The sequence below is a fragment of the Rhodococcoides fascians NBRC 12155 = LMG 3623 genome (assembly GCF_001894785.1).
Taxonomy (GTDB): domain Bacteria; phylum Actinomycetota; class Actinomycetes; order Mycobacteriales; family Mycobacteriaceae; genus Rhodococcoides; species Rhodococcoides fascians.
The window spans coordinates 681,379-729,164 of record NZ_BCWW01000003.1 but is presented as its reverse complement, the minus strand read 5'-3'; the positions used below and the strand labels follow the sequence as shown (position 1 = coordinate 729,164).

42 protein-coding genes, 2 tRNA genes and 2 pseudogenes (1 of these 46 running past the window's edge) are annotated in these 47,786 nt (G+C 64.4%); 23 read left to right on the top strand and 23 right to left on the bottom strand.

The features are described 5' to 3' along the window. The 4 genes and pseudogenes from RFA01S_RS11275 to RFA01S_RS28165 form a co-directional block, all read right to left on the bottom strand. On the bottom strand, window positions 1–223 hold a 223-nt coding region (locus RFA01S_RS11275; RefSeq protein ID WP_072692080.1), incomplete at its 3' end, for a transposase. Window positions 224–932: 709 nt separating this feature from the next. Beyond that, window positions 933–2,082, bottom strand: a pseudogene (locus tag RFA01S_RS11265) (IS3 family transposase). A gap of 26 nt (window positions 2,083–2,108) precedes the next feature. After that, window positions 2,109–2,396 (bottom strand): IS3 family transposase, encoded by a 288-nt coding sequence (locus tag RFA01S_RS28520; RefSeq protein WP_169879426.1) that lies wholly within the window; start codon window positions 2,394–2,396, stop codon window positions 2,109–2,111. Between the two features lie 44 nt (window positions 2,397–2,440). Then, entirely contained in the window at window positions 2,441–2,566 is a 126-nt protein-coding gene (locus RFA01S_RS28165) for a hypothetical protein (RefSeq protein ID WP_255283971.1), read from the bottom strand. Between the two features lie 176 nt (window positions 2,567–2,742). Here RFA01S_RS28165 and istA point away from each other — a divergent pair, with 176 nt between their 5' ends. Together istA and istB are read left to right on the top strand one after the other, a co-directional pair. Then, window positions 2,743–4,287, top strand: a complete 1,545-nt coding sequence (gene istA, locus RFA01S_RS11245) for an IS21 family transposase (protein ID WP_032407551.1) — start codon at window positions 2,743–2,745, stop codon at window positions 4,285–4,287. A 58-nt stretch (window positions 4,288–4,345) separates the two neighbouring features. After that, complete coding sequence (gene istB, locus RFA01S_RS11240; protein ID WP_032407552.1) at window positions 4,346–5,101, top strand: IS21-like element helper ATPase IstB; 756 nt, start codon at window positions 4,346–4,348, stop codon at window positions 5,099–5,101. Window positions 5,102–5,588: 487 nt separating this feature from the next. Here the strand turns inward: istB and RFA01S_RS11230 are convergent. The 7 genes from RFA01S_RS11230 to RFA01S_RS11200 all read right to left on the bottom strand — a co-directional run bounded on the left by RFA01S_RS11230 (window position 5,589) and on the right by RFA01S_RS11200 (window position 11,565). Next, window positions 5,589–5,662 (bottom strand) — tRNA-Leu (locus tag RFA01S_RS11230). Between the two features lie 48 nt (window positions 5,663–5,710). After that, window positions 5,711–7,147: a short-chain fatty acid transporter gene (locus RFA01S_RS11225; protein WP_032407554.1), complete on the bottom strand. Its 1,437-nt coding sequence runs from the start codon at window positions 7,145–7,147 to the stop codon at window positions 5,711–5,713. Window positions 7,148–7,263: 116 nt separating this feature from the next. Next, window positions 7,264–8,208 (bottom strand): Ppx/GppA phosphatase family protein, encoded by a 945-nt coding sequence (locus RFA01S_RS11220; protein ID WP_032407555.1) that lies wholly within the window; start codon window positions 8,206–8,208, stop codon window positions 7,264–7,266. Then, window positions 8,205–8,735, bottom strand: a complete 531-nt coding sequence (locus RFA01S_RS11215) for a DUF501 domain-containing protein (RefSeq protein WP_032407556.1) — start codon at window positions 8,733–8,735, stop codon at window positions 8,205–8,207. Before RFA01S_RS11215 ends, RFA01S_RS11220 begins: the two co-directional genes overlap by 4 nt. Beyond that, complete coding sequence (locus RFA01S_RS11210) at window positions 8,732–9,220, bottom strand: FtsB family cell division protein (RefSeq protein WP_238325131.1); 489 nt, start codon at window positions 9,218–9,220, stop codon at window positions 8,732–8,734. Before RFA01S_RS11210 ends, RFA01S_RS11215 begins: the two co-directional genes overlap by 4 nt. A gap of 259 nt (window positions 9,221–9,479) precedes the next feature. Next, window positions 9,480–10,766, bottom strand: coding sequence for a phosphopyruvate hydratase (gene eno / locus RFA01S_RS11205; protein ID WP_027496113.1), 1,287 nt, complete (start codon window positions 10,764–10,766; stop codon window positions 9,480–9,482). Window positions 10,767–10,854: 88 nt separating this feature from the next. Next, window positions 10,855–11,565: a lytic transglycosylase domain-containing protein gene (locus RFA01S_RS11200; protein ID WP_045842124.1), complete on the bottom strand. Its 711-nt coding sequence runs from the start codon at window positions 11,563–11,565 to the stop codon at window positions 10,855–10,857. Between the two features lie 189 nt (window positions 11,566–11,754). Here RFA01S_RS11200 and efeU point away from each other — a divergent pair, with 189 nt between their 5' ends. From efeU to RFA01S_RS11180, 4 genes are all read left to right on the top strand, one after another. Continuing rightward, window positions 11,755–12,636 carry an iron uptake transporter permease EfeU gene (efeU, locus tag RFA01S_RS11195; protein ID WP_032364101.1) on the top strand — a complete coding sequence of 294 codons (882 nt, stop codon included), beginning with the start codon at window positions 11,755–11,757 and terminating at the stop codon, window positions 12,634–12,636. Window positions 12,637–12,650: 14 nt separating this feature from the next. Continuing rightward, a complete protein-coding gene (gene efeO / locus RFA01S_RS11190) occupies window positions 12,651–13,790 on the top strand; it encodes an iron uptake system protein EfeO (protein WP_032364102.1) in 1,140 nt (379 codons plus the stop codon). Next, the gene (gene efeB / locus RFA01S_RS11185) at window positions 13,771–15,021 is read left to right on the top strand and encodes an iron uptake transporter deferrochelatase/peroxidase subunit (protein ID WP_032407558.1); all 1,251 of its coding nucleotides are present in this window, start codon (window positions 13,771–13,773) and stop codon (window positions 15,019–15,021) included. Before efeO ends, efeB begins: the two co-directional genes overlap by 20 nt. Window positions 15,022–15,117: 96 nt before the next feature. Next, window positions 15,118–15,759: a dihydrofolate reductase family protein gene (locus RFA01S_RS11180; RefSeq protein ID WP_032407559.1), complete on the top strand. Its 642-nt coding sequence runs from the start codon at window positions 15,118–15,120 to the stop codon at window positions 15,757–15,759. Window positions 15,760–15,875: 116 nt separating this feature from the next. Here the strand turns inward: RFA01S_RS11180 and RFA01S_RS11175 are convergent, their stop codons facing one another. After that, window positions 15,876–16,244 carry an ArsR/SmtB family transcription factor gene (locus RFA01S_RS11175; protein WP_032407560.1) on the bottom strand — a complete coding sequence of 123 codons (369 nt, stop codon included), beginning with the start codon at window positions 16,242–16,244 and terminating at the stop codon, window positions 15,876–15,878. 88 nt (window positions 16,245–16,332) lie between these two features. Here RFA01S_RS11175 and RFA01S_RS11170 point away from each other — a divergent pair, with 88 nt between their 5' ends. Then, window positions 16,333–18,312: a heavy metal translocating P-type ATPase gene (locus RFA01S_RS11170; RefSeq protein WP_081371318.1), complete on the top strand. Its 1,980-nt coding sequence runs from the start codon at window positions 16,333–16,335 to the stop codon at window positions 18,310–18,312. Here RFA01S_RS11170 and RFA01S_RS11165 read toward each other — a convergent pair. The 4 genes from RFA01S_RS11165 to RFA01S_RS11150 all read right to left on the bottom strand — a co-directional run bounded on the left by RFA01S_RS11165 (window position 18,301) and on the right by RFA01S_RS11150 (window position 24,541). Next, window positions 18,301–19,215 carry a nucleoside triphosphate pyrophosphohydrolase gene (locus RFA01S_RS11165; protein ID WP_027496105.1) on the bottom strand — a complete coding sequence of 305 codons (915 nt, stop codon included), beginning with the start codon at window positions 19,213–19,215 and terminating at the stop codon, window positions 18,301–18,303. The genes RFA01S_RS11170 and RFA01S_RS11165 overlap by 12 nt on opposite strands. A 2-nt stretch (window positions 19,216–19,217) precedes the next feature. Beyond that, window positions 19,218–22,883 (bottom strand): transcription-repair coupling factor, encoded by a 3,666-nt coding sequence (gene mfd / locus RFA01S_RS11160; RefSeq protein WP_032407561.1) that lies wholly within the window; start codon window positions 22,881–22,883, stop codon window positions 19,218–19,220. A gap of 186 nt (window positions 22,884–23,069) precedes the next feature. Then, window positions 23,070–23,714, bottom strand: a complete 645-nt coding sequence (locus RFA01S_RS11155; protein ID WP_027496103.1) for a ScbR family autoregulator-binding transcription factor — start codon at window positions 23,712–23,714, stop codon at window positions 23,070–23,072. Window positions 23,715–23,902: 188 nt separating this feature from the next. Further along, a complete protein-coding gene (locus RFA01S_RS11150) occupies window positions 23,903–24,541 on the bottom strand; it encodes a TetR/AcrR family transcriptional regulator (protein WP_032407562.1) in 639 nt (212 codons plus the stop codon). Between the two features lie 253 nt (window positions 24,542–24,794). On the opposite strand from RFA01S_RS11150, the gene RFA01S_RS11145 reads away from it, so the two are divergent. The 9 genes from RFA01S_RS11145 to RFA01S_RS11105 all read left to right on the top strand — a co-directional run bounded on the left by RFA01S_RS11145 (window position 24,795) and on the right by RFA01S_RS11105 (window position 33,340). After that, a tRNA-Gln gene (locus tag RFA01S_RS11145) sits at window positions 24,795–24,865 on the top strand. A 53-nt stretch (window positions 24,866–24,918) separates the two neighbouring features. Next, complete coding sequence (gene glmU / locus RFA01S_RS11140; RefSeq protein WP_027496101.1) at window positions 24,919–26,391, top strand: bifunctional UDP-N-acetylglucosamine diphosphorylase/glucosamine-1-phosphate N-acetyltransferase GlmU; 1,473 nt, start codon at window positions 24,919–24,921, stop codon at window positions 26,389–26,391. Then, window positions 26,388–27,371 carry a ribose-phosphate diphosphokinase gene (locus RFA01S_RS11135; RefSeq protein ID WP_027496100.1) on the top strand — a complete coding sequence of 328 codons (984 nt, stop codon included), beginning with the start codon at window positions 26,388–26,390 and terminating at the stop codon, window positions 27,369–27,371. The genes glmU and RFA01S_RS11135 overlap by 4 nt, the downstream gene beginning before the upstream one ends. A 183-nt stretch (window positions 27,372–27,554) precedes the next feature. After that, window positions 27,555–28,196 (top strand): hypothetical protein, encoded by a 642-nt coding sequence (locus RFA01S_RS11130; RefSeq protein ID WP_027496099.1) that lies wholly within the window; start codon window positions 27,555–27,557, stop codon window positions 28,194–28,196. 18 nt (window positions 28,197–28,214) lie between these two features. Then, window positions 28,215–29,414 carry a sensor histidine kinase gene (locus tag RFA01S_RS11125; protein ID WP_032373017.1) on the top strand — a complete coding sequence of 400 codons (1,200 nt, stop codon included), beginning with the start codon at window positions 28,215–28,217 and terminating at the stop codon, window positions 29,412–29,414. Next, window positions 29,411–30,070 (top strand): response regulator, encoded by a 660-nt coding sequence (locus RFA01S_RS11120; RefSeq protein ID WP_032364108.1) that lies wholly within the window; start codon window positions 29,411–29,413, stop codon window positions 30,068–30,070. The genes RFA01S_RS11125 and RFA01S_RS11120 overlap by 4 nt, the downstream gene beginning before the upstream one ends. A gap of 81 nt (window positions 30,071–30,151) precedes the next feature. Then, on the top strand, window positions 30,152–30,907 hold the full coding sequence (locus RFA01S_RS11115) for an ABC transporter ATP-binding protein (protein WP_032407563.1): 756 nt from the start codon (window positions 30,152–30,154) through the stop codon (window positions 30,905–30,907). After that, window positions 30,904–32,286 (top strand): ABC transporter permease, encoded by a 1,383-nt coding sequence (locus RFA01S_RS11110; protein WP_032407564.1) that lies wholly within the window; start codon window positions 30,904–30,906, stop codon window positions 32,284–32,286. Before RFA01S_RS11115 ends, RFA01S_RS11110 begins: the two co-directional genes overlap by 4 nt. Before the next feature lie 196 nt (window positions 32,287–32,482). After that, entirely contained in the window at window positions 32,483–33,340 is an 858-nt protein-coding gene (locus RFA01S_RS11105; protein WP_032371207.1) for a DUF559 domain-containing protein, read from the top strand. A 107-nt stretch (window positions 33,341–33,447) separates the two neighbouring features. Here RFA01S_RS11105 and egtD read toward each other — a convergent pair whose 3' ends face one another. The 4 genes from egtD to egtA are packed head-to-tail and all read right to left on the bottom strand — an operon-like array spanning window position 33,448 to window position 37,706. Beyond that, window positions 33,448–34,413, bottom strand: coding sequence for an L-histidine N(alpha)-methyltransferase (gene egtD, locus RFA01S_RS11100; RefSeq protein ID WP_032407565.1), 966 nt, complete (start codon window positions 34,411–34,413; stop codon window positions 33,448–33,450). 9 nt (window positions 34,414–34,422) lie between these two features. Next, the gene (gene egtC / locus RFA01S_RS11095; RefSeq protein WP_032407566.1) at window positions 34,423–35,163 is read right to left on the bottom strand and encodes an ergothioneine biosynthesis protein EgtC; all 741 of its coding nucleotides are present in this window, start codon (window positions 35,161–35,163) and stop codon (window positions 34,423–34,425) included. Continuing rightward, window positions 35,164–36,468: an ergothioneine biosynthesis protein EgtB gene (gene egtB / locus RFA01S_RS11090; protein ID WP_174557238.1), complete on the bottom strand. Its 1,305-nt coding sequence runs from the start codon at window positions 36,466–36,468 to the stop codon at window positions 35,164–35,166. It lies immediately after the preceding gene. After that, window positions 36,465–37,706: an ergothioneine biosynthesis glutamate--cysteine ligase EgtA gene (gene egtA, locus RFA01S_RS11085; RefSeq protein WP_027496090.1), complete on the bottom strand. Its 1,242-nt coding sequence runs from the start codon at window positions 37,704–37,706 to the stop codon at window positions 36,465–36,467. Before egtA ends, egtB begins: the two co-directional genes overlap by 4 nt. Window positions 37,707–37,849: 143 nt before the next feature. Here egtA and RFA01S_RS11080 point away from each other — a divergent pair, with 143 nt between their 5' ends. Continuing rightward, on the top strand, window positions 37,850–39,019 hold the full coding sequence (locus RFA01S_RS11080; protein WP_032407702.1) for an aminotransferase class V-fold PLP-dependent enzyme: 1,170 nt from the start codon (window positions 37,850–37,852) through the stop codon (window positions 39,017–39,019). Between the two features lie 48 nt (window positions 39,020–39,067). On the opposite strand, the pseudogene RFA01S_RS11075 reads toward RFA01S_RS11080, so the two are convergent. Next, window positions 39,068–39,895, bottom strand: a pseudogene (locus tag RFA01S_RS11075) (DMT family transporter); the annotation flags it as partial. Window positions 39,896–39,969: 74 nt separating this feature from the next. On the opposite strand from RFA01S_RS11075, the gene RFA01S_RS11070 reads away from it, so the two are divergent. The 3 genes from RFA01S_RS11070 to pth all read left to right on the top strand — a co-directional run bounded on the left by RFA01S_RS11070 (window position 39,970) and on the right by pth (window position 42,101). Further along, complete coding sequence (locus RFA01S_RS11070) at window positions 39,970–40,578, top strand: TetR/AcrR family transcriptional regulator (protein ID WP_032381753.1); 609 nt, start codon at window positions 39,970–39,972, stop codon at window positions 40,576–40,578. A gap of 185 nt (window positions 40,579–40,763) precedes the next feature. Further along, window positions 40,764–41,426 carry a 50S ribosomal protein L25/general stress protein Ctc gene (locus tag RFA01S_RS11065; protein ID WP_027496086.1) on the top strand — a complete coding sequence of 221 codons (663 nt, stop codon included), beginning with the start codon at window positions 40,764–40,766 and terminating at the stop codon, window positions 41,424–41,426. 81 nt (window positions 41,427–41,507) lie between these two features. Continuing rightward, entirely contained in the window at window positions 41,508–42,101 is a 594-nt protein-coding gene (gene pth / locus RFA01S_RS11060; protein WP_027496085.1) for an aminoacyl-tRNA hydrolase, read from the top strand. Here the strand turns inward: pth and RFA01S_RS11055 are convergent, their stop codons facing one another. Then, window positions 42,102–43,736 (bottom strand): fatty acyl-AMP ligase, encoded by a 1,635-nt coding sequence (locus tag RFA01S_RS11055; RefSeq protein WP_027496084.1) that lies wholly within the window; start codon window positions 43,734–43,736, stop codon window positions 42,102–42,104. It lies immediately after the preceding gene. Between the two features lie 129 nt (window positions 43,737–43,865). Here RFA01S_RS11055 and RFA01S_RS11050 point away from each other — a divergent pair, with 129 nt between their 5' ends. The 3 genes from RFA01S_RS11050 (at window position 43,866) to RFA01S_RS11040 (ending at window position 46,970) form a co-directional block, all read left to right on the top strand. Then, window positions 43,866–45,548, top strand: a complete 1,683-nt coding sequence (locus RFA01S_RS11050; RefSeq protein ID WP_032371213.1) for a peptide chain release factor 3 — start codon at window positions 43,866–43,868, stop codon at window positions 45,546–45,548. A gap of 9 nt (window positions 45,549–45,557) precedes the next feature. After that, window positions 45,558–46,211: a nicotinamide mononucleotide transporter family protein gene (locus RFA01S_RS11045; protein ID WP_032364119.1), complete on the top strand. Its 654-nt coding sequence runs from the start codon at window positions 45,558–45,560 to the stop codon at window positions 46,209–46,211. A 147-nt stretch (window positions 46,212–46,358) separates the two neighbouring features. After that, window positions 46,359–46,970, top strand: coding sequence for a prolipoprotein diacylglyceryl transferase (locus tag RFA01S_RS11040; RefSeq protein ID WP_027496081.1), 612 nt, complete (start codon window positions 46,359–46,361; stop codon window positions 46,968–46,970). A gap of 11 nt (window positions 46,971–46,981) precedes the next feature. Here the strand turns inward: RFA01S_RS11040 and RFA01S_RS11035 are convergent, their stop codons facing one another. Further along, window positions 46,982–47,786, bottom strand: the 3' portion of a protein-coding gene (locus tag RFA01S_RS11035; protein ID WP_032373028.1) for an enoyl-CoA hydratase/isomerase family protein. 194 nt of this gene lie beyond the right edge of the window; 805 of the gene's 999 nt are visible here — the last part of the coding sequence; the start codon falls outside the window, past its right edge; it ends in the stop codon at window positions 46,982–46,984.

Below are 47,786 nucleotides of genomic sequence, written 5' to 3'. Positions count from 1 at the left end.
GCCGGTTGCGCTTCTTGAGCTCCCGCAGCTCAGCGGACTCGTCACCAGGGTTCTGCCGGCCGTCACGGACGACGCCGTCTTCACGATCGGCAATCTTGAGCCAGCGGTGCAGGCAACCTTCGGAGATTCCGAAGTCCTTCGCGATCTGACGCAACGGGGCCTCGCCCTTGCGTGCGACGGCGATGACGTCGCGGCGGAACTCCTCGGGGAATGCTTTCGGCATGGTGAACATCCTTCCACCGTGAGGAGCGATCCTCACAGATCAGATGTCAACCAAAGCCGGGGCAGTCCCGTACATTTGACGCCCACATCGGCGTCGTGAAGGTGTGAATCGGCGTCATCGAACGTCTGGCGGAGCTCGCCACAAGCCGCTGGCGTGTCCCCAGTGAACGGGGCCATCTTGTTTTAGAGTCTTGTTGCCCATGAGCATTGAGCGGTCCGCAGCGAGTTTCCCCAGGCTAAGAGATGTATTTATCGGCTCGGTCGTCGACGGCTTCGGATTCGGATTCGCCAACCTCACCGCCTGGCAACCTGGGTGCCATGCGTTCTGACCTGCATACGCGCCTGTGGATTGCGGGGACGGCAACGTCTTTGGACCAGACCCGTTACAAATGCTCGTCAACAGGTCCAGCTGTGTCGCCGCCTCTAAGGACTCCAGGTGGTAGCTGGTGCTGCCACCGGCTCGATCGTCTCTGATTCTTTGTGTGCGACAGACGCGCCGTCTGCAATGGACGCAGCCAAGTTGTCAATGTGCTTTTCGTCGGCACCGGCCGGAAACATCCACTGGACGTCGCGGCGGTCAGTGGTCAAACCGATAGTTGGCCGCACACTCGCGCTGTGATTCGAGCGGCCGCGCACGTACCTGACCTCGTCCAGCTGGCAGGTCCCCGATGTTCGGTCCACCGCGTTTTAGAGCCGCGTTCTGATTGATGTCAGTCGATCTCGCAACCCACAGTGTGGTGCGTATGGGTGCATTGGGCAGCGTACTCGGCCGGCGTCATGTAGCCCAGGGACGAGTGCCGATGCCGGTTGTTGTGGTCCTCCTTGAAGTCGCCGATCACGACCCTCGCTTCGAGCAGGCTGGTCCAGTGGTTCCGGTTGAGGCACTCCTTTCGCAGTCGGTTGTTGAACGATTCGATGTGTCCGTTGTTCCACGGCGTACCCGGCGGAATGTACGAGATACCGACACGGTCTCGGCAGAACTGTTGCAGCACATGCGAAATGAACTCCGGTCCGTTGTCCATCCGTAACACTCGCGGCGGCCCGCCCCGCAACGCGAACGCCTTGTCCAACTCCTCGGTCAGCCGCTGAGCGGTGATCGACCGCTCCACGATGTTGAGCACCGACAGTCTCGTGTGTTCGTCGATCATCGACGCAATCTTGATCGCCTTCCGTCGACGGTCGAGTCGAACTGAAAGTCCATAGCCCACACCACTTTCGGGGCATCAGCTTCGATCTGTGGGCACGAGCTGATACCGGCGCGTTTGCGCGGATGATAGATCCGAACCTGCAGACCCTCCTCCTTCCACAACCGGTGGACCTTCTTCTTGTTCACCGTCATGCCCTCGTCGTGCCTCAGATGCGCCCAGGCGCGACGAAACCCGTGCAACGGGTGTGTGCCTGCGTATTTGCGCAGCGTGGCTCTCAGAGCCGCGTCGGGGTCGGGGTCGGCCGGAGTTTGGGCGATCGGTGTTCGTGCGTAGGTGGAGCGGGAAAGCCCAACTGCTCTGCACGCCAATCGTTTCGACAAGCTCATCGTGGTCACGAGCATGTCGACGGCGCGGCGTTTGGCGGCTGGGCTCAGAATTTTCCCTTCGCCACCTCCCGCAGCGCGTCCTTCTCCAGCTCTGCGTCGGCGAGCAGGCGTTTGAGCCGGCTGTTCTGCTCGCGGAGTTCCTTGAGTTCTTTCGCGGCGTCGGTATCCATGCCGCCGTACTGGCGTCGCCAGTTGTACAGCGTCGCCGCCGACACCTCGAGCTCTGCCGCGATCTCCTCCTGCGTCTTGCCGGCCGCAGTGAGCTCATCGGCCCGGCGCAGCTTGCGCACGATGTCCTCGGCAGAGTTCCGTTTCCGTCCAGCCATGTTCTCCATCGTCCTATCCGCCCAGCTCATGGGCAACAGGACTCTAAAACAAGATGGCCCCGTTCACCGGGGACACGCCACTCCTCCTTCCACAACCGGTGGACCTTCTTCTTGTTCACCGTCATGCCCTCGTCGTGCCTCAGATGCGCCCAGGCGCGACGAAACCCGTGCAACGGGTGTGTGCCTGCGTATTTGCGCAGCGTGGCTCTCAGAGCCGCGTCGGGGTCGGCCGGAGTTTGGGCGATCGGTGTTCGTGCGTAGGTGGAGCGGGAAAGCCCAACTGCTCTGCACGCCAATCGTTTCGACAAGCTCATCGTGGTCACGAGCATGTCGACGGCGCGGCGTTTGGCGGCTGGGCTCAGAATTTTCCCTTCGCCACCTCCCGCAGCGCGTCCTTCTCCAGCTCTGCGTCGGCGAGCAGGCGTTTGAGCCGGCTGTTCTGCTCGCGGAGTTCCTTGAGTTCTTTCGCGGTGTCAGCGGTCATGTAATTCCCCAGGTGTGAGGGGTTGTCCGTCACGTAATTCCTCACCCGCTGTCACGTAATTCCCCACCCTGGGGCGTGTCGGTGCGGGGTTCGGGTGCTGCTCAGGTTCGCTCCTGACACGTGGTCCTGCCAAGGGCTCGTGGAAGGGGCCTGAGGTGGCAAGGAAGTCATTCACCGTGAACGATCTCATCGAGATGTTCCGACACTGGAACGCCGGCCGATCCCAAGTCGAGATCCATCAGGCGCTGGGCATCGACCGCAAAACCATCCGCAAGTACCTCCAACCAGCAGTGCGCGACGGTATCGAACCGGCACCGGCAGAGGTGTTCGACGAACAGCTCTGGCGTGAACGCATCGGCCAGTGGTTCCCCGCATTGACCGATCCCGCGGCCCGCGCCTTGACGTGGGAACACATCGCACCGCACCACGAGTGGATCACCGAACAACTCGATGTGCCGGTCACCGTCGCTACCATCGCGCAGCGTCTTCGCGATGATCACCACGTCGATGTCTCCGAATCGACCGTACGACGTTACATCGCAACGGCATTCGCCGAGCAACGGCTCGAAGAGAAAGTCACCGTCCCACGCGGGGCCGTCGAACCGGGCAGCGAAGCACAGATCGACTACGGCAAACTCGGCATGTGGTTCGACCCGAACCTCGGCCGACGAGTGACCGTGTGGGCATTCGTGATGATCCTCGCGTGCTCACGAAAGATGTTCGTCCAACCTGTCTTCCGGATGGACCAGACATCGTGGAACGCCTCGCACGTCGCTGCATTCGAGTTCTTCGGCGGCGTCCCGGCCCGGCTGGTGTGCGACAACCTCAAAACCGGTGTGGAGCGACCCGATCTCTATGACCCGATGATCAACCCCGCCTATCAGGAGCTGGCGAGCTTCTACGGCACCCTCATCGATCCCGCCCGGGCCCGCAAACCCAAGGACAAACCCCGCGTCGAGCGGCCCATGCCCTACATTCGTGACTCGTTCTGGGCGGGCCGCGACTTCACCTCACTCGTACAGATGCAGACCGCGGCATTGCATTGGGCAAGCGAGGTATACGGGCAACATCGATACCGCGGGCTCGACGGCGTGACGCCGTCGGCGATGTTCGAGGCGATCGAACAATCCGCCCTCGCCCCGCTCCCCGTGCGCCCGTTCGAGACCGTCCGATATTCGATCGGCACTGTCGCACCGGACTGCCACGTCAAAGCAGGCGCAGCGTTCTACTCGGTGCCGTGGCGACTGCTCGGGCAGAAGGTCACCGTCCGCACCGCCGGAGACATGGTCCAGGTCTTTCACGACGATACTGTCGCTGCCACTCACGTTCTTCATCTGAGTGGGCGGTCGACGAATTTCGAGCACTACCCACCGCACAAAGTCGCACACACGTTGCGCACCGTCACGTGGTGCCGCAGCCAAGCCGAGCAGATCGGTTCCGGGGCAACGAAAGTCATCGAGGAGCTGTCGACGGTCAACGCCATCCACCGCCTGCGCGCCATCCAGGCGATCATCCGACTCCGCGAGAAATACCCCGACACCCGACTCGATGCGGCCTGCACCCGGGCACTCGAACTCGACGACGTGCACTACCGCACCATCAAAGGACTCCTCGTCGCCGGCACCGAACGAGGAGAGCAGACCGACGATCACCCCTCGGTACCTGCGCCGCCGGCCCTACTCCGCGGACCCGACGCGTTCGACACTCAACAGAGCGCCTGAACTCGACAGCATCTATTCACGCTGCACCACAACCACATTCGAATCCAAGGACATCACTATGACCATTCACGACCCATCCCTGCGGACCGCACTCAAGACATTGAAACTCACCGGCATGCTCGACACCCTCGACGCTCGGCTCGCGCAAACCCGAGACGGGCAACTCGGACACCTCGAGTTCCTGCAAGTGCTCTGCGAAGACGAAATCGCACGCCGAGAATCCGCCGCCCTCACCCGACGAGTGCGCCGAGCGAAGTTCGAGCAGGCCAACACTTTCGAGGACTTCGACTTCACCGTCAGCCCGAAACTCCCTGCTGCGATGCTCCGCGACCTCGCCGCGTTGCGGTGGCTCGACGCCGGGGAATCGGTCATCCTCTACGGGCCCGTCGGTGTCGGGAAAACCCATGTCGCACAGGCGCTCGGCCATCAGGTAGCCCGACGCGGAGGGGACATCCGGTTCGTCAAATGCTCACGCATGCTCGCCGACCTCGCGGGCGGCCACGCCGACCGCACCATAGGACAACGCATGCGCGAATACACCCGTCCCAACGTGCTCATCATCGACGACTTCGCGATGCGAGAGCACACCACCACACAATCCGATGACCTCTACGACCTGGTCTCCGACCGCGCCATCGCCGGCAAACCCCTGATCCTGACCAGCAACAGAGCCCCGAAAGACTGGTACCCACTCTTCCCCAACCCCGTCGTCGCCGAATCCCTCCTCGACAGGCTCATCAACACCAGCCACCAAGTCCTCATGGACGGACCGTCGTATCGACCCCGCAAACGACCCGGCACCAAGACCACCTGACAACCGAGCCCGTCACCGATATCCTCACCACAGCAGCTCCGGACCTGGGGAATTACGTGACAACGACCCCTGGGGAATTACGCGACCGTCGACACGTGCTCGAACATCACCGGATCCGCGCCGATTTCTGCGATCGCGGACCTCGACGCAGCACGCTCATCCAACATGTCGGTAATCAAGCTGGAAACAAATATCCTGCGGCCTGACGCCCAGTCAGCGATGTCTTCTTGCCTCGGCACCACTGATGCGGAGCGTTGATCTATGTCTACATGTGGGCCCATCACCTCATTAGACATCACCCGACCGACAAGTCACGTCAGACCGGGATCGGAGCGGCCTCGTTGGTCGTATAGTCCAGGTGGCAACATATAGATCCGGCAACGTCCGGGACACACAGTTATTCTGAGATGTGTCAATATGTGTCACTCTCACTAGTGTTCGAACGTCCACGCACGTCCGACACCGACCCTGACCTGCATCTTTTCTGTGCCCCCAGTCGGACTCGAACCGACACTGTGCGGATTTTAAGTCCGCTGCCTCTGCCAATTGGGCTATAGGGGCCACCACCGCCAGAACCAGGGTTCCAGCGGTGACGATCATATCGGGCTGCTATTGGGCCGGGATGACCGGCGGCACGAAGTCGAAGGTCATACCGAGCAGCCACACCAGCAGCAGGACGACGGGGAAGTGAAAGATGAACTGCAAGAATGTGAATCCGATCAGATCACGCGCTCGCAGGCCCAGCACAGCCAACAAGGGCAGCATGAAGAACGGGTTGATCAGGTTCGGCAGTGCCTCGGCGACGTTGTAGATCTGGACGGTCCAGCCGAGGTTCATTTTCACGTCGGTGGCCGACTGCATGACGTACGGCGCTTCGACGAGCCATTTGCCGCCGCCGGACGGAACGAAGAGCCCGAGCACCACGGTATAGACCGCGATGACCACCGCGAAGCCTCCACCGGACCCGATCTCGGTGAAGAAGGTCGCCAGATGCTCGGAGATCGTGACGCCTCCCCTACCCTCCGCCTTCGTCAGCATGGCTGCCATGGCCGCATAGAGCGGAAACTGCACCAAGATGCCTGCGGTCGCGGGAACCGCTCTGCTGACCGAATCGAGGAACCGTCGCGGGGTGCCGTGCAGCACGAGACCGAGCATCAGGAACACCAAGAGATAGCCGTTGAGACTGCTCACCACCGACAGCACCGGCAGCGTCAACAGTTGGGAGACAAGCCATCCCAGCGTCATCGCGCCTACAAAGAGCGGAAGAATTCTGCTGTACTCGAGCCACTCCCCTGGCCGACTGCGCGGAGCGGGCTCGGCCACGGTGTCGTCCAAACTGACGTTCATATCCTCGGCAGTTTTGATCGCCGCGCCCTTGGGTGCAGAGAAATGCGCGATGGCCACGGTGAGGACGATGATGATCACGCACATCAGCAACGACTGCCACGTGAAGATGGTCGTACCGAAATCGAGGACACCCGTTATCGAAAGCAGTGTCGCCGGAAGCGAACTGGCCGTCGCCTGCAACTGAGCAGCTGAGGACGACATGCCCAGCGCCCACACCGCTCCGAGTCCCATGAATGCCGCAGCCCCGAGAGCCCGATAGTCCGTCCGCAGATCGTCACGCCGCGCGATGGCACGGGCCAACAGACCGGCGAACACCAGACTCAGACCCCAGTTGAGGAACGAGACCGAACAGGACAGCAGTGCAACGAAACTGACTGCGCTACTGGAGCTCTTGGGCACCTGCGCCAATCGGGTGATCAATCTGGCGACCGGTGGAGAGGTTGCCACGACGTACCCGGTGAGCACGACCATCGCCATCTGCAGCGTGAAGGCCGTCAGGTCCCAGAACCCGTTTCCGAACGCGTCGACCACATTCTGCGGAGACGAGCCGTTGGCGAAGGCAGCAACAGCAACGACCACCACGCCGACGAGGGCGAAGATGTACGCGTCGGGAAACCATTTCTCGGTTCCCTTGGCGAGCGCTTGCGCTACGCGCGCCAGACCTTTCTCGGCCGGGGCCTGCTGGGCGGGTGTCGTCATCGGTGGTCCTAGCCTCGTCGGGAGCAGTGACGTGAGCCACAGCGCCTATCAGGCTTCACCGAAACACGAAGCGATGCAACCTACATCGCCGCAGACCGGGTCTGCGGAATTGCAGATCAGATCTTGATGGACATCGCGATGCCGTCGAGGATGTCGTGCTCACTGACCGTCAACGAGCTGACAGCGCCGCGTCGCTCGAATTCCTCGGCCAGCACGCTGCACACGATCGCTCCGCCGCCGATGACGTCGACCCGTCCGGGGTGCATGGGCCCCAACGCACTTCGCTGCGTGTGGGTCATGCCGATCAGGTCCTCGCATACCTCGAACAACTGCGAGAAGAGCACACGGGACAAGTGCACTGCGTCGGCGTCGTACTCGGGTAGTTCTTTGGCGATGGCCGCGATGGTCGTCATCGTGCCGGCCACACCCACCCAGCTCGACGCGTCGCCGATCGAGACTTCCTCGAATGCCTCCGCCAACTTCTCGCGCGCATACTCACGCGCACCGTTGATCTCGTCTGCGGTGGGAGGGTCCGAATGCAGGAATCGTTCGGTCAGACGGACGCAGCCGATGTTGGCCGAGAACGCCGCCTTCACACCTTTGGCGTCGCCCAGTACGAGCTCGGTGGAACCGCCGCCCAGATCGACGACCAGGAAAGGTCCTGCAGCAGAATCGAGTTCACCGACCGCTCCGGCGAAGGACAACCGAGCCTCTTCGTCTCCGGTGATCACCTCGGCCTCGGCACCGGGAATGACCTTGCCGAGTACCTCACGCACCATCGAGAAGAAATCCTCCCGATTCGACGCATCACGGGTGGCGGAGGTGGCGACCATGCGCACCGCGGTGGCCCCGGTCTTACGGATGATCTCCGCGTACTCCACCAATGCCACCCGGGTGCGCTCGATCGCCTCGGGCACGAATGCTCCGGTCGCGTCGACGCCTTGCCCCAAGCGCACGACCCGCATCTCACGAGCGACGTCGGCGAGGGTCTTACCGTTGTTGTCTGCGACGAGCAGGCGGATGGAGTTGGTGCCGCAATCGATTGCTGCAACCCTGGTCATGATTTCTCCGCACGTAGTTCTTCGATGGTCGGCCAATCGGCCGGAATAGCTTTGCCGCGCAACGAGTTCTCGGCTGCCAACGCCACCGACTCGTCACCGAGCGGATTGACTCCTGGACCCTTGGCCAACGAATGCGCGATCAACACGTGCAGACATTTGACGCGGTCGGGCATGCCGCCGCCGGTGAAATCCGTTCCGAGAGATTCGATCTCGTTGCGCTCAGCCAGGTACGACTCGTGTGCACGCAAATATGCGGCAGCCAATTCCGGGTCTGTGGCCAAACGTTCCGTCATCTCACGCATGACTCCGGCCGATTCCTGCCGACTTGCTTCCGCCGTCAATCGCGGGTCGGTCAGGTAGTACAGGGTGGGAAACGGAGTGCCGTCGGGAAGCTTCGGGGCAGTTTTCACCACCCCCGGCTTACCGTCCGGAGATCGATACGCGATTTCGAGTACGCCACGCGGTTCACGTCCGAGCTGCGATGCGACCGCATCGAGATCTTCCTGCGAGACTGCCGAGGAATTCACCCGACGGGTCCCCCTTCTGGTTCTGGCACCGGCGGGGCCGGAGCGGGTTCTGGCTGTACGACGGGCATGGGCGCGGACGTGGGCTCCGACGGCTGGTCCGATCCCTGCGGCTGCACCGCGGTGTTCCACAGGTCGGTGTACCACGGCCCGGTCGGAGTGTTGTCCACCTCGAGATCCTTGGAGCTCGGCGAGTAGTCGCCGGGGAGCTGCACCTGATACGGCGTCTCCCCCGGCATGACGAAACGCAGCCGCTCGCGAGCATCGGCAGCGATACGGGACGGTTCGTTGAGCTGAGATTTCTGGGTCTGGAGCGCGTCCACCTCGTCCTGCAGGGTCTGACGCTCGGCCAACACGGCCTCGAGCTCACCGCGCTGCGAGAAGTAGGTCCTGAGCGGCACGGCCAGCGTCAACGCCAACGCGCACACCACGACACCGAGAACGACTGCGCGTCCGGTGGACAGCCCGAAGAACGTGCGCTCGGGCATCTTGGGCCTACGAACACCGACGCGTCTGGGAGCGGCTTTGCCACCCACCACGGCGTCACGCGCCTGATCCGAAGGCTCCGGTGGAGTGGCCGGCCGACCGGAGGCGGTCTCGTCGCGAGACGCACCCCCGGTCGGCTTCGAGCGATTCGGAGAGGAAGGACGGCCGCGGGGTCGGGGATCCCGTCCACCTGGACTGGTCCCGGACCTCCCGCGTCGTGCCATCATTCACTCTCCACTTCGTGCATACGTATCGGTTGACTCAGCCCTCGTAATTGAACCGGGGGAAAGCCAGCTCGCCCGCGTAACGCGCCGCGTCACCGAGAGCTTCTTCGATTCGCAGCAACTGGTTGTACTTGGCGACGCGCTCGCTTCGGGCGGGGGCACCGGTCTTGATCTGCCCGCTGCCGACGGCAACTGCCAGGTCAGCGATGGTGGTGTCCTCGGTCTCGCCGGAACGGTGGCTCATCATCGTCTTGTAACCGTTGCGATGCGCCAGATCCACTGCGTCGAGGGTCTCGGTCAGCGTGCCGATCTGGTTGACCTTGACCAGCAGTGCGTTGGCCGCACCCTTGACGATGCCGTCTTCGAGACGCTCGGGGTTGGTGACGAACAGGTCGTCGCCGACAAGCTGAACCTTGTCGCCGATCGACTCGGTGAGTGCAACCCAGCCGTCCCAGTCGTTCTCGTCGAGCGGATCCTCGATGGAGACCAGCGGGTAGGCGTCGACGAGCTCGCCGTAGAAGGCCGACATCTGCTCGGCGGACTTGGTCTCACGCTCGAAGGCGTAGCCGGTGCCCGCGGTGTAGAACTCGGTGGCCGCCACGTCGAGGGCGAGCGCGACATCCTGGCCGGGCTTGAGACCGGTCTTGCCGATGGCCTCGAGGATCAGGTCGAGAGCTGCCTTGGTTCCGGCGAGATCGGGAGCGAAGCCGCCCTCGTCGCCGAGGCCGGTGGACAGGCCCTTGGCCTTGAGCACTGCCTTGAGTGCGTGGTAGACCTCGGCACCCCAGCGCAGCGACTCCTTGAACGTGGCCGCACCGATCGGCGCAATCATGAATTCCTGGACGTCGACGCCACTGTCTGCGTGCGCGCCACCGTTGATGATGTTCATCATCGGCACCGGCAGGATGTGGGCGTTCGGGCCACCGAGGTAGCGGAAGAGCTCGAGCCCGGTGGACTCCGCAGCAGCCTTGGCGACGGCGAGCGAAACACCCAGCAGGGAGTTCGCGCCGAGGCGGGACTTGTCGGGAGTGCCGTCGAGGTCCAGGAGGGCCTGGTCGACGGTGCGCTGCTCGATGGCGTCGAGGCCGATGACGGCGGGTGCAATCTCGTCGAGCACCGCGTTGACGGCCTTCTCGACGCCCTTGCCGCCGTAGCGGTCTCCGCCGTCACGAAGCTCGACGGCCTCGTGCTCACCGGTGGATGCGCCGGAGGGAACGGCTGCACGGGTCAACGTCCCGTCGTCCAATGCGACCTCGACCTCAACCGTGGGGTTGCCACGGGAATCGAGGATCTCGCGAGCTCCGACCTGCTCAATGATGGCCACGAATGCTTCTCCTAGTAACGGGGACCGGCGGACTGTGCCGGGTGCAAGACTAGCCGCTGTTGCATGGTGCCCGCGATGCACGGAGTTTCTACGGCCTGGTGCCCACCGAGTACGCGGCCGCTCGATCTCGCACGTCGCGCAGATACTGGCCCGAGAGGTTGTACGCCATCAACGCGCTCTCCCACCCCTGCGCCGTCCGCAGATCACCGCCGCGCGCGCAGAGATAACGCGCAGCCGTCAGAGCGGCGTCGTCGATGTTGTCCGGATCTGCGATGCCGTCGCCGTTGGCGTCGACACCCCATTTCTTCCACGTCTCGGGGATGAACTGCATGGGTCCCATCGCACGATCGAACTCGGCATCGCCGTCCATCGATCCGCCGTCGGTGTCCGGGATCTCGGCGACGCCCGGTCCGCCGTCGAGTGGGATTCCGCGAATCGGCGGTGCGACGAGTCCGTCGGGTTGCACGGAAGATCCCTGGTAGGTGCCGTGCCGACTCTCGATGTACCCGATCCCGGCCAGTGTCGTCCAGGCGATGCCGCAGTCCGCGTCGGTCTCAGCCATGATCGCGGCAGCGTGCCCGTACGACGCGAGTGCGGTCACCGAGATACCGAGCGCATCGGTCTGCGGCTCTGCCCAGGCAATGAGCAGATCGGCCGTTCGGCCGGGCGCATTGAAGTCGATGATCGGCACCTCCGTGCCCGGGCCGGGCGGAATGCCCTCGGGAATCTCACGCTTCGGCTCGCTGCTGCCACATGCGGTGAGCGCAAGGAGTACCGATGCGGTGGCGAGCACGCAGATTCGTGAGATCACCTCACCATCCTGCACACGGAAGGTAATAGAAAGCTAAAGACCGATAAAACCCCAGTACAACGTGCATAAGGACCAGGTTGCAGGGTGTATGTTTCTGTCAACCTTCACGCATGAGGGTCGCCTACCCTTCGCGAGGCAAGGCGTACCAATGTTCGACGCACAACAGGAGCACCTTTCGTGTCCGTACTGGCTGCCGCAGGATCTGCGCCGTCGATCGCTACCCAGATGTTCGGCAGCGGTCTGATCGGTCTTCGCGAGGGTCTAGAGACCGGCATCGTGGTGATGATTCTCGTGGCGTTCCTCGTCAAGGCGAACCGCCGCGACGCCCTCAAGTGGGTGTGGCTGGGAGTCGGCCTGGCCGTCGCGATGGTGGCGGCGATCTTCTTCGTGATCCACTACGGCACGTCCACCGTCACCGGACTGACGGCCGAGATCATCGCGGGAGCGGCCTCGCTGGTCGCCGTCGTCATCGTCACGGCCATGGTCCTGTGGATGCGCACCGCCGCCAAGAACATCTCCGGCGAGCTGCGGGCGAACATGGAGAAAGCTCTTACCGTCGGGCCTGCGGCAGTGCTGACGCTCTCGTTCTTCGCCGTCGGCCGTGAGGGCGTCGAGACGGCACTGCTCATGGTCGGGTACGCCGAGAACACCAACGGCAGCCTGTGGCCACTGCTCGGACTTCTACTGGGCATCGTCGCCGCCGCAGTACTGACGGTGTTCCTGTACTTCGGCGCGGTGCGCATCAACTTTGCCGTGTTCTTCAAGTACACCGGCATCTTCCTCATCGTGGTCGCCGCCGGAATCCTGGCCTACGGCATCCGCGCCCTGCAGATCGGCGGAGTCCTACCCGGTGGCAGCGCTGTCGCCTTCGACATCACCGCACACTTCGATGCCTCGAGCTGGTACGGCACGGTACTCGCCGGGATCTTCAACTTCCGCCCCGAACCCACTGTCTTCCAAGCGATCGCGTGGGTGCTGTACATCGTCGTCGTGTTGTTCATCTTCCTCCGCCCGGTCCGCGTTCCCGCGGCTCCCGAGCCTGTACTTCAGAACTCCTGAAAGGCACCACCACCATGCGTCGTACCACCTACGCTCTGGCCGCGGTCGCGGTTCTACCGATGGCCCTGGCCGGATGCACCGAGAAGTCCTCGACCGAGGCCGCGTCGGGCGATATCGCCGTCACGGCCACCGACTCGTCCTGCGACGTCGGTGCATCCGAGGGCACCACCGGAAACTCCACGTTCCAGATCACCAACAACGGCAGCAAGGTCACCGAGTTCTACGTCTACGGCGAGGGCGACCGAGTCATGGGCGAGGTCGAGAACATCGGACCGGGTCTCACGCGTCAGCTCATCGTCGCTCTGCCCGACCCCGGCACGTACCAAACCGCCTGCAAGGCAGGCATGGTGGGCGACGGCGTCCGCGCCGATTTCGTCGTGACCGGCGATTCGGTTCGCCAGACGGACGAGGACGGCTTGCTCACCGAGGCGGCTGCGGGCTACAAGCGCTACGTCGTCAGTCAGATCGACGCGTTGCAAGAGACCACGACGTCGTTCGTCACCGCGGTCAAGAGCGGCGACGTGGCCGCCGCCAAGGCCCAGTTCCCCATCGCGCGTAGCTATTACGAGCGCATCGAGCCGGTCGCCGAGAGCTTCCCGGACGATCTCGATCCGCGCATCGACCTGCGCGAGCCCGACGTCGAGCCCGGCGCGGAGTGGACCGGCTTCCACCGCATCGAGAAGGACCTGTGGACGCAGGGACTGCAGCCCGACACCAACGCGATGGCCGATCAGCTCGAGGCCGACATCACCGAACTCGCAGACAAGATCAAGGCCGACGACTTCACCATCGACCCCGTCCAGGTCGCCGGTGGCGCACAGGGATTGCTCGACGAGGTCGCCAAGACCAAGATCAGCGGTGAAGAGGACTTCTTCTCGCACACCGATCTGTGGGACTTCCAGGCCAACGTCGACGGCTCGCAGGCAGCCATCGCGGCCGTGCGTCCGATCCTCGACGAGCGCAACGCCGAACTGGGCACCGCGATCGACGCCCGCTTCGCAGAACTCGACGCCGAACTCGCCAAGTACCGCAGCGGCGACGGCTTCGTCTTCTACGACACCGTGACCGAACCGCAGCGACAGGAACTGTCGAACAAGATCGACGCACTGTCCGCCGAAGTGAGCCAGGTGCAGGGTGTCGTTGCCGGACAATAAGACTGGACAGTTCTCCCGGCGGCGCCTCTTCGGTGCCGTCGGGACCGGGGCTGCACTCGTCGGAGTCGGGGCCATCGCGGGACACGCGACGGCCTCGGGCGCAGAGGTGCCGACGTCGGACGTCGTCGAGTTCCGCGGCGACCATCAGGCCGGCATCGTCACTCCGGCACAGGACCGCATGCACTTCGTCGCGTTCGACGTCACCACCGACTCTCGCGAGGATTTCGTTGCGCTGCTGAAGAAGTGGACCCTGATGGCCGAGCGGTTGGTGCATGGCGAGGAGACGTTCGACGGCGGAGCTGTCGACGGCGGCCAGTACAACCCGCCCGCCGACACCGGTGAGGCGCTGGGCCTGACCGCATCGTCTTTGACGTTGACGATCGGTTTCGGTCCGGCACTGTTCGATCGGTTCGATCTGGCGTCGAGAAGACCTGCCTCCCTTGCTGATCTGCAGCACTTTCCGGCCGACAACCTCGACCCGCGCCGCTCGGGTGGCGACCTCTGCATCCAGGCCTGTGCAAACGACCCGCAGGTTGCCGTGCACGCCATTCGCAACCTCGCCCGCGTCGGGTTCGGCACGGTTTCGGTCAAGTGGTCTCAGCTGGGCTTCGGACGCACCTCGTCCACCTCGACCACCCAGGACACCCCGCGAAACCTGTTCGGCTTCAAGGACGGGACCGCCAACCTCAAGGCCGAGGACCCGTCTCTGCTGGACGAGAACGTCTGGGTTGCCCCTGACGACGATCAGGAATGGATGGCAGGTGGCTCCTACCTCGTGGCCCGCCGTATCCGCATGCTCATCGAATCGTGGGACCGCACCACGCTCAAGGAACAAGAGCGAGTGATCGGGCGCAGCAAGGGATCCGGCGCACCGCTCGGTCAGAAAGATGAATTCGACGCACTCGACTTCGAGTCACAGGGACCCGAAGGCACCTTCATCGACAAGACCGCACACGTGCGTCTGGCGTCGAAGGAAAACCTCGGCGGCGTCCAGATCCTGCGTCGGGGATACAACTTCACCGACGGATCGGACGGCTTCGGACACCTCGACGCCGGACTGTTCTTCATCGCCTACTGCCGCGATCCCCTGACCCAATTCGTCCCGATGCAGTTGGCACTGTCTCGCAAGGACGCACTGAACGAATACATCCAACACGTCGGGTCTGCGGTATTCGCCTGCCCACCCGGCGTCGGAGAATCCGAGTACTGGGGTTCCACGCTGTTCGAGTGATTCAATCGCCGGCCCCACCCCGTCCGGGCGGTGAGTTCGTGCACGCGGTTCGGTCTACACCGTCGTATGTTTTCGTCATCGACATCGGGAGCACATATGGGTCAGCTGGTTCGGGTACAGAATTTCACCGTCTCGAGCGACGGGATTGCTGCGGGCGAGGACCAGAGCCTCGAGAGCCCGTTCGGTCTCGACCATCTGGCACTGATGAGGTGGTACTTCGCCACCGCCAGTTTTCCTGGAAACGCCGGTTCGAGCGGTAGCCGCGGACTCGACGACTACTTCGCCCGCGACTTCGCCCGCAACATCGGTGCCGAGATCATGGGCCGACACAAGTTCGGGCCACAACGCGGACCCTGGGCCGATCACGAGTGGCAGGGCTGGTGGGGTGACGAGCCGCCGTTCCACACGCCCGTCTTCGTGCTCACCCACCACGAACGGCCGTCGATCACACTCTCCGACACCACGTTTCACTTCGTCGACGGCGAGCCCGCCGACGTACTGAAACAGGCGAAGGAGGCGGCCGACGGGAAGGACGTGCGACTCGGCGGTGGCGTCACGAGTATCCGCGAATTCCTCGACGCAGATCTGGTCGACACCATGCACATCGCCGTCGCACCCATCGAATTCGGCTCGGGCCTGAAGCTGTGGGATTCACCCGACGAACTGAACGACAGATTCGAGCACGAAGTTGTCCCGAGCAGCAGCGGTATGACTCATCACCTGTTCTGGCGTAGGTAGCCGGACCGGATCAATGCGCCTTTGTTGCACTCTGACCGACTGAAACCCACATTGATCCCAACCCGAGGGACGAGGAATATCCCCCCAGCGCGAGTATTGGGGCGAGTGAGAACATCTCAGGCGGAGTCGGCATCGGAGGGGAAATCCGATGCCGACATTCCGAGGTGCTCGATGTGGTAGACGGCCTCGTCGAGCAGCATCGCGACGTGGTTGTCGTACAGGCGATAGATGACGCTTCGGCCCGAGCGAGTTCCGGTGACCAGCCCCATGGCGCGTAACAAACGGAGCTGATGAGATACCGCCGACTGTTCCATTTCCACTGCCTCGGCCAAATCGTTGACCCCGCTCGGCCCCTGCCGTAGCTGCGTCAGAATGCGCAGTCGGCTCGGCGTGGCCAGAGCCTGGAGGGTCGCGGCCACCGTGGCGGCAGATTCGGCATCGAGCTGCGCAGGCGGCGTGCTGCGTCCCTCGACTCCATGTCCCATACGACCACTATAGTTTATGTACACATGTAAAGGTCTTCATGTAATCCTGTACGGTGAGGTTCGCACTCTCCGAGGAACGAAGGCCCACATGACTTTCACCAGCACCGCCCCGGCACAGGCCGACGTGCGACCCCCAGCCGGCGCGAGCCGCACCCGTCTCGTCGACATCACCGAAGTCAGATGGGCGCTGGCCGCGACGGCACTGTTCGCCCTCGGACTTCTCGCGCAGTTGATCGACGCGCCGACATGGACGTACTGGGCGCTCTACCTCGCCTGCTACGCCACCGGTGGGTGGGAGCCTGCGCTGGAAGGACTCCGGGCGCTGCGGGACCGAACGCTCGACGTCGACCTGCTGATGATCGTCGCCGCACTCGGTGCCGCCGCGATCGGGCAGATCTTCGACGGCGCACTGCTGATCGTCATTTTCGCCACGTCCGGTGCCCTCGAAGCGGTGCTCACCAGACGCACCGCCGACTCGATTCGGAGTTTGCTGGATCTGGCACCCGAGACCGCGACCGTGCTCGACACCTCCGGCCACGAACGAACGGTCGACGCATCCGACCTCCGTCCGGGCGACATCGTGACAGTGCGCCCCGGCGAACGCATTTCGGGTGAAGGCACCATAGTCGACGGTGCATCCGACATCGATCAGGCCTCGATCACCGGAGAATCGGTACCCGTCTCGAAATCCGTGGGCGACGAGGTGTTCGCCGGAACCATCAACGGCACTGGCGCACTACGGATCAGAATCGACGTCGACCCGTCCGACACGATCATCGCGCGCATCGTCACCATGGTCGAGCATGCGTCCGAGACCAAGGCCGAGAAGCAACTGTTCATCGAGAAAGTCGAGCAGTACTACTCGAAGACCGTCGTGCTCTGTACCGCAGCGATATTCGCGGTGCCGATGCTGCTCGGGAACGACCTCGAATCGTCGTTGCTGCGAGCGATGACGTTCATGATCGTCGCGTCACCGTGCGCGGTGGTCCTGGCGACCATGCCGCCCCTACTCGCAGCGATGGCCACCGCGGGCAGAAACGGCGTACTGGTCAAGTCTGCCGTGGCGATGGAACAGCTGCGCTCCATCGACACGGTCGCCTTCGACAAGACGGGAACCCTGACCGAGGGAACACCGCGAGTCGAACGCATCGACGCGCTGGGTGAGTTCACCGAGCACGAGGTACTCCGCCTGGCAGCTGCAGCGGAGAACGGGAGTGAGCATCCCATCGGGACTGCCGTCGTCGAATTCGCGAAGGCTAGAGGTGTGTCGATACCGACCGCAACGCACTTCGATTCGACACCCGGCATGGGAGTCACGGCAACGGTCGACGGCCGCATCGTCACGGTCACGAAACCCGAAGCCGCACAGCACAACACGAACGCCCCGGCCGAGCGCACCGCCGCCCTTCGAGAAGCCGAGGGCATGACGGCGGTGATCGTGCACCTCGACGGAGAAGCGATCGCGGTGATCGGACTCGTCGACATCGTTCGCGCCGAAGCCGACACCACGGTCGCAGGTCTCGAAGAACTGGTCGGCACCCCAGCGGTGCTTCTCACCGGCGACAACGACCGCGTTGCTCGAGCAGTGGCAGCGCGCGCCGGAATTGTCGACGTGCGCGCGGGGCTGCTGCCCCAGGACAAGGCCGAGGCCGTCACACAACTGCAGAACGAACGTACCGACGGCGAGACCCCGCGGCGAGTGCTGTTGGTCGGCGACGGCGTCAACGACGCGCCGGCGATGGCCACGGCCGACATCGGTGTCGCCATGGGACGTCGAGGATCCGATCTCGCGCTCGACACCGCCGATGCCGTCCTGATCCGCGACGACCTCGGTGCCCTGGCGTCCGTCATCGCGCTTTCGCGGCGGGCTCACCGCATCGTGGTCGCGAACCTGGTAATTGCGGCGACGTTCATCGTCGTGCTGGTCGCCTGGGATCTGATCGGCACCCTACCGCCCCCGATCGGCGTGGCCGGTCACGAAAGCTCCACGGTTATCGTCGCTTTGAACGGGATGCGATTGCTGTCTTCGCGTGCCTGGAAGCAGAAAGCGTCCCGGTCAGCCGCGTAGACCCCAGTGTTCGATCCAATCCAACGCACTCATCTCTCCCGGCGTGACGCCCGCATTGCGGGCCGATGCCTCGGCATTACGGATCAACGCCGCGAAATCGAGTACTCGACGCCGTAATGCGTCCTCGGCACTGTCCCCGCCGTTCGAATGGTCGACGCCGATGTGGACGACCCGTAGACCGTCCGGAACGAGCTCGTCGGGCAATCCTGCTTTGCTGGCGCGTCCGATCACCTTCTGCGCCAATGCAAGTGACGGCTGAGACATCGCGATGCCGTCCAGGCAGGAGCCCCTGGCTTTTTCCGACGCTTTCTTCTCTTCCCACATCCGCTCCTGCTCGACGATGTCGATCGGTCCGGTGTCGGTTCGGCTCAGATGCGGGCTGCGGTGTGTCAGCTTCCGCACCAGACCTGCGGCAACGTCATCGACGTCGAAGGGGTCCTCGGCGGCGTCCTGGGCGATCCGGGAGTGAAAGAGCACCTGTAACAACAGGTCTCCCAGCTCTTCACGGAGGTCGACCAAGTTGCCGGCGGCGATGGCGTCGAGCAGCTCGTAGGTCTCTTCCAGAAGATAACCGCGCAGCGACTCGTGCGTCTGCTGAGCTTCCCAGCCGCCGACGCTACGCAAACGGTCCATCAGCTGAACCGCCGCGATGACGTCGTCGCCAGGAAGCTTCTCGGCCGCGACGACGCGTTCGCCGCGGGCGATCCGGTTCTGTACATCGGGATTGGTCCGGTCGGTGCTCACCAACACGGCATCGACGTCGTCGGGCGCGGCGGTGCCGGAGAACAACCAGCGCACCTTCACCGGAACCTCTTCGGTGAACTGCACTGCGCCACCGAGAAATTCGACGGCGTCCACCGGTACCTGAGTAGGACGAACAGGGTCGAGCAGAACGATCGTCACCGCTACACCCCCACAGTTTGCTCCAACAGGACGGACCGAGATGGCTTCCCGTCCAAGGATAGGATGAGATCGGCGATGAACTGCACCAATTCGACATCGCGGACGCGCGCCGCTCCGACACCGCCGCCTTCGACGCGGGGCAACGGCAGCTGCACCACTCCGGTGGTCGCACGATACGTCGCGCTCGGGTAGAGGCGCTTGAGCCTGATCTGCTTGGAATCGGGCAGGTCCATCGGAGCCAATTTCACCTGTGTCCCGGCCACATTGACGTCGGTCAGGCCGTACTCCTTAGCGATCAAGCGCAGCTTCGCGATGGAGACCAGGCGGCCGACCTCCTCGGGTAGCGGGCCGTAGCGATCGACGAGTTCGTCGATGACGGCGTCGATGCCCTCGGAGTCGGCCGCGGCGGCGAGCTTCCGGTAGCCCTCGAGCCGAAGCCGGTCGCTGGTGACGTAATCCGGCGGGATGTTCGCATCGACGGGGAGGTCGATACGCACTTCCTTGGGTGCCTCGTCCGTCGTGATCGGCTTACCGTCGGCGGCAGCGCGGTAGGCCTCGACCGCTTCACCGACGAGCCGCACGTACAGATCGAATCCGACGCCGGCGACGTGGCCCGACTGCTCGGCTCCCAGAACGTTTCCGGCACCACGAATTTCGAGGTCCTTCATCGCCACGGCCATACCGGCTCCGAGGTCGGAGTTCTGCGAGATGGTCGCCAAACGGTCGTAGGCGGTTTCGGTGAGCGGCTTCTCCGGCGGGTACAGGAAGTACGCGTACCCGCGTTCGCGGCTACGACCCACTCGACCGCGCAGCTGATGCAGCTGGGACAGGCCGAGCGAATCGGAGCGTTCGACGATCAGCGTGTTGGCGTTGGAGATGTCGAGACCGGTCTCGATGATGGTGGTGCACACCAACACGTCGGTCTCGCGTTGCCAGAAACCCTGCACGGTGCGTTCGAGAGTTTCCTCGTTCATTTGACCGTGTGCGGTCGCCACTCGCGCCTCGGGGACGAGATCCCGAATCTTCTTGGCGGCCTTGTCGATCGAGCTCACTCGGTTGTGCACGAAGAACACCTGGCCGTCGCGCAGCAATTCACGCCGGATGGCGGCGGCAACCTGCTTGTCGTTGTAGGCACCGACGTAGGTCAGCACCGGATGCCGCTCCTCGGGCGGGGTGAGGATGGTCGACATCTCGCGAATGCCCGCCAGGCTCATCTCCAGCGTTCGCGGAATCGGGGTGGCCGACATCGTCAGCACGTCGACGTGAGTACGGAGCGACTTGATGTGCTCCTTGTGCTCGACGCCGAAACGCTGCTCCTCGTCGACGATGACCAGGCCGAGGTCCTTCCAGGCGACACCGGTCTGCAGCAACCTGTGCGTGCCGACGACGATGTCGACGGTGCCGTCGGCCAATCCGGCCATCACTTCTTTGGAATCGGCACCGTGGGTGAAGCGCGAGAGCCCTTTGACCGTCACCGGGAACGACGCCATCCGCGCGGTGAACGTCTGCAGATGCTGTTGAGCGAGAAGCGTTGTCGGGACCAGGACGGCCACCTGCTTGCCGTCCTGAACTGCCTTGAACGCGGCGCGCACGGCGATCTCGGTCTTGCCGTAACCCACATCGCCGAGGATGACGCGGTCCATCGGGACGGCCTTCTCCATGTCGGCCTTGACCTCGGTGATGGCTGTCATCTGATCGACCGTCTCGGTGAACCCGAACGCATCTTCCATCTCGCGCTGCCACGGAGTGTCGGCCCCGAAGGCGTGCCCCGGAGCCGCCTGACGAGCGGCATACAGTTGCACGAGTTCGCCGGCGATCTCGCGAACCGCCTTGCGCGCCTTGCGTTTGGTGTTCGCCCAGTCGGACCCGCCGAGCTTGCTCAGTGTCGGCAGTTCGCCGCCGACGTAGCGCGAGAGTTGATCGAGCGAATCCATCGGCACGAACAGGCGGTCGCCGGGATGACCGCGCTTGCTCGGCGCGTATTCGACGACGAGGTATTCGCGCCGGGCACCGCCGATGGTGCGCTCGACCATCTCGACGAACCGGCCGATGCCGTGCTGATCGTGGACGACGCTGTCGCCGGCGACGAGAGCCAGCGGATCGACCTGATTGCGCCGCTTCGCCGGTAGCTTGCGTCCCTCCCCCGCCGCCGCGACACGGTTGCCGGTGAGATCGCTCTCGGTGACGACCACGAGCTTTGCGTCGGGAAACACCAGACCGTCGTGCAACGATCCGCACAGGACGTTGACGACGTCCGGAACCGGGACGGCGCCGGAATCGAGATGTGCAGCAGGCACTTCGGCCTCGGCGAGGCGCTCGATGATGCGCTTGGCGGTGCCGGCTCCGGCCACGGAGATGACGGCCCGTCCCCCGGTGGCGATGTGAGCTCGCAGGGTGGCGTACAGCGCCGTCAACGCTTCCTCGGAACCTCGCACCTCGGGCACGGGATCGACGGCGAGCTCCACTTCTTCGCCGTTCCCCGACGCCAAGGGGCTGATGGTCCACCACGGCCGACCGTGCACCTGGGCCGATTCACGTACCTGCCGCAGCGAGCGGTACGCGGAGGCACCGAGATCGAGCGAGGCCCCCTCGAGGCTGGACGTATCGAGGGTGGACGTATCCAGTGGCGCGGCTCCACCGATGGATGCCGCAGTCCAGGACGCTTCGAGGAATTCCTGTCCGGTGCGGACCAAATCGGTTGCGCGAGTTCGGATTCGCTCGGGATCGCAGAGCAGGACGTGGGTCCCGGCGGGCAGTGTGTCGGCGAGCAGTTGCAACTCGCCGGGTTGCAGCAGCGGCAGCAGCGCCTCCATGCCCTCCACCGGGACTCCGGCCGACAGCTTGTCCAGCATCTCGACCAACGCGGTGTCACCGGCATTGTCGGCGGCGAGCACGGCCGCGCGATCCCGAACCTCCTGCGTGAGAAGCAATTCTCGGCACGGCGGCGCGATGACGAGATCGACCTCGTGATCGGGGAGCGATCGCTGATCGGAGACCGCGAATGCGCGGAGCTCGGTGATCTCGTCGCCCCAGAATTCGACGCGAATCGGATGATCGGCCGTCGGCGAGAACAGGTCGAGAATGCCGCCGCGGACGGCGAATTCGCCGCGCTTGCCCACCATGTCGACGCGCAGGTAGCCGAATTCGACGAGGCGATGGATCAGCCCGTCGAAGTCCAGATCGAGACCGACTTTGAGCGTGACGGGTTCGATCTCGCCGAGACCCGGGGCCATCGGCTGCACCAGCGAGCGAACGGTGGTGACGATGACACGCAGCGGATCGCCGTAGTCGCTGTCGCCGGGGCGGGCGAGACGACGGAGCACATCGAGACGCTTGCCCACGGTATCGGCGCTCGGGGAGAGCCGTTCGTGCGGCAGCGTCTCCCACGACGGGAACATGGCGACGCCGCCACCGAGAATCTGGGTGAGTTCACTCGTCAGGTCGTCGGCTTCGCGTCCCGTCGCCGTGACGATCAGAAGTTGGGTGTGCTGCGCGATTGCGGCGGCCACGAACGGGCGCACCGAGTGCGGCCCGATCAACGTGTGCTCGGCCGTTCCGATCGCGTCGGCGACCGCGACCATCGACGCATCCGTCAACGCGACACTGGCGAGCCCCGAAAGGTGAAGCGCCGCGTCGGGAACGATCGGGGCCGGCCCGGACGTGGTCATGGCAGGCAGGGAATCGGAAGACAACAGCAATGCTCCTGAACGAGTCGAGGCGATGGCTGCGCACGCACAGTCCCGTCGAGTCTATGGGAGCGCACCGACACCGTGACACGCGGGAGATGCCGTCGAACCAGGACCGAGCCCGAGAATCAGGGCCTCGAAATCAGAGCCTGGAACTGGGGGCCCGAACTACGGACCGAAGCGAATGACGCGACGGGCCGCGAATTCGCGGAAGTAGTCCAACTTGTTTGTCGGCACCAGCGCGGGGAGCAGGTAGTACCAGAGTCGCTCCATCCGCGAGGGCAGTTCCTCGGTGGTGGAGGTAGCGACGGCGACCATGTGAACGCCGGTGAGGATTTCGAGCACGAGCGAACCGATGGTGCTCGGATCCGAACTGGGGTCGATGTCACCCTGTGCGATGGCCTTGGCGGCGAGCTTGTCGAACGCGACGCTCCAGCCGGCCATGACGTTGCCCTCGGTGCCGCGGTAATCACCGATCTGATGGCTCAGACGCAGCATCGCCGACACCATCGGGTCGGTGACGGAGAGGTCGACGACGATGTAGGAGATCCCGATCGCAGCTTCCAGGGCCGGGATGCGCCCGTCGTTGAACTGCATGCAAGCCGTGCTCAGACGCGCATTGCCCTCGTCGATGACGGCACGTGCGAGTTCTTCCTTCGAGCCGAAATGGAAGTACAACGCGCCCTTGGTGACCTGGGACTGAGAGATGATTTCACTGAGGCTTGCGTTCGCGTACCCGAGGCGCAGGAAGACATTCGCTGCGCCTGCAAGCACGGTGTCGCGAGTGATCTCAGCGCGAGCCTGCCTGACCATAGGATCCGCCTCTGCGATTGAACTTCCACTGCGCAAATTACGCCCGAACGGTACCACTGAGCAGCTTTACGTTTGACGCCAACATGCATCGGTCCGGATGACAATCGCCCCTGATGTGTTGCGGCCCTCCCGCCCGACAAAGGGGACGATACCCCCTTTTTTCCTCGGTGAGAGCCGAAACAGAGTTGTCATTCCTCGGCCAGTCGAGGGTCCGCCTCCAGATTCGTCAGCCCGTTCCAGCACAGGTTCACCACGTGGGCCGCAACCACTTCCTTGGGCGGCGTTCGCACGTCGAGCCACCACTGGGCCGTCATCGACACCATGCCGACCAACGCCTGCGCATACATCGGCGCGAATTCCGGATCCAGACCGCGCCGGGAGAAATCCCCCGCGAGCATGTGCCCGACGCGTCCCACGGCCTCGTTGAGGAGAGACGAGTACTTGCCGTCCTCGGCCGATGCCGGCGAATCGCGGACCAGAATGCGGAATCCGTCGGTGCGCTCCTCGATGTACGTCAGCAGGGCGAGCGCGACTCGTTCGACCCGAATACGCGACCGGTTGAGTTCGAGTGAACTGGTGATCATGCCCAGCAGCGTCGACATCTCGCGATCCACGATGACGGCATAGAGGCCTTCCTTGCCCCCGAAGTGTTCGTAGACCACCGGTTTGGACACGTTCGCGCGTCCGGCGATCTCCTCCACCGACGCCGCCTCGTACCCACGCTCGGCGAACAGCGTGCGCCCCACCTCGATCAACTGCTCGCGTCTCTGTGTCCCCGTCATGCGGACACGAGGTGTGCGTTCCTGCTCGGAGGCTGCGCCTGTCATCGAAAACCGCTTCCGTCACCGACCGTGGGCAATTCGGACGTCGAATCGACGCCTACTACAGACTAACGATGCCCGATCCATCCGTTTTTCCTGTCGCAGGGGCCGCGCCGGAACGACGCAAGTGGTCTGTTATGCGTCGCGGTTCGACTCACCGCCACCTCTCATGCGAGGATCGGTGCGCTCAGTGGGAGCGCAGCGGCTAACGAAGGCGTCGTTCGATTCGTCGGCCACTGCTGCCACCGCTGGTCGATTATCCGCCGTGGTGTAATGGCAGCACCTCTGATTTTGGTTCAGATAGTTCAGGTTCGAGTCCTGGCGGCGGAGCGAGCAAGACCATTCGTGCATGCCCGTTTCGCGTCATCGCCCCGAGGAGCTCAATGCCTGTGCAGACCGCCGTGGTCGTTCTCGCTGCGGGTGCAGGTACCCGAATGCGGTCCAAGACTCCGAAAGTTCTGCATCCCCTGGCCGGCCGCACCATGCTCGCCCATGCGCTGCACGCCGCCGCCGATCTTGGTCCGGACCACCTGGTCACCGTCGTCGGCCACGATCGCGAACGGGTGAGCGCCGCAGTTCACGATCTGGCCGCCACGTTCGGCCGCACCATCCACACCGCAGTGCAGGACCGACAGCTCGGTACCGGGCACGCCGTCCAGTGCGGCCTTGCGGCGCTACCGGACGACTTCGAGGGCACCGTCCTCGTCACTGCCGCCGACGTCCCGCTGCTCGACGGCCATACCCTCAAAGCTCTGCTCGACGAGCACCTGAGCGCTCCCCGCCCGGCGGCGGCGACGGTACTGACCTTCCTCCCCGAGGATGCCAACGGCTACGGCCGCATCGTGCGTACGAACGACGGCGAGGTGGCCGAGATCGTCGAACATGCCGACGCCACCCCCGCTCAGGTCCTCATCGGTGAGGTCAACTCCGGCGTCTACGCATTCGACGCGGTCGCTCTGCGCACCGCATTGGGCAAGCTCAGCACCGCCAATGCGCAGCACGAGCTGTACCTGACCGACGTCGTCAAGATCAGCAAGGCCGACGGCAAGGCCGTCTACGGCACCCAGCTCGCCGATCCGGACCTGGTGGTGGGCGTCAACGATCGCGTTCAGCTGGCGCACGTCACGTCCGTGCTCAACCGCCACATCATCGAACGGCACATGCGCGCAGGCGTGACCGTCGTCGATCCCGCGACCACCTGGATCGACATCGACGTCACCCTCGGCGCGGACGTACGCATCGAACCCGGCGTTCAACTACACGGCAAGACGCACATCGCCGACGACGCGGTCGTCGGTCCCGACTCGACGCTGCGGGACGTCGAGATCGGCGAGCGCGCGTCGGTCGTCCGTACCCACGCCGAGCAGGCCGTCATCGGACCGGATGCGACGGTCGGGCCGTTCACCTACCTGCGCCCCGGGACCGTCCTCGGCACGGGCGGCAAGCTCGGTGCCTACGTGGAGACGAAGAACGCGACGATCGGCAACCACACCAAGGTCCCGCACCTCACCTACGTCGGCGACGCCACGATCGGGGAGCACAGCAACATCGGCTGCTCCAACGTCTTCGCCAACTACGACGGCGTCAACAAGAGCCGCACGGAAATCGGATCCCACGTACGCACAGGATCCGACTCGACGTTCGTCGCCCCTGTGCACGTGGGCGACGGCGCTTACACCGGTGCAGGAACAGTGGTTCGGGACGATGTTCCTCCCGGCGCACTGGCCGTGTCCGGTGGCAAGCAACGCAATATCGAAGGCTGGGTCGTTCACAACAGGCCCGGAACCGAAGCTGCACAGGCAGCGGCGCGCGCAGATCGTGCTCGGCAAGAACTAAAGGACGGCGAAAAGCAGTGACCACCCCTAATTGGATCGACAACCAGAAGAACCTCATGTTGTTCTCTGGCCGAGCACATCCGGAGTTGGCCGAGCAGGTCGCCAAGGAACTCGGAATCGACGTCACCCCGCAGACGGCACGTGACTTCGCCAACGGCGAGATCTTCGTGCGCTTCGAGGAGTCGGTCCGCGGATCGGACGCTTTCGTTCTGCAGTCGCACCCGTTCCCGCTGAACACCTGGCTGATGGAACAGCTCATCATGATCGACGCACTCAAGCGTGGATCCGCCAAGCGCATCACCGCGATCCTGCCGTTCTACCCGTACGCACGCCAGGACAAGAAGCACCGCGGCCGCGAGCCGATCTCCGCTCGCCTCGTCGCCGATCTGCTCAAGACCGCCGGTGCCGACCGCATCATCACCGTCGATCTGCACACCGACCAGATCCAGGGCTTCTTCGACGGCCCCGTCGACCACATGCATGCACACAGCCAGCTCGCCGATCACATCCGCGGCAAGTACAGCCTCGAACACATCACCGTCGTCTCCCCCGACTCCGGCCGCGTGCGCGTCGCCGAGAAGTGGGCCGACTCGTTCGGCGGCGCACCGCTCGCCTTCATCCACAAGACGCGTGATCCCCTGGTGCCCAACCAGGTCAAGTCCAACCGCGTCGTCGGCGAGGTCGAAGGCCGCACCTGCATCCTCATCGACGACATGATCGACACCGGCGGCACCATCGCAGGCGCAGTCAAGGTACTCAAAGAAGCCGGGGCGGGTGACGTCGTCATCGCTGCAACCCACGGCGTGCTGTCCAACCCGGCCGCCGAGCGCCTCGCCAACTGCGGTGCCAAGGAAGTCGTCGTCACCAACACCCTGCCGATCAGCGACGAGAAGCGCTTCGACACGCTGACCGAACTGTCGATCGCACCGCTGCTCGCCCGCACCATCCGCGAGGTCTTCGAAAACGGTTCGGTCACCAGCCTTTTCAACGGCAGCGCGTAGTACCCCTGGGTCATTCCGCAGGCTGCACTCCCGACCCCCAGGTCTGTTTCGCTCGATCCGAAACCCGCTCCGCCCGCTCCCCACCTGCACTGCATGAACTACGTCACGCCCGTGGCCGGAATATGCAGCTCGCGAGACGGGGGCGTGCGGGGCGGGTTTTGTTGTCACCTAAGATGACTCGTCGTGATCGACGCACATTCTCTCAACGCCCCGGCCGGAACTACTACCGTCAGAATCGCTCGATGGACGCCGGGCGGGTGCGTCTGGTGCGGCAGCACCGACAGCGTCGAAACCTTCCGTAACGAGCCGCGGTGCGGCCTGTGCCGAGAGAAGGAAGCCGTCATCGACGAGGCGAAGCACTTCATCGGCATGTACGGCCTGCGGCCCCTGGGTGGCACGCTCGCGTCCGACGACGAGGAGGAGCGCGAGTACCGCGTCACCGCCCGCGATGCGCGTGAGGTGCTCAACCGCATTCGTCTTGAGAAGCTCCCCGACCCGGCCGCGGTCCGCAAAGCGTTGCGGCCCAGAGCCGCTGCTGCAGTGAACGCAGCGGCGTCTTCGTCGGCGACGACGTCGGGGTCTGCTCCGGCGAAGGCACCCACCAAGAAGTCGCAGGCCGGTGTCACCGGGATCGACGCGATCGAACTGCAGTCGCGGGTGGAGAAGTTGCTGACTCAACTCACCTCGGTGGACGAACAGATCAGCGCACTGGACGGCGCGCAGGGCCTACCGGCACGCGCACGTATGAAGGATCTCGAGAAGCAGCGGACGACCGTTCTGACGACGCTGGCCGCCCTCGAGAAGGCGCGTCGCCGCACCAACTGATGCACGTAGTCTGATCGAGTGCTGCGCAAGCTATCGATCTCACGGCAGGTACTCGACGCCGCGTACGCGGTCGTGTTCGTCCTGCTGCTGCTGGCGTCCACCGTGAACGGAGTCGCCGGTACCGCAGGTGTGGGCGTTCTGGTCGGGTTCGGCGTTGCACTGGCCATCCGACGCCGATCTCCACGATGGTCCTTGGCGCTCGCCTGGGTGCTGGCTGTCGTGCAGATGGTCACCGGAGTGCTGCCGCTGTCTGCCGACACTGCGATCTTCGCAATTCTGTATTGCACGGCCGCGTACGGCGACAACGTGGTTCGACGCCTCGGGCTCGCGTCCGCCGTCGGCGGCGGAGTGATCGCAGCGGTGTATCTGGCGTATGTGGACGGCAATCCGTTCGGCCCACCCACGGAAGAGGGCTTTCAGGAACCCCGACTCCTACAGTTCGCTTTCCTCCTCGCGGGCCTGTGGGCGATACTCGGGTTGTCCTGGGCCTTGGGTCGCTTGGCCTACGCGCGGCGCACATCGATCGAATCGGCACACGCGCGCGAGCTCGCGGAAGTTCATCAGGCCCGCGCCGAGCACGAGGTGGCAATCGAGCAGGAGCGCAACCGAATTGCTCGCGACATGCACGATATCGTGGCGCATTCGCTGGCCGTGGTGATCGCACAGGCCGACGGCGCGCGGTACGTACGCGCTGTCGATCCCGCCGCGGTGGACACCGCACTGACCACCATCTCCGATACCGCCCGCGCCGCGCTGTCCGATGTACGGGTGCTACTCGGCCAGCTGCGGCACAGCCAAGGCGACCTGCCGAACCCGACATCGGAGGATCTGGATCGACTGCTCGCCTCGATGCGGGCCACCGGTCTGCAGATCGACGCCACCATCGACACCACCGGCTCGTCGTTGGGGGCCGGAGCGCACCTGGCGCTGTACCGCATCGCACAGGAATCGTTGACCAATGCGCTGCGCCACGGCGACCCGGACGAGCCGGTGTCCGTCACCATCGAATCCGATTCTGCCGGCGTCGAACTGACGGTCCGCAACAGTGTCCGTCCCGGCCGTTCGGTCACCGAATCCTCCGGCCACGGTGTCGCCGGCATGAAGGAGCGTGCCGGCCTCTCGGGCGGTACGTGCATCGCGTCCGGTGACGACTCGTCGTGGACCGTCACTGCGTGGCTGCCTGCCGCGTCCGAAGCCAGCAAGGGAAAAGTGTCATGAGCGAACGCATCAGAGTGGCCCTGGTGGACGACCAGCAACTGTTCCGGGCGGGCATTCGTATGCTCATCTCCTCCCAGTCCGACCTCGAGTTCGTCGGGGAAGCGGGGAACGGCGTCGAGGCCGTTGCACTCGCTGCGTCCGCAACGCCGGACGTGATGCTCATGGACGTTCGGATGCCGGTGCTCGACGGTATCGCCGCCACCGAGCAGATCCTGGCCGCATCCGAGCACCCGCCCCGGATTCTGGTCTTGACGACGTTCGATCTCGACGAGAGCGCTGCACGTGCAATCCGTTCCGGTGCAAGCGGATTCGTCCTCAAGGACGCCGACCCGGAGTTCCTCCTCGCGGCGATCCGCACGGTGCACGCGGGCAACTCGGTCATTGCCGCGTCGGCGACGACCGGCCTGCTCGCGCACTTCACCCCGACTCCCGCTGTACCGAAGGCACCGGCCGAATTCGCCACTCTCACGGCGCGGGAAAAGGAGCTGTTCAGGCTCACCGCACGCGGGTTGAGCAACTCCGAGATCGCCGAGCTGGAGTACCTCAGCGAAGCCACCGTGAAGACACACATCAGCCGCATCTTCGCCAAACTCCACCTGCGTGATCGGGTGCAGTTGGTGGTCTACGCCTTCGAGCACGGACTGACTGGAGACTGACACCGAAGTCATCCTGCAGATGTACGACGCGAAGACTCGCGCCTGATTACTTCGGTCCGGCGAATTCATAGCGTTGTTGCCATGACCATCACAGCAGGCCCTGTTGCACGGGCATTTCAAGTCAGCAAGCATTTCGGCGACTCGTCCAACCCGGTGAGTGCGCTCGACAACGTCTCTCTCGACATTCACGGCGGCCGGTTCACCGCCATCATGGGGCCATCGGGTTCCGGCAAGTCCACCCTCATGCATGTCATGGCAGGGTTGGACACCCCCAGTTCCGGGCAGCTCATGCTGGCCGGAGCCGACATCACGTCGGCGGGCGACGACGCTCTGACGACGTTGCGCCGCAAGCAGGTCGGCTTCATCTTCCAGTCGTTCAATCTCGTTCCGACGCTCGACGTCAGGGGCAACATACTGCTGCCGTTCGAGCTCGACGGCCGCGCGCCCACCGCCGAGGAGTCGGCCTGGATCGAGCAACTCATCGACACCCTGAGGTTGCAGAGCCGCGTCGGGCACCGACCCCATCAGCTCTCGGGTGGGCAGCAGCAACGCGTCGCGATCGCTCGCGCTCTGGGTACTCGGCCGCAGCTGATCTTCGCCGACGAGCCCACCGGCAACCTCGATTCCCGCACCGGGCGTGAGGTTCTCGGCCTCCTCGCTGCGGCGGTACATCAGTACGGTCAATCCATCGTGATGGTCACCCACGATCCAGTCGCGGCCAGTTACGCCGATCGCATCGTCTTCCTCGCCGACGGCCGCATCGTCGACGAACTGGGACGTTCGACGCCGGAACAGATCTCGAACTACATGCTGGGAATGGAAGGTGTTCTCCGATGAGCGTGTCCACATCTGCTCGGGCGTCTCGGGAACACGGTGCGAGCATTCTGGTGACGGCGCTCGCGTCGTTCTTCGGCGTCGTGCTGATCCAGGCCACTGCGTTTCTGGTCGACATCTTCGACGACGGCAGCGACAGCACCGGAATCGTGGCGTTGTACTGCGTAGCCCTGGTGTTCATCGGCCTTGCCCTGTATGTCGCGGCTGTCGTCACCTCCAACACGTTCGCGACGATCGTGGCCGGCCGCACCCGCACCATCGCGCTGCTCCGCCTACTGGGTGCCCGGGCTCGCGATCTGCGTCGATCGGTCGCCCGGGAAGGCTTCCTCGTCGGGTTGTTCGGTGGCGCAGTCGGTCTGGTGCTCGGTGTCGGTGTCAGTCAACTGGCCCGCGCCGTCGCGGTATCGGCCCGCCAATTGCCGGACGTGCAGTACACGTCCGTACAACCGCTCGTGGTCCTTCCCGTCGTCACCGTGGTTCTGACGACGACGCTGGCGTCGTACGTCGGATCACGGAAAGTTCTGGACGTCACTCCGATTCAGGCGACCGGCGGTGCCGTCGACACCGGGATCGAGACCCCACGGTCGAGGCGGGTACGGACGGTGTTGTCGATCGTGCTCATCGCGGGCGGTGTCGTGCTGCTCGGCCTCGGTGTGCTGATCGGGATGGTCAACCCCGGCGGAGTACTGGTCGCGTTCTTCGGCGGTGTGGCATCGTTCACCGGCATCATGGTGGGTGCGTACCGCATTCTGCCCGGCGTGCTCCGACTCGTCGGAAGGATGGCGGGCCGCGGGCCGGCCGCACGATTGGCGTCCGCCAACGCAATTCGCTATCCGGATCGCAGCACCCGCACTGCAGTGGGCCTGCTCATCGGGGTGACCTTGGTGGTCACCTTCGCAGTCGCGATGTACAGCTATCGATCGATGCTCGTCGACGAGTACGACGAGGAGACCATCGGTCAAGTGCTGACGGTGACCGTCGGAATCTTGACCGGCCTCATCGGTTTCTCCGCCGTCATCGCCGCGGTCGGCATGGTGAACAACCTGCTGCTGAGCATTCTGCAACGTACCCGGGAAATCGGTCTGTTGCGCGCACTCGGATTCACCCGCAAGCAGATTCGTTCCATGATCGTCTCGGAGAGCACCCAGATGGTGGTCGCGTCGATGGGCTTCGGGCTGATCCTCGGAATCGGATACGGTTGGGCCGCAGCACAATCGCTGCTGGGTTCACTGAGCGGCGGCGGCGTGTCTGCTCCGACACTCCCCTGGGCCGTCATCGCAGGCACGGTACTGTGCGGCGGGCTTCTCGCGCTCGGAGCATCGTTGGCACCGGCGCGCCGCGCGAACAAGATCTCGCCGGTACTTGCGTTGGCGGACACCTGACCTCGAGGCTTCGGGTTGGCTACCAGGGGCATGGTTGCGCACTACCGACGCCGATCGACGGAATTCCGTCGATAAGCGAACGTAGCGTGCAACCATGCCCGCTCCGCCGGGCAGTCCTGTGGATAACGTCGTCGAGTTATCCACAATTGCGAGATTGCCACTGTTGCGCGGGCCCGTCAGCCGCAACGGTGTAGCAATGGGGGTCTACACAGTGCAGCAATTGCTCGCACAAGGAATCAGCACAAGCACGATTTCGAGGCGGTCGCGGTCGGGTGAGCTGGTGCGACTGCTGCCGAAGGTCTACGCGACGGAGAAGCCGGACTATTTCGGACTGTGCCTCGGGGCCACCCTGTGGAGACCGGACGCCGCACTGAGTCACGAAAGTGCGGCATGGTTATGGGGACTGATCCAATACGAACCGCGTCTGGTCGACGTCACTGTCGGCCCGACCGGCCAGTCGAGGTCGGTGCCCTGGATCCGAGTTCATCGCCGAGTTCTCGGCGACACCACCACGCGACGCGGCATGCGAGTGGTGTCCCTGGAGCAAACGTTCGTCGATGTCGCGACCTGCTTGTCGACGCCCGATCTCGAGAAGTTCTTCGACAACGCCATAGACAATCACGTGCCGTGGCGTCGGGTCGCTGAACTGTGTGACACGGCAAAGGGCATGGACGGGATGGCTGCAGTGCGCAAGCAGCTTCGAAGCTGTTGCCCGAGAACCCTGTCCGAGCCGGAGCGGGTGGTGGCGCGGGCATTGAAAGCTCGCCACTTCACAATGGAGATCAATGCGCGCGTAGGTAGGTTCTACGGCGACCTGGTCGACTTTTCCGCACGAGTCATCGTCGAGATCGACGGACGAGAGTTCCACACGGATCCCGCGACGTTCAACAACGATCGTCGACGCCAGAACGAGTTGGTGCTCGACGGATGGTTGGTGCTGCGATACTCGGCGGCCACAGCACTTGCCGAACTCGATCGCGTCGTGGACGAAATCATCACGGTGGTGCGTCGTCGCCGGAAGTCGGTTGCAGCAACGGGACGTCGACTCCCGTGAATACGCGGCATCGACGGGCAGGGTTGCCCACTACCGACGCCGATCGACGGAATCCCGTCGATCGGCGAACATAGTGTGCAGTGGTGCCCGCAATGCCAGCGGTCCGTTCAGACCCTTCCGGCCAGGATCAGAGCGAAGCGCGAATCTGCGTCGGACCACAGATGGAGGACGTCGAAGCCCGCCATCTTCAATTCACCGGCAATGCCGTCCGGCCGGAACTTCGCGGAGATCTCGGTACGTAGATCTTCTCCGGACTCGAAGTGCACGTGCAGGTCGAGATCCTGCAAATACACCTCCTGCGCAGCTGTGGCCCGCAATCGCATCTCGATCCACTCGTGCTCGGCGTTCCACAGTGCCACGTGTTCGAAAGCCTCGGGGTCGAAATTCGCGCCGAGCCGAGAGTTCAGGACCGACAACACGTTTCGGTTGAACTCGGCTGTCACCCCGGCCGCGTCGTCGTACGCGGGAACGAGCACGTCCGGATCGATCACCAAGCCCACCCCGAGCAGCAGAAACTCGCCGGGGTCGAGTGCGTCCGCTACAGCCGCAAGGAATTCCTCGCGTTCCTGCGGGATGAGGTTCCCCAGAGTGCCGCCGAGGAAGGCGATGGTGCGGCCTGTTCCGGAGGGAAGATTGTGCAGGGTGTCGGTGAAATCGCTGACGATGCCGTGCAGTTCCAGCGTCGGGAACTCCTTCGAGATCTGCTCGATAGCACCCTCCAAGGCGGTACTGGACACATCCTGAGGCACATACGTTCTCAGCGAACCGTGTTCGATACCGGCAGACAACAGCAGCTTGGTCTTCTCCGACGAACCCGAGCCCAGCTCGATCAACATCGACGATTCGGTGGCCCGGGCGATGTCGAGTGCATGCTCCTCGATCAGCGCGCGCTCGGTGCGGGTCGGGTAGTACTCCGGGAGCACCGTGATCTGCTCGAACAGCTCACTGCCGACGGCATCGTAGAAGTACTTGGGCGAGAGCCACTTCGGGTCGGCCGTCAAGCCCTCCCGCACGTCCTTGCGCAATTCGTCCAGCAGCGTCGTGTCGGTCAGATGTACGTCCACCGTGCTCATGACTCTCCTTCATTCTTCCAGGGTCGAAACGGTGACACCGGTCGCTGTCGCGACGACGATGCTGCGGTCGTCGATAGAGATCCATTCGGGATCGTCGTCGACGGGTTCGGAGGCGATCGTGACCGAATCCTCGGTCTGCAGTACCGACAGCGAATGATGCACCGCCGTGGCATACATGGACGTGCCGTCCGAAAGCAGAAAATTCAGGCGCGCCTTGGGCGACCTGGCCAGAACCTCTCGAACCAGCATGCGCAATGCCGACTCGGGATCGTGTGTGCGCAACAGGTTTCGCAGCACGATCCACAATCCGGCGGCGTCTGTAGGGGCCGGCAGCATCAACGCATCGGTCGGCGGAATTTCCGACCACAGCTCCGCCAACGATTCCGGCCAACCGAACACGACGCCGTTGTGGCTGAATGCCCATCGCTCGTCGGTGAACGGTGCACAGGCCGATCGCTCCACCGGCATTCCCACCGTAGCCGATCGCACGGCGGCGATCACCGATGCCGAATGGAGCTGCGGCAGAACATCATCGACCGCCGGGTCGGTCCAGATGGGCATCGGATTGCGATAGCTGCGCACGGTGTCGTCACCGTCCCACCAGGCAACGCCGAACCCGTCGGCGTTGATGGTGCCGCCGCCCCGCATGTCGGTGGGCGCGAACGATTGTGTGCGCAGCGAGTTATCACCCCGGGTCAGCAGTGACCCGACCGAGGTGGTTGCTCCGAGGTACCCGAGATGACGGCACATTCAGTGCGACTCGACGTCGCGGGCCAACCGGAACCCACTGAAGATCTGCCGACGAATCGGGTGATCCCAATTTCGGAACGTCCCGCGGCAAGCCACCTCGTCGGTGCCGAAAGAGCCGCCGCGCAACACCTTGTAATCGCCGCGCAGAAACACCTCCGAGTACTCGGCATACGGGAATGCCTCGAATCCCGGGTACGCCTCGAAACCCGAGGACGTCCACTCCCACACGTCACCGATCAGCTGATGGACCCCGGCCGAGGACACACCCTGCGGATACGCCCCCACATCGGCCGGTTCGAGATGTCGCTGATTCAGATTGGCATGTGCAGCAGTGGGTTCGGCGTCTCCCCAGGGATAGGCGCGGGAGGTGTTCGACGCCGCGTCGTACCGCGCGGCCTTCTCCCATTCCGCTTCCGTCGGTAGCCGCTTGCCTGCCCAGCGCGCGTAGGCGTCGGCCTCGAACCAGCACACGTGCACGACGGGCTGATGCGGACGCACCGGTCTGCGTACCCCGAAGCTTCGACGCCACCAGGTGCCGTCGGAATCGGCCTCCCAGAACTGAGGGGCGGTGAGCTGCGCATCGACGCGGTGCGCCCACCCCTTCTCCGTCCACAACTCGGGGCGCTCGTAGCCACCGTCGGCGATGAAGTTCATGTACTGCGCGTTGGTGATCGGGGCCCGGTCGATGGCGAAGGTCGGCACGTGCACGGCGTGTGCAGGCCGCTCGTTGTCCAACGCCCACGGGTCGAGCGACGTCCCCATCGAGAACGGCCCACCGGCAATGATGGCTTCCCCCGCCACCGGCATCGTGGACGTCGGCGGTGCGGGAGAAGTGAGAACGGCTGGGCCGGAACGTAACTGGTGGGTTGCGAGCATGGTTTCGTCGTGCTGCTGCTCGTGCTGGGCGATCATTCCGAACGCGAACCCGTGCTTCTCGACCGGCCGACCCTCGAACGTGCTGTGCTCCAACACGTCCCAGGCCTTGTCTCGAACGGTATGCACGTAGGCGCGCGCTTCCTCGGGCGTCAGGAGCGGCAGGGACGTTCGCGACGAACGCGAGTGCTTGAACGCGTCGTACAACTCGTCGATGTCCGGCCGCACCGGATCGCGGCCGCCGACATCGCGCACGAGCCAGAGTTCTTCCTGACTGCCGATGTGTGCCAGATCCCAGATCAGCGGGCTCATCAACGGCGAATGCTGAGCCATCAGTTCGGTTTCGTCCACGCACTCGGTGAGCGAGGCGCTGCGGGACCGGCTCCGAGTCAGCACGGTCTCGATTCTGGTCCTGAGTTCTTCGGCGCTCACACCGATTCCTTTCGGCTCTGCGATGTCGGCGACACCGCATCGAATTCGTGGGGCGAAATACCGGCGCGACATCTCCGAGATGCCGCACGCAGCTGCTGGGAGAACTCTCCTCCCGCGGATGATGCGAGATCGAGCACTTCGCTTGCGGCCCTGCGCAACTCGCCATCGGCCAGACCTGCCCGGGCCGCATCGAGCCACCGACCGGCTGTGCCTGCGCCGAGTTCGGTGGCCTGGGAAACCAGATCGGGAGTGGACAGCAGCGCCTCGAACGCGGCGGCCGGTATCACCCATTGCCCGTCGGGTTGCGCGTCGAGGTAACGGATTTCGAGGTGCCCGCAGGCTCGGACATGCGGGAACAGCGTCGTCAGGTGGTAGTCGAGATCGGCGTAGGTTGCCGGGCGACCGACAACGCTCGGATCGTCGAGCCACTGCGCAAAAGTGATGCCGGACGGCGCTTCCCAGTTCTGGGTGGTTCCCCGAATACAGAGGAGCGGAACGTCGAGTGCCCACCGCGCGTAGTCGGCGATCGGATCGCCCGTGTTCGGTACCGTGGTCCGACTGGAATCGAGTTCGAGCCAGGTGCGCATTCGCTGCGATGCCCACGCACCCGCCGGTGCCCCGGCGAGTTCGGGAGAGCGCGCGAACGCAGCGACGAAGGCCGGGCCGATGGCGTGCAGCATCTGCCATCGCGAAGTGACCTCGGCCCGATCACGTCCGGCGTCCACACTGACCTGGGTGGCGGCGGTGTTGCACATCATCAGCTTGCCGAAAGGCCCGATGGTGGTGAAACGGTTTTCCATCGCGCAGTAGCGCGGTAAGACCAGTAGTCGTTCGGGATCTCGCACGGCGTCGGCGGGAACTGCGCTGATGGAGATGCCGTCGCGACCGAGCATGTCGTGCAACAGTCGGGCATCGGCGTCGAGCAGCGGTTCGAGCTGGGAAACGGAAATATAAGGCGAACTGGACAATTCGACTTGGCCGCCCGGTTCGACGGTGACGATACTTCCGCCCGGCAACGTCAGGGCGGGTGACTCGGGAGCGATACTGCGCGGGGAGTGATCACCGAGCGCAGCGGCCAGAGCTGACAGGGAGGGCCGCGAACCGTCGTCGAGGGCGGTGAGCCATTCGAGTTCGGCACCGATGAGCGACGGTGGCCCCAGCTTGAAACACACCTTCGACACGTATGCCTCGATGGCTGGGCGCGTGCTCAGCTCGAGGGACTTCTCGTTGGAGGACACATTTCCTTCTTTCCCACTCACCGCGATCCGACTACGCAATGTACCCAGCTGCCAGGATCGAAAACGCCGAGATCCCGCGTCGTATCGAGGCTACCGATTGTGGAACCCTGATGCCCGAGAGTTCGCTACCGGAAGGACTATCGATGCTCGATCACGACCGCATTCGCCGCGACACCCCTGGTGCGTCGGGCCGGGTATTTCTCGACAGCGCCGGCTCCTCGCTGCCGCCCACCGTCGTCGTCGACACCGCGATCGCCCATCTGCGCCGCGAGGCGGAGATCGGCGGGTACCGGGCCGCGAGCGAACGCCTCGACGATCTCGCGGCGGTCAAGACGTCGATCGGAACCCTGATCGGGGCACCGGCGTCGACCATCGCTCTGAGCGATTCCGCCACTCGTGCCTGGACCGACTTCTTCTACTCGGTGCCGTTGTCGGCCGGGGATCGAATCCTGCTGTGCGAGGCCGAGTACGCCAGCAACGCCATTTCCGCGCTGCACCGCGCCGAGGTCTCCGGGGCCACCGTCGAGGTGATTCCGAGCGACGCGTCGGGGTGCATCGACGTGGACGCCCTCGAACAGATGCTCGACGACCGAGTCCGGGTGGTGTCGGTCGTGCACGCGCCCACCAACGGAGGCTTGATCAACCCGGCCCGCGCGGTGGCCGATCTCGCCCATCGACACGGTGCCCTCGTTCTGCTCGACGCGTGTCAGTCCATCGGCCAGCTGCGGGTTGACGTGGACGAACTCGGCGTCGATGCGCTGTCGGCCACCGGTCGCAAGTGGCTACGCGGGCCCCGAGGTACCGGGTTCCTGTACCTGCGTCCGGAATTGGCCGCGAGCTTGCATCCACCGGCTCTCGATCTGCACAGCGCGCAGTGGGAGGACTCGTCCACCTACCGGATGGCCGATGACGCAACACGTTTCGAGTTCTGGGAATGCGACGTCGCAGCCCGCCTCGCCCTCGGCGCGGCCGTCGACTATCTACTCGAACTGGGCATCGACGACGTCGCGGACGCCATCTCCGAGCGCGCCGAGTACCTACGTGCCGGCATGCGACGCATTCCCGGGGTCACCGTCCACGATCTCGGTGACCGCAAGAGCGGCATCGTCTCGTTCACCATGGACGGTGAGGAGCCAGTGGCCGTCCGCGACCGACTTGCCGACCGAAACGTGACGGTCACGGTGAGCCATCGCGGTTCCACTCGACTGGACATGACAGGCCGGGGGCTCGACGCCGTCGTCCGTGCATCTCCGCACTACTTCGTCACCTTCGCCGAACTGGACACGATGCTCGCTGCCCTCACCGGTGTGTGAGCGGGCTCTACGGTCCGGATGTGCACTGAGGTAGGCGGCGACCCCGATCCCCGAGACCGCGAGGCCCGCGATACCGAACCACGTGACCGCGTCGCCGAACATCACGAAAGCCCAGAGCATCGTCGTCGGCGGTGTCAGGTAGAGCAGCACGCTGGCACGAGTCGGTCCACTGCGGCGCACGACGAACAGGTACGCGCCGTATGCGCCGAAGGTCGACAGAACCACCGTCCACGCCACCGCAGCCCAGAAACCCGTCGTCATCGGCGGTACCGCGTCACCGGCAAATGCACTCCACGTCATGAAACCGACTGCACTGATGCCACATTGGATGGCCATGGCCAGCGCGATGGGTTCTTTCGGATCCAGTAGCCGTTGCCCGATCGTCCCGGCCGACAGCGCCAGCATGCCCGCGGCGGGCAGCAGGTAGACGGGCCAGGCGAGATCGGCACCGGACAGGTCACCGACGACGACGAGCGTCACTCCGGCGATACCGACGACGAGGCCGAGAATTCCTCTCGATCCGACGCGTTCGCCGAATATCCTGCTCGAGGCCAGCGCGACCACCAGCGGCTGCAATGCAGCGATCAGGGCGGCGACGCCCGGAGGGACGCCCATGCCGATGCCGGTGATGGTGGCACCGAGGTAGAGGAACTGGCAGAAGAGGCCGAGGACTGCGTGGATACGCAGCGCGTGCCACGTCGGGGTGAGTCGTCGCCATCGGCACCACGCGACGAGGAGCACGACTGCCACCAGGTACCTCCAGGCCAGCAGCGTGTGGGCCGGAGCTTCGGCGGTGCCGAATTCTGCTCCGATGAAGCCCGAACTCCACAGAATCACCAGAGCTGTACCGGCGAGAACATCGATGCGTGACGTCATGAGAGCGATGTAAACATACAGGTCTGTATACTCGCAGTGCACCCCACTCCGACCAGCGCTTTCGAAAGGTCGCCATGCACGACAAGCCACTGACCCCCGCAGCGGAACGAATTCTCGCCGTCGCGAGCGAGCTCTTCTACGACCGCGGAATCCGCGCCGTCGGCGTCGACCTGATCGCCGAGGAAGCCGGCACGACCAAGAAGACCCTGTACGACCGCTTCGGCTCCAAGGACGGCCTGGTGCAGCGCTATCTGAAGCGGCGATACGACCTCTGGTGTGCGCACGTGACGCAGTACGTCGACTCCCTCGACCAGGGTGAGCAGCGGGTACTCGGGGTCTACGACGCACTCGACCTGTGGATGCGCGACAACCATCGCGGCTGCGGATTCGTCAACGCATTCGCCGAGTTCGGCGGCACCGACAGCCCGGTGTTGGCCATCATCGAGTCGGAAAAGGCGTGGACGCGATCGCTGTTCGCACGCCTGGCCGCCGATGCCGGATACCCCGATTCAGACGAGCTCGGGACTCGATTGTCACTGTTGCACGAAGGTGCGGTGGTCATGGGAACCGCAGGCGGTCGGGACGACGCCATCGCCGTCGCCCGGTCGGTGGCCGCCGAGTTGCTCGCTGCGCTCGCACGTGAGCGGAAGTTCGTAGCAGGGGTCGAACTTCCGCGCACGTGACCTGGTCGTGTATTGTCTTCCAGGTTGTCTCGGCGAGGGTAGATCCGGCTCATCAGGATCCACCGTTATCGACGCGGCTCGGCCCCGTTGGCCGCGCTCGTTCGTGTCCGCCCCGACGAGTTTGACAGTCCGACGAAGTACGCCGCACGAACCACAGATCACAGTTATCAGGAGCATGTAGCACCATGGCATCGAAGGTAAACAACCTCACCGCACAGGTCCGCACCGAATTCGGCAAGGGTGCCGCACGCCGCGCTCGTCGCGACGGCCTCGTTCCCGCCGTGCTGTACGGACACGCAACCGACCCCCAGCACCTGGCACTCGACGCCCGCGCATTCGCTGCCGTGCTGCGTAACGACGGCACCAACGCTGTGCTCACCCTCGACATCGCCGGCAAGTCGCAGCTGGCACTGACCAAGTCGATCGTCGTGCACCCGATCCGTCGCAGCATCGAGCACGCCGACCTCCTCGTCCTGAACAAGGGCGAGCGCGTCACCGTCGAGGTCAACATCATCGTCGAGGGCGACGCCGCACCGGGCACCCTCGTCACCACCGACTCGACCGCCGTCGAGATCGAGGCCGACGCGCTCGAGATCCCGGAGAACTTCGTCGTCTCCGTCGAGGGTGCCGAGATCGGCACGCAGATCACCGCAGCAGACCTGGATCTGCCGTCCGACGTCACCCTCATCTCCGACGGCGAGACCCTCCTGGTCAACGTCGTCGAGGCACCGTCCGAGGAAGACCTCGAGGCCGACGGCGAAGGCACCGAGCCGATCTCCGAGACCGGCGAGGCCGAGACTCAGGAAGAAGCAGCTTCCGAGGACGAAGACAGCTCCGACGAGAGCTGATCCTCTCCCCTGCATCTCGAGCGGCGCGCTGTTCTCCTTCGGGAGACGGCGCGCCGTTCGTTTCGAACCATCGATGGAAGAATGACGCCCGTGAGCACCGAAAACGGCCCCGCCCTGATAGTCGGGCTCGGCAACCCCGGTCCGCAGTACGACAAGACTCGGCACAACGTGGGCTTCATGGTCGCCGACGCACTCGCCGGGCGCGTCGGCTCGTCGTTCTCCTCGCACAAGAAGTCCAATTCCGACATCGTGCAGGCCCGGCTCGACGGCCGTTCGGTCGTCGTCGCGAAGCCGCGAACGTTCATGAACCTCTCGGGCCAGCCGGTGGCGGCACTGGCTCGGTTCTTCTCCGTCGACCCCGCGAACATCGTGGTGGTGCACGACGAACTGGACATCGACTTCGGCGCACTGCGACTCAAGCTCGGCGGCGGTGAGGGCGGGCACAACGGTCTGCGCTCGATTTCTCAGCACCTCGGCACCAAGGACTACCTGCGGGTCCGCGTGGGCGTCGGACGGCCGCCGGGACGGATGGACCCGGCGTCGTTCGTGCTCAAGCCCTTCTCGACGCCCGAACGCAAGGACCTCGGCGTCGTGATCGAAGAAGCCGCCGACGCCGCCGAGCTACTGCTGAAGGTCGGTCTCGAGGCCGCCCAGAATCGGGTACACCCGCGCTGATCAGTTCAGCAGCGACACCGAATTGGCCCGTCGCAGTTTGCCGCTCGACGTCTTCGGGATGCTGCCCGGCCCCAGGACTGCCACCGTGCGGGGGCGCACTCCTACCTCCGAATGCACCGCGTGGATCACTTCACGCTCGATCCGCTTGACCTCGTCGGGGTTGTCGATATCGTTCGTTTCGACTGCAACAGCGAAGCTTTCGCGTTTGTCGCCGGCGTCGAGGCGGATCGCGACGGCGTTACCGGGCCGAACTCCCGCGACGGTGCCCGCGGCTCGTTCGATGTCGGTGGGATAGATGTTGCGGCCGCCCATGATGATGACGTCCTTGACCCGGCCGCAGACGACCACCAGTTCGTCCTCGGTGATGTAGCCGACGTCGCCGGTATCGAGCCAGCCGTCGGCGTCCTGTGTCGGCACGGGGCCGTCGACGGTGATGTATCCGGGCGTGACGGCCTTGCCGCGGACCTCGATGATGCCGACACCGCGCGCGGTGAGCACCTGCCCTTCCTTGTCCACGACGCGGCCCTCGAGACCGGGAACGAACTTTCCGAGAGTGGCCAGGGATCGGGTGTTGCCGCGGGTGGACGGGACTGCGCGGCCGAGCGTTTCGAGTAGATCCGCGTCGACGACGTCGATCACCTGTCCCTGCCCCGGGTCCGGAATCGACACGGCGAGAGTCGTTTCCGCCATTCCGTACACGGGCGCGAGGGCCGCGGGATCGAGCTTGTACGGCGCACCCGCTTCTGCCAACGCGATCATCGTGTCGGGGTCGACGGGTTCGGCACCGTTCCACGCGTAACGCAGCGTGGACAGATCCAGATCCAGATCGTCCTCCGCCTGACGCAGCCGACGCGCCAGCAGCGAATACGCGAAATTGGGTGCAGCAGTGACTGTTCCGCGGTACTTGTCGATGAGCTTGGCCCACAACAGCGGCGAGCGCAGGAAGTCCAACGGCGTGATGCTCACGACCTCGGCACCCACCTGCATCGGTACCGACAGGAAGCCCACCATGCCCATGTCGTGGAAAAGCGGCAACCAACTGACCATGACGTCGGAATTGACGTCGAACTCGATGCGATCGATCATCGCGTACGCATTGACGTAGAAGTTCTCGTGCGTGATGCGCACGGCCTTGGGCGACCCGGTGGAGCCGGACGTGAGCTGCTGCAGCGCGATGTCGGTCTCGGCCGTCGGCACCGGATCGATGTCGCGACCGGACTTCATGTCGTCGATCTTCAGCACAGTGATGCCGCGCTCGACGAGCACCGGTGCGGCGATGTCGAACGGAGCTCCCAGAATCACCGCCTTCGCGTCGATCATCCGGACGACGGTTTCGGTGTCCTCGCCCCAGACGGCCAGATCTGTCCGCGGGGTGGGCTGATGCAACATCGTCACCGACGCTCCGCGCATCCACGTGGCCTGGCAGGCAGGTGCGATGTCGACGGGCTGGCCGGCGAGAATGCCGATCGCGTCGCCGTGTTCGACCCCCGCGTCGGCCAGCGCGCCCGCCATCCGCCGCGCCTGCTCGTGGATCTCACCCCACGACTGGCGCAACGCCGCCTCGGGCTCGCCGGTGACCAAACCACGTTTGCTGCTGCTTGCGGTCTCGAACATCTCGTCGGTGAACTTGCTCAACGCGTCATCTCCTCGTTCGACGGTCCTTCCGCGTCCCTCACCCTAAGCAATCCCGCGATGACCGGTGACCGTTACCGGCCGCGTATCCTTGACCTTTGCCGTTGCCGTGACTACGAGATAGAGGCCTTCGTGAGTACCCCGCCCAGTTCCCCCGACGTCGATGCAGCACTCGACGAGTCAGGACCGAACTCCGGCCCCGCTCGACACTCGGCCAGGGAACTCGATTTCGAGGTCGCGAGGCGTCGAACATTCGCGGTGATTTCACACCCCGATGCCGGTAAGTCGACGCTCACCGAGGCCCTCGCCCTGCACGCGCGCGTCATCTCCGAGGCCGGTGCCATTCACGGCAAGGCCGGCCGTCGCTCCACCGTCTCGGACTGGATGGAGATGGAGAAGGCGCGCGGCATTTCGGTGAGTTCGACTGCGCTGCAGTTCAATTACCAGACCTCCCCCGACGCCGAGGTCACCAACGTGATTAACCTCGTCGACACCCCCGGGCACGCCGATTTCTCCGAGGACACCTACCGCGTCCTGACGGCGGTCGACGCGGCCGTCATGCTCATCGACGCCGCGAAGGGCCTCGAGCCGCAGACCCTCAAGCTGTTCCAGGTGTGCCGCCAGTTCGGCATCCCGGTCATCACCGTCATCAACAAGTGGGACCGCCCGGGTCAGTCCCCGCTCGAACTGCTCGACGAGATCGAGTCACGCATCGGCCTGACGCCGACGCCTCTGTACTGGCCCGTCGGCATCGCGGGTGACTTCCGTGGCCTGCTCGATGTGCAGGACGGCAGTTACATCCGCTTCACCCGAACTGCGGGTGGTGCCACGATCGCGCCAGAAGAATTCATGACGGCCGAGGCCGCCGCGCAGCGTGAGGGCGTCGACTGGGACACCGCCGTCGAGGAGAGCGATCTGCTGATCTCGAGCGGCCAGCAACACGACCAGGAGATGTTCCTCGCCGGCCAGACGTCACCGGTGATCTTCGGCTCGGCGATGCTGAACTTCGGCGTGCGCCAGATCCTCGACACCCTGGTGGCGCTGGCCCCCGCACCAGGCCCCCGGGCCGACGTCTCCGACGGGGTGCGCGCGGTGACCGATCCCTTCAGCGCCGTCGTGTTCAAGGTGCAGGCCGGCATGGACACCGCACACCGAGACCGCCTGGCCTTCATGCGCGTGGTCTCGGGTGTGTTCGAGCGGGGCATGGTCGTCACGCACGCACAGACCAAGAAGCCGTTCACCACCAAGTACGCGCTCACCGTCTTCGGGCGTGACCGGACAACGGTCGAGAACGCCTACCCTGGCGACATCGTCGGCCTCGTCAACGCGACCGCGCTCGCGCCCGGCCACACGTTGTACACCGACAAGAAGGTCGAGTTCCCACCGATCCCGTCGTTCGCACCCGAGCACTTCTCGGCACTGCGCGTCGACAGCGCCGACAAGTACAAGAAGTTCCGCCGAGCCGTCGAACAACTCGACTCCGAGGGCGTGGTTCAGGTGCTGCGCAACGACATTCGCGGCGACGCCTCCCCGGTTCTCGCGGCCGTCGGCCCGATGCAGTTCGAGGTGGTCACCGCACGAATGAAGACCGAATTCGGCGTCGACGCTCGGATGGAACCGTTGGGTTACTCGCTTGCTCGGCGCACCGACGCGGCGTCGGCCGTCGAATTGGGCCGTCAGCGCGGCGTCGAGATCTTCACCCGGACCGACGGTGCCCTGCTGGCTCTCGTCAGCGACAAGTGGCGACTGCAGTACATCCAGAAGGAGATGCCCGAGCTCACCCTCGAGCCCCTCGTCGCCGCAGGCGATCAGTAGCCTGTCGCGGTGCTGACAGATCTGCTCGACGCCGAATTCAGCGTGCTGGGCCACCCGGTGCTGTGGCGCGAGGTGATCGGGAACGGCTTCGGACTGCTCTCCGCGGTCGGCGGGATGCGTCGAGTCGTGTGGGCATGGCCGGTGGGGATCATCGGAAATGCGCTGCTGTTCACCGTCTTCATGGGCGGGGTGTTCCACACTCCGCAGGCGTTGGATCTGTACGGACAAGCCGGACGGCAGCTGATGTTCATTGCCGTCAGCGCCTACGGGCTGGCCCGGTGGATGCGCGGCTCGAAGAACTCGGGGGCCGCCGTCGTTCCGCGCTGGGGCACTGCCCGTGAGCGACTGGTGATGATCACTGTCGCAGTCGTCGGAACGATCGTGTTCGCGCAGCTGTTCGGGTACCTCGGTTCGTTCGGCAAGTGGGCCGATGCGTGGATCTTCACCGGTTCGATGCTGGCGACGTTCGGCATGGCCCGCGGGCTCACCGAATTCTGGCTCATCTGGATCGCGGTGGACATCGTGGGCGTCCCGCTGCTGGTGATTGCCGGTTTCTACCCGTCCGCTGTCCTCTACTTGGTATACGCCGGGTTTGTGACCTGGGGTTTCGTGGTGTGGTTCAGGATCCAGAACAAGCCTTTGGACCAAAAAATGGCGATCTAAACAATCGTGATGCTACTCTCAGGCGGTCCGAACAAACTTCGAGTACGTTTTGGCGTGCTCGACGCCGAGTTGGGCGTCATGTGAGTTCTCCGATCATGGCGTCTCGGCGCGGAACCACCCGAGAATCACGATGAAGTGGAAAACGACATGACTAAGGGAACGAACTACCCATTGGCCGGGATCAAGGTCGGTGGCGCTCCCGCGCATCGTTTGGCGACGCCGCCGAAGTCCGATTCCACTCCGTCCAACGGTGCCCGCACCGACAGTTCGGTAGCTGCACCCGCCGAGAAGGCGGCCGAAACCACCACCGATTTCCCGGCGGCAGTGGTCACGTCCACCGACACGGCATCCGCTCCACAGCCCGCAGCATCAGAGAAGCCCGCCACGGAATCGAACGAGGTTGAAGTGACCACCAGCGATCAGATCTCAGAACACGGCCTGCCCACCAACGGCCGTTCCACCGCTCACGCCTCCAGCGGCAGCACGTCGCCGTCTCTCGGCCGCGGCCAGGCACCCGACCGTCGTACCGCTATGGGCGTCGCCTCGGTTCGTATCGCGGGTCGGCTGACCCAGAACGAACTCGGCAGCCGCACCGGCGACATCCGCACTCCCGACACCTCCGTCGGCCCCGACGAGCTGCTTCAGCTCCTCGGCGAATACCTCGTCTCCGGTGGTCTGCAGAACCCGGAGATCCACGTGCGTTCCAACGGCCAGACCATCGTGCTGGACCTGCAGAACCCCGCCAAGGGTTACCGCTGACCCACTGACGGTCACAGCAGCTGCTGGAAGGCCTCTGGTCGCACCATCTCGAGCACCAGAGGCTTCCACTGCGGCGCGCGGTCCTTGTCGACCAGCACTGCGCGCACACCCTCGGCGAAGTCCGGTTCCGTGATGATCCATGTCGCCAGCCGCAACTCGCGATCGAGGCACTCCCGCAACGTACTGTCCGCAGCCCGCTCGATCAGGGCATCGGTGGCCATCAAGGACGTCGGCGACAGCGTTGCCAACTGAGTCTTGGTCGAGCGAGACCACGCGGTATCGCACTCCAAAGCATCGATGATGTCGACGAGCGACGTCTTCTCGAACACCGTGGCCACCGCTTTCGCGTCGAACGACAATTCCGTCGTCGGCGGCGGGGTCGTGTGTCGATCGAGCGCTGCACCGAGATCGGTGCCACCGAGAATGTCGTCCTTCAGCGCCTGAACGGATTCGCTGGGACAGAAGTGTGTCGCCAATCCCAGTGTCACAGCGTCGGATCCGGTGATCCGGGTGCCTGTCAGTGCCAAGTAGCGTCCGATGTGATCGGGCAACCGGGACAGGAAGTAGCTCGAGCCCACATCGGGAACAAATCCGATCGCCGTCTCCGGCATCGCCAGAAGAGCGTTCTCGGTCACGATCCGCACGCTGCCGTGCACCGAGATTCCGAGCCCTCCCCCGAACGCCGCGGCCTCGATGACCGCCACATACGGCTTGGGGTACGTCGCAATGATCTCGTCGAGGTCGTACTCGGCAGAGAAGTAGCGCGGCCCGGCTTCTCGGTCGCCGTCGATCACGGCCTGCCTGATGGCCTTGATG

Excerpts from the sequence above, each read along its gene's own strand:
- RFA01S_RS11115 (WP_032407563.1), top strand. The coding sequence starts at position 30,152 with ATGACCATCACAGCAGGCCCTGTTGCACGGGCATTTCAAGTCAGCAAG.
- egtD (WP_032407565.1), bottom strand. The coding sequence starts at position 34,413 with ATGAGCACGGTGGACGTACATCTGACCGACACGACGCTGCTGGACGAA.
- RFA01S_RS11150 (WP_032407562.1), bottom strand. The coding sequence starts at position 24,541 with ATGACAGGCGCAGCCTCCGAGCAGGAACGCACACCTCGTGTCCGCATG.
- RFA01S_RS11155 (WP_027496103.1), bottom strand. The coding sequence starts at position 23,714 with ATGGTCAGGCAGGCTCGCGCTGAGATCACTCGCGACACCGTGCTTGCA.
- glmU (WP_027496101.1), top strand. The coding sequence starts at position 24,919 with ATGCCTGTGCAGACCGCCGTGGTCGTTCTCGCTGCGGGTGCAGGTACC.
- efeO (WP_032364102.1), top strand. The coding sequence starts at position 12,651 with ATGCGTCGTACCACCTACGCTCTGGCCGCGGTCGCGGTTCTACCGATG.
- RFA01S_RS11225 (WP_032407554.1), bottom strand. The coding sequence starts at position 7,147 with ATGACGACACCCGCCCAGCAGGCCCCGGCCGAGAAAGGTCTGGCGCGC.
- RFA01S_RS11220 (WP_032407555.1), bottom strand. The coding sequence starts at position 8,208 with ATGACCAGGGTTGCAGCAATCGATTGCGGCACCAACTCCATCCGCCTG.
- RFA01S_RS11070 (WP_032381753.1), top strand. The coding sequence starts at position 39,970 with ATGCACGACAAGCCACTGACCCCCGCAGCGGAACGAATTCTCGCCGTC.
- RFA01S_RS11080 (WP_032407702.1), top strand. The coding sequence starts at position 37,850 with ATGCTCGATCACGACCGCATTCGCCGCGACACCCCTGGTGCGTCGGGC.
- RFA01S_RS11110 (WP_032407564.1), top strand. The coding sequence starts at position 30,904 with ATGAGCGTGTCCACATCTGCTCGGGCGTCTCGGGAACACGGTGCGAGC.
- RFA01S_RS11180 (WP_032407559.1), top strand. The coding sequence starts at position 15,118 with ATGGGTCAGCTGGTTCGGGTACAGAATTTCACCGTCTCGAGCGACGGG.
- RFA01S_RS11170 (WP_081371318.1), top strand. The coding sequence starts at position 16,333 with ATGACTTTCACCAGCACCGCCCCGGCACAGGCCGACGTGCGACCCCCA.
- RFA01S_RS11040 (WP_027496081.1), top strand. The coding sequence starts at position 46,359 with ATGACTAAGGGAACGAACTACCCATTGGCCGGGATCAAGGTCGGTGGC.
- istB (WP_032407552.1), top strand. The coding sequence starts at position 4,346 with ATGACCATTCACGACCCATCCCTGCGGACCGCACTCAAGACATTGAAA.
- RFA01S_RS11105 (WP_032371207.1), top strand. The coding sequence starts at position 32,483 with ATGGGGGTCTACACAGTGCAGCAATTGCTCGCACAAGGAATCAGCACA.
- RFA01S_RS11175 (WP_032407560.1), bottom strand. The coding sequence starts at position 16,244 with ATGGGACATGGAGTCGAGGGACGCAGCACGCCGCCTGCGCAGCTCGAT.
- pth (WP_027496085.1), top strand. The coding sequence starts at position 41,508 with ATGACGCCCGTGAGCACCGAAAACGGCCCCGCCCTGATAGTCGGGCTC.
- RFA01S_RS28520 (WP_169879426.1), bottom strand. The coding sequence starts at position 2,396 with ATGAGCTTGTCGAAACGATTGGCGTGCAGAGCAGTTGGGCTTTCCCGC.
- RFA01S_RS11120 (WP_032364108.1), top strand. The coding sequence starts at position 29,411 with ATGAGCGAACGCATCAGAGTGGCCCTGGTGGACGACCAGCAACTGTTC.
- mfd (WP_032407561.1), bottom strand. The coding sequence starts at position 22,883 with ATGACCACGTCCGGGCCGGCCCCGATCGTTCCCGACGCGGCGCTTCAC.
- RFA01S_RS11065 (WP_027496086.1), top strand. The coding sequence starts at position 40,764 with ATGGCATCGAAGGTAAACAACCTCACCGCACAGGTCCGCACCGAATTC.
- RFA01S_RS11210 (WP_238325131.1), bottom strand. The coding sequence starts at position 9,220 with ATGCCCGAGCGCACGTTCTTCGGGCTGTCCACCGGACGCGCAGTCGTT.
- RFA01S_RS28165 (WP_255283971.1), bottom strand. The coding sequence starts at position 2,566 with ATGACCGCTGACACCGCGAAAGAACTCAAGGAACTCCGCGAGCAGAAC.
- egtC (WP_032407566.1), bottom strand. The coding sequence starts at position 35,163 with ATGTGCCGTCATCTCGGGTACCTCGGAGCAACCACCTCGGTCGGGTCA.